Source organism: Nocardioidaceae bacterium SCSIO 66511 (assembly GCA_023100825.1).
Lineage (GTDB): Bacteria > Actinomycetota > Actinomycetes > Propionibacteriales > Nocardioidaceae > Solicola.
In genome coordinates, this window is the sequence record CP095846.1 from 2,183,962 (window position 1) to 2,241,632 (window position 57,671).

The 57,671-nt window shown below is 67.7% G+C and carries 48 protein-coding genes, 1 pseudogene and 1 riboswitch (2 of these 50 only partly in view); of the genes and pseudogenes, 28 read left to right on the top strand and 21 right to left on the bottom strand.

Annotation, left to right across the window (positions count from 1 at the left end; all coding sequences use genetic code 11):
• On the bottom strand, window positions 1–690 hold the 5' portion of the coding sequence (locus MU582_10255; GenBank protein UPK76996.1) for a glucose 1-dehydrogenase. The gene continues 69 nt to the left of window position 1, outside the view; the window shows 690 of its 759 coding nt (coding positions 1–690); the start codon lies at window positions 688–690; its stop codon lies off the left edge, out of view.
• Window positions 691–835: 145 nt separating this feature from the next.
• On the opposite strand from MU582_10255, the gene MU582_10260 reads away from it, so the two are divergent.
• The 11 genes from MU582_10260 (at window position 836) to MU582_10310 (ending at window position 14,728) form a co-directional block, all read left to right on the top strand.
• A complete protein-coding gene (locus MU582_10260) occupies window positions 836–1,444 on the top strand; it encodes a TetR/AcrR family transcriptional regulator (GenBank protein UPK76997.1) in 609 nt (202 codons plus the stop codon).
• Window positions 1,445–1,592: 148 nt separating this feature from the next.
• The gene (locus MU582_10265) at window positions 1,593–2,324 is read left to right on the top strand and encodes a TSUP family transporter (protein ID UPK76998.1); all 732 of its coding nucleotides are present in this window, start codon (window positions 1,593–1,595) and stop codon (window positions 2,322–2,324) included.
• 29 nt (window positions 2,325–2,353) lie between these two features.
• Window positions 2,354–3,247, top strand: a complete 894-nt coding sequence (locus MU582_10270; protein ID UPK76999.1) for a DUF1707 domain-containing protein — start codon at window positions 2,354–2,356, stop codon at window positions 3,245–3,247.
• Window positions 3,244–4,086: a DUF1707 domain-containing protein gene (locus tag MU582_10275; GenBank protein UPK77000.1), complete on the top strand. Its 843-nt coding sequence runs from the start codon at window positions 3,244–3,246 to the stop codon at window positions 4,084–4,086. Before MU582_10270 ends, MU582_10275 begins: the two co-directional genes overlap by 4 nt.
• A 178-nt stretch (window positions 4,087–4,264) precedes the next feature.
• A complete protein-coding gene (locus MU582_10280; GenBank protein UPK77001.1) occupies window positions 4,265–7,897 on the top strand; it encodes a CDP-glycerol:glycerophosphate glycerophosphotransferase in 3,633 nt (1,210 codons plus the stop codon).
• A 62-nt stretch (window positions 7,898–7,959) separates the two neighbouring features.
• A complete protein-coding gene (locus MU582_10285) occupies window positions 7,960–9,060 on the top strand; it encodes a sulfotransferase family protein (protein ID UPK77002.1) in 1,101 nt (366 codons plus the stop codon).
• The gene (locus MU582_10290) at window positions 9,057–10,040 is read left to right on the top strand and encodes a sulfotransferase (GenBank protein ID UPK77003.1); all 984 of its coding nucleotides are present in this window, start codon (window positions 9,057–9,059) and stop codon (window positions 10,038–10,040) included. The genes MU582_10285 and MU582_10290 overlap by 4 nt, the downstream gene beginning before the upstream one ends.
• Before the next feature lie 227 nt (window positions 10,041–10,267).
• A complete protein-coding gene (locus tag MU582_10295; GenBank protein ID UPK77146.1) occupies window positions 10,268–11,344 on the top strand; it encodes a substrate-binding domain-containing protein in 1,077 nt (358 codons plus the stop codon).
• Window positions 11,345–11,422: 78 nt separating this feature from the next.
• Window positions 11,423–12,220 (top strand): ATP-binding cassette domain-containing protein, encoded by a 798-nt coding sequence (locus MU582_10300; GenBank protein UPK77004.1) that lies wholly within the window; start codon window positions 11,423–11,425, stop codon window positions 12,218–12,220.
• An 11-nt stretch (window positions 12,221–12,231) separates the two neighbouring features.
• A complete protein-coding gene (locus MU582_10305; GenBank protein ID UPK77005.1) occupies window positions 12,232–13,530 on the top strand; it encodes an ABC transporter permease in 1,299 nt (432 codons plus the stop codon).
• 1 nt (window position 13,531) lies between these two features.
• The gene (locus tag MU582_10310; protein UPK77006.1) at window positions 13,532–14,728 is read left to right on the top strand and encodes an ROK family protein; all 1,197 of its coding nucleotides are present in this window, start codon (window positions 13,532–13,534) and stop codon (window positions 14,726–14,728) included.
• A gap of 17 nt (window positions 14,729–14,745) precedes the next feature.
• Here the strand turns inward: MU582_10310 and MU582_10315 are convergent, their stop codons facing one another.
• From MU582_10315 to xylB, 3 genes are read right to left on the bottom strand one after another with little or no spacing between them, the layout of a single operon-like run.
• Window positions 14,746–15,927 carry an ROK family transcriptional regulator gene (locus tag MU582_10315; protein ID UPK77007.1) on the bottom strand — a complete coding sequence of 394 codons (1,182 nt, stop codon included), beginning with the start codon at window positions 15,925–15,927 and terminating at the stop codon, window positions 14,746–14,748.
• Window positions 15,924–17,081 carry a xylose isomerase gene (gene xylA, locus MU582_10320; GenBank protein UPK77008.1) on the bottom strand — a complete coding sequence of 386 codons (1,158 nt, stop codon included), beginning with the start codon at window positions 17,079–17,081 and terminating at the stop codon, window positions 15,924–15,926. The genes MU582_10315 and xylA overlap by 4 nt, the downstream gene beginning before the upstream one ends.
• 44 nt (window positions 17,082–17,125) lie before the next feature.
• Window positions 17,126–18,514, bottom strand: a complete 1,389-nt coding sequence (gene xylB / locus MU582_10325) for a xylulokinase (GenBank protein ID UPK77009.1) — start codon at window positions 18,512–18,514, stop codon at window positions 17,126–17,128.
• An 88-nt stretch (window positions 18,515–18,602) separates the two neighbouring features.
• On the opposite strand from xylB, the gene MU582_10330 reads away from it, so the two are divergent.
• From MU582_10330 to MU582_10345, 4 genes are all read left to right on the top strand, one after another.
• Window positions 18,603–19,532 carry a hypothetical protein gene (locus MU582_10330; protein UPK77010.1) on the top strand — a complete coding sequence of 310 codons (930 nt, stop codon included), beginning with the start codon at window positions 18,603–18,605 and terminating at the stop codon, window positions 19,530–19,532.
• The gene (locus tag MU582_10335) at window positions 19,525–20,400 is read left to right on the top strand and encodes a sulfotransferase family protein (protein ID UPK77011.1); all 876 of its coding nucleotides are present in this window, start codon (window positions 19,525–19,527) and stop codon (window positions 20,398–20,400) included. The genes MU582_10330 and MU582_10335 overlap by 8 nt, the downstream gene beginning before the upstream one ends.
• A gap of 33 nt (window positions 20,401–20,433) precedes the next feature.
• Window positions 20,434–20,955, top strand: coding sequence for a flavin reductase family protein (locus MU582_10340; protein UPK77012.1), 522 nt, complete (start codon window positions 20,434–20,436; stop codon window positions 20,953–20,955).
• 101 nt (window positions 20,956–21,056) lie between these two features.
• The gene (locus tag MU582_10345) at window positions 21,057–22,094 is read left to right on the top strand and encodes a glutathione S-transferase C-terminal domain-containing protein (protein UPK77013.1); all 1,038 of its coding nucleotides are present in this window, start codon (window positions 21,057–21,059) and stop codon (window positions 22,092–22,094) included.
• Between the two features lie 200 nt (window positions 22,095–22,294).
• Here MU582_10345 and MU582_10350 read toward each other — a convergent pair whose 3' ends face one another.
• The gene (locus MU582_10350) at window positions 22,295–22,711 is read right to left on the bottom strand and encodes an HIT family protein (GenBank protein UPK77014.1); all 417 of its coding nucleotides are present in this window, start codon (window positions 22,709–22,711) and stop codon (window positions 22,295–22,297) included.
• Window positions 22,712–22,747: 36 nt separating this feature from the next.
• On the opposite strand from MU582_10350, the gene MU582_10355 reads away from it, so the two are divergent.
• From MU582_10355 to MU582_10375, 5 genes are all read left to right on the top strand, one after another.
• Window positions 22,748–23,881: a winged helix DNA-binding domain-containing protein gene (locus tag MU582_10355; GenBank protein ID UPK77015.1), complete on the top strand. Its 1,134-nt coding sequence runs from the start codon at window positions 22,748–22,750 to the stop codon at window positions 23,879–23,881.
• Window positions 23,882–23,977: 96 nt separating this feature from the next.
• Window positions 23,978–25,846 (top strand): 1-deoxy-D-xylulose-5-phosphate synthase, encoded by a 1,869-nt coding sequence (gene dxs / locus MU582_10360; GenBank protein UPK77147.1) that lies wholly within the window; start codon window positions 23,978–23,980, stop codon window positions 25,844–25,846.
• A 59-nt stretch (window positions 25,847–25,905) separates the two neighbouring features.
• Window positions 25,906–27,417 carry an amino acid permease gene (locus MU582_10365; protein UPK77016.1) on the top strand — a complete coding sequence of 504 codons (1,512 nt, stop codon included), beginning with the start codon at window positions 25,906–25,908 and terminating at the stop codon, window positions 27,415–27,417.
• A gap of 71 nt (window positions 27,418–27,488) precedes the next feature.
• Window positions 27,489–28,403 (top strand): PAC2 family protein, encoded by a 915-nt coding sequence (locus MU582_10370; GenBank protein UPK77017.1) that lies wholly within the window; start codon window positions 27,489–27,491, stop codon window positions 28,401–28,403.
• Window positions 28,404–28,453: 50 nt separating this feature from the next.
• On the top strand, window positions 28,454–29,326 hold the full coding sequence (locus MU582_10375) for an acyl-CoA thioesterase II (GenBank protein UPK77018.1): 873 nt from the start codon (window positions 28,454–28,456) through the stop codon (window positions 29,324–29,326).
• Window positions 29,327–29,333: 7 nt separating this feature from the next.
• Here MU582_10375 and MU582_10380 read toward each other — a convergent pair whose 3' ends face one another.
• Window positions 29,334–30,212 carry a hypothetical protein gene (locus MU582_10380; protein UPK77148.1) on the bottom strand — a complete coding sequence of 293 codons (879 nt, stop codon included), beginning with the start codon at window positions 30,210–30,212 and terminating at the stop codon, window positions 29,334–29,336.
• Window position 30,213: 1 nt separating this feature from the next.
• Window positions 30,214–31,557, bottom strand: a complete 1,344-nt coding sequence (locus MU582_10385) for a 3-oxoacyl-ACP reductase (protein UPK77019.1) — start codon at window positions 31,555–31,557, stop codon at window positions 30,214–30,216.
• A 189-nt stretch (window positions 31,558–31,746) separates the two neighbouring features.
• Between MU582_10385 and MU582_10390 the strand changes: the two genes are divergently transcribed.
• Window positions 31,747–33,048: an acetyl-CoA C-acetyltransferase gene (locus MU582_10390; protein ID UPK77020.1), complete on the top strand. Its 1,302-nt coding sequence runs from the start codon at window positions 31,747–31,749 to the stop codon at window positions 33,046–33,048.
• Between the two features lie 50 nt (window positions 33,049–33,098).
• On the opposite strand, the gene MU582_10395 is transcribed toward MU582_10390, so the two are convergent.
• Complete coding sequence (locus tag MU582_10395) at window positions 33,099–33,830, bottom strand: TetR/AcrR family transcriptional regulator (GenBank protein UPK77021.1); 732 nt, start codon at window positions 33,828–33,830, stop codon at window positions 33,099–33,101.
• A gap of 168 nt (window positions 33,831–33,998) precedes the next feature.
• On the opposite strand from MU582_10395, the gene MU582_10400 reads away from it, so the two are divergent.
• Window positions 33,999–34,865 (top strand): DNA-3-methyladenine glycosylase 2 family protein, encoded by an 867-nt coding sequence (locus MU582_10400; GenBank protein ID UPK77022.1) that lies wholly within the window; start codon window positions 33,999–34,001, stop codon window positions 34,863–34,865.
• Here the strand turns inward: MU582_10400 and MU582_10405 are convergent.
• Window positions 34,851–35,498 carry a hypothetical protein gene (locus tag MU582_10405; GenBank protein UPK77023.1) on the bottom strand — a complete coding sequence of 216 codons (648 nt, stop codon included), beginning with the start codon at window positions 35,496–35,498 and terminating at the stop codon, window positions 34,851–34,853. The genes MU582_10400 and MU582_10405 overlap by 15 nt on opposite strands.
• A 169-nt stretch (window positions 35,499–35,667) precedes the next feature.
• Here MU582_10405 and MU582_10410 point away from each other — a divergent pair, with 169 nt between their 5' ends.
• Entirely contained in the window at window positions 35,668–36,372 is a 705-nt protein-coding gene (locus tag MU582_10410) for a hypothetical protein (protein UPK77024.1), read from the top strand.
• A 185-nt stretch (window positions 36,373–36,557) separates the two neighbouring features.
• On the opposite strand, the gene soxR is transcribed toward MU582_10410, so the two are convergent.
• Window positions 36,558–37,013 (bottom strand): redox-sensitive transcriptional activator SoxR, encoded by a 456-nt coding sequence (gene soxR / locus MU582_10415; GenBank protein UPK77149.1) that lies wholly within the window; start codon window positions 37,011–37,013, stop codon window positions 36,558–36,560.
• Between the two features lie 139 nt (window positions 37,014–37,152).
• On the opposite strand from soxR, the gene uvrB reads away from it, so the two are divergent.
• Window positions 37,153–39,252 (top strand): excinuclease ABC subunit UvrB, encoded by a 2,100-nt coding sequence (gene uvrB / locus MU582_10420; GenBank protein UPK77025.1) that lies wholly within the window; start codon window positions 37,153–37,155, stop codon window positions 39,250–39,252.
• Between the two features lie 12 nt (window positions 39,253–39,264).
• Here uvrB and sppA read toward each other — a convergent pair whose 3' ends face one another.
• On the bottom strand, window positions 39,265–40,950 hold the full coding sequence (gene sppA, locus MU582_10425; protein UPK77026.1) for a signal peptide peptidase SppA: 1,686 nt from the start codon (window positions 40,948–40,950) through the stop codon (window positions 39,265–39,267).
• A gap of 222 nt (window positions 40,951–41,172) precedes the next feature.
• Between sppA and MU582_10430 the strand changes: the two genes are divergently transcribed.
• Both MU582_10430 and MU582_10435 read left to right on the top strand, forming a co-directional pair.
• Window positions 41,173–42,156, top strand: a complete 984-nt coding sequence (locus MU582_10430) for a TerC family protein (GenBank protein ID UPK77027.1) — start codon at window positions 41,173–41,175, stop codon at window positions 42,154–42,156.
• Window positions 42,157–42,329: 173 nt separating this feature from the next.
• Window positions 42,330–42,536, top strand: a riboswitch (cyclic di-AMP (ydaO/yuaA leader).
• A gap of 146 nt (window positions 42,537–42,682) precedes the next feature.
• Window positions 42,683–42,901 (top strand): annotated as a pseudogene (locus tag MU582_10435) (transglycosylase family protein).
• A gap of 178 nt (window positions 42,902–43,079) precedes the next feature.
• Here MU582_10435 and MU582_10440 read toward each other — a convergent pair.
• The 8 genes from MU582_10440 to MU582_10475 all read right to left on the bottom strand — a co-directional run bounded on the left by MU582_10440 (window position 43,080) and on the right by MU582_10475 (window position 51,298).
• Entirely contained in the window at window positions 43,080–43,958 is an 879-nt protein-coding gene (locus tag MU582_10440) for a C40 family peptidase (GenBank protein ID UPK77028.1), read from the bottom strand.
• The gene (locus MU582_10445; protein ID UPK77029.1) at window positions 43,955–45,028 is read right to left on the bottom strand and encodes a dipeptide epimerase; all 1,074 of its coding nucleotides are present in this window, start codon (window positions 45,026–45,028) and stop codon (window positions 43,955–43,957) included. Before MU582_10445 ends, MU582_10440 begins: the two co-directional genes overlap by 4 nt.
• A gap of 9 nt (window positions 45,029–45,037) precedes the next feature.
• A complete protein-coding gene (locus tag MU582_10450) occupies window positions 45,038–45,862 on the bottom strand; it encodes a class A beta-lactamase-related serine hydrolase (protein UPK77030.1) in 825 nt (274 codons plus the stop codon).
• Window positions 45,859–47,271, bottom strand: coding sequence for an APC family permease (locus MU582_10455; GenBank protein UPK77031.1), 1,413 nt, complete (start codon window positions 47,269–47,271; stop codon window positions 45,859–45,861). The genes MU582_10450 and MU582_10455 overlap by 4 nt, the downstream gene beginning before the upstream one ends.
• Window positions 47,272–47,329: 58 nt before the next feature.
• Window positions 47,330–48,541, bottom strand: a complete 1,212-nt coding sequence (locus tag MU582_10460; protein ID UPK77032.1) for an MFS transporter — start codon at window positions 48,539–48,541, stop codon at window positions 47,330–47,332.
• 12 nt (window positions 48,542–48,553) lie between these two features.
• The gene (locus tag MU582_10465; protein ID UPK77033.1) at window positions 48,554–48,958 is read right to left on the bottom strand and encodes a hypothetical protein; all 405 of its coding nucleotides are present in this window, start codon (window positions 48,956–48,958) and stop codon (window positions 48,554–48,556) included.
• Between the two features lie 911 nt (window positions 48,959–49,869).
• Window positions 49,870–50,523 (bottom strand): MBL fold metallo-hydrolase, encoded by a 654-nt coding sequence (locus MU582_10470; protein UPK77034.1) that lies wholly within the window; start codon window positions 50,521–50,523, stop codon window positions 49,870–49,872.
• A 37-nt stretch (window positions 50,524–50,560) separates the two neighbouring features.
• Window positions 50,561–51,298, bottom strand: coding sequence for a maleylpyruvate isomerase family mycothiol-dependent enzyme (locus tag MU582_10475; protein UPK77035.1), 738 nt, complete (start codon window positions 51,296–51,298; stop codon window positions 50,561–50,563).
• A 200-nt stretch (window positions 51,299–51,498) separates the two neighbouring features.
• Between MU582_10475 and uvrA the strand changes: the two genes are divergently transcribed.
• Window positions 51,499–54,552 (top strand): excinuclease ABC subunit UvrA, encoded by a 3,054-nt coding sequence (gene uvrA / locus MU582_10480; protein ID UPK77036.1) that lies wholly within the window; start codon window positions 51,499–51,501, stop codon window positions 54,550–54,552.
• A 24-nt stretch (window positions 54,553–54,576) separates the two neighbouring features.
• On the opposite strand, the gene MU582_10485 is transcribed toward uvrA, so the two are convergent.
• Together MU582_10485 and MU582_10490 are read right to left on the bottom strand one after the other, a co-directional pair.
• The gene (locus MU582_10485) at window positions 54,577–55,887 is read right to left on the bottom strand and encodes a pyridine nucleotide-disulfide oxidoreductase (GenBank protein ID UPK77037.1); all 1,311 of its coding nucleotides are present in this window, start codon (window positions 55,885–55,887) and stop codon (window positions 54,577–54,579) included.
• Between the two features lie 106 nt (window positions 55,888–55,993).
• The gene (locus MU582_10490) at window positions 55,994–56,395 is read right to left on the bottom strand and encodes a hypothetical protein (protein UPK77038.1); all 402 of its coding nucleotides are present in this window, start codon (window positions 56,393–56,395) and stop codon (window positions 55,994–55,996) included.
• Between the two features lie 76 nt (window positions 56,396–56,471).
• Between MU582_10490 and uvrC the strand changes: the two genes are divergently transcribed.
• Window positions 56,472–57,671, top strand: partial view of an excinuclease ABC subunit UvrC gene (uvrC, locus tag MU582_10495; GenBank protein ID UPK77039.1) — the 5' portion only. Its footprint extends 804 nt past the window's final position; 1,200 of the gene's 2,004 nt are visible here — the first part of the coding sequence; the start codon lies at window positions 56,472–56,474; the stop codon falls past the right edge of the window.

The following is a 57,671-nucleotide window of genomic DNA, read 5'->3' on the forward strand; positions in this document are numbered from 1 at the left end:
CGATGCCAGGAAGAGCACGGCGTTGGCGATCTCGGCCGGATCGGCGGCGCGCCGCAGGGGTGTGCTGCGCGCCAGCTCGTCGAGGAACGCGTCCGCTTGCTCCGGGTTCTCGGCGAGGCCGCGGAGTCCCGGGGTGTCGGTGGGGCCGGGCACCATCGTGTTGACGCGCAGGCGGCGGGGCGCGAGCTCGGCGGCCCAGACTCGGCCGAACTGCCTGATGGCCGCCTTGGTGGCGGAGTAGACACCGAAGCCGGTGGTGCCGCGGTGCGCTGAGCTGGAACCGGTGAGCACGATGCTCCCGCCGTCGTTCAGCAGCGGGAGCGCCTTCTGGACCGTGAAGACGGTGCCGCGCAGGTTGATCCCGAAGGTGTGGTCGAAGGCCTCGGGCGTGAGCGAGTCGAGGGGCTGGTTCGCTTCGCCACCGCCGGCGTTCGCGAAGAGGATGTCGAGCCGATTCCCGTCTGTGGCGATCCGGTCGAACAACCTGTCGAGGTCATCCAGGTCGGAGACGTCGTTTCGGATCGCGATCGCCTGGTCGCCCAGCTCCTGGGCCGCGGCGTCGAGCACCTGCTTTCGGCGTCCGGTGAGGTAGACGCGCGCGCCCTCGGCGATGAAGCGCTCGGCCGTGGCGAGTCCGATGCCCGTGCTCGCGCCGGTGACCAGGGCTGTCTTGTCGGTGAGTTGACCCATGAGTAGTCGTCCTCTGCAGTGAGTGGGTGAACCCGCCCGAGTGGCGGGGTGGCGACGGTCGCACTGGCGTGCGCAGCAGTTATTGACCGCTCGGTCCACCATACGCATAGTGGACCGAACGGTCAATAACGCGTACGCTGGGCGGATGGCAAGGCCACGGCAGTTCGACGAGGACGCGGTGTTGTGTGCAGTCCGCGACCAGTTCTGGGACGCGGGCTACGCGGCGACCTCGCTCCACGACCTCATGCGAGTCAGCGGCCTGGGCAAGGGCAGTCTCTACGCCGCCTTCGGGGACAAACACGAGCTCTTCCTCCGGGTGCTGCGCCGGTACGTGGGGTCGCTCGACGACGCGGTGCGTGGGTCGATCGACTCGGCTCCACGCGCGGTCGATGCGCTGCGATCCTTCGTGATGATGCCGGTGGGCGATCCCACGGGCCGGGTCGCCCGGCGCGGCTGTCTGCTCGCCAACAGCACCACCGAACTTGCTTCCGCCGATCCCATCGTTGCCGCGGAGGCGCGGCGAGCGTACGAGGGGATCACAGCGGTGCTGACCGACGGCGTGCGGCGGGCTCAAGTCGAGGGTGACCTGAGCGCCTCCGTCGACCCCGTCAGCGTCGCCCGGGCGCTACTGGCCACGCAGCAAGGCCTGACGTTCATGGGCCGCACCGGGATGGACGTCGAGACGCTGGCGGCCACCGCTCATTCGCTAGCAGCCCAACTTCTGCCTCCGCGGCCGACCGTCGGGACAGCATGAACCCACGCCGAGGTGCTTTCGTCAACGCAGCGATACGGCATGTCCCGCGCGGAAGGTAGCCTCGACCAGGGTTTGGTGAGCTCATGAAGAGTTTCGAGGGGAAGCGTGGTCGAAGCATGTCTCAGTACGTACGCCGCAGCCTGCTCGCTTGATCGAGGGGATCGCGACACTCGACTTCGTCGCCCTAGCCGTCGCGCTGTTTCTCGGCGCGACGGTTCAGGGCGTCGTCGGACTCGGCGTCGGGCTCGTGCTGGCACCGATCGCCGGGCTGATCGAACCGTCGCTGCTTCCGGGCGTACCACTGTGGACGGCGCTGGTGATGCCGACGCTCACCCTGTCGCGGGACTGGCCCGACATCGACTGGGCCGGGTTGAGCTGGGCCGTGCCCGCGCGCATCGTCGGCACGGTCGGCGGTGTCGCGGTTGTGGCCTTCGCCTCGGATCGGCTGATCGGGGTGGCCGTCGGCGTGATGGCTCTGGTCGCGGTGGCGTTGAGCCTGCGAACCATCGAGCTGCGGGTTACTAGGAAGAGCCTGATCTCGGCGGGCTTCGTCTCGGGTGGCACCGGGACCGCGACGTCGATCGGTGGACCCCCGCTGGCCCTGGTCTATCAGCACCGCGATCCCGGTGAGGTCCGCGCGACGCTCGGCGTCTACATGTGGCTCGGCACTGGCTTCTCGATCATCGGGCTCGACGTTTCCGGAGCCTTGGCCGAGCGGGATGCGCACGTTGCTCTGGTGCTGGTGCCGTTCGTGCTGGTCGGCTTCTTCGCCGCGCTGTTCGTGCGCCGGTACGTACCGGCGCGGCAGGTGCGGATCGCGATGCTGGCGGTGTGTGCAACGAGCGCGAGCGTTCTGATCGTACGCAGCCTCATCGGGTGACCGATGCACGCTGCACATATCATCGGCTCGTGTCCACCCGCGAACCGTCCACTCGTGCGCGCGACGCCGACCGTGACCGCATCGTGGCCAGACTCGACGAGGCGTTCGTCGACGGGCAGCTGAGCGACGAGGATCGCGATCTTCGTGTCTCGCAGGCGCTGTCCGCCCGCACCCTCGGCGATCTCGATGCGCTCGTGGGAGACCTGCAGTCCGATGAGCCGCCGGCGACGACGCCGGCAAGGCCGAGGCGACGCGGAGCAGTGATCGCCGGCGCCGTCCTCGCCGGAGCCGCTCTGCTCGGTGGCATCGGCATCATCTCGGCGGCCAGTACCGGCGGCCCGAGTGAGAAGACCTCCGTCTCGAAGCCGGTTGAGGTCCAGTCGAAGGCCGAGCGGGACGAGATCGGCCAGGCGGAGGAACCGCGGCCCGACTCGACTGCCAGACCGTTCACCCGCAAGTACTTCGACGATTTCGTCGATGCGTACCGCAATCGATTTGGTGGTACGAAGATCTACGACGCGACGTTCCACGACGACGGGAGCGTGTCGTTCTCGCGGGAGCTCTCGCGCGACCGGGACGACCTCTTGCAGGACTGGGAGTGGTATCCCGCAACGGGTTTCGAGAAGTCGTCGTCGACGGCAGCACCGAACGCGGTTGGGTTCGAGCCGTTCGACCTCTCGACGATCAACACCGAGCGGCTCGCGTACCACGTCGTGCAGAGCCGGAAGTACCTCGGCGTCGATGATCCAGGCAAGCGAACGACCGTCACCGTGCCCGAACCGTACCCAGAGGCGTACATGAAAGACCCCGAGACGACGATCACCGTGACGGTGACCAACGACTACGGTGACCGCGGTACGAGATCGGTCTCGCCGGACGGCCGGATGCTCGAGAGTGCACCGTTCGCGGTGGACGACGAATGAGCGAGTTCACAGGTGGCGGCGGCTCGACCCGCGCCAGGGATGCCGACCGCGACGTCGCGATCGCGCTCGTCGATGCCGCGTTCGGCGACGGTCAGCTCAACCGGACCGAGCGCGAGGAACGCAGTGAGCAGATCGTTGCGGCGACGACGCTAGGGGAGCTGCGCGCGCTCACCGCCGACCTGCAGACGCCGGTCGTCGTCCCTCCGGCACCCCGACGGCGACGTCGGTTCGTGCCGATCGCGGTGGCCGCGGCCGTCGCGGCCGCGATCGCCATCGGCGTCGTCGTGGGCACCGGCGATGACGACCAGGAGCCGGCCGCAAAGGCCGAGCCGACCGTTGCGGCCGAGTCCGCGAACGCGGCGGAACCAACCTCGGATCCGCCCGAGAAGAAGCCGAAGCCTGCGACGTACTCCTTCACCGTGCGCGGAGTGAAGAACTTCATCAAGCTGTATCGCAAGGAGTTCGGTACGACCGAAGCGACGGCATTCGGCTTCAAGGCCGGCAAGGTGAACGTCGCGCGCCGCGGTGATACGGGCGAGATCGAGCACTGGATGTACGTCGACGACGGCTTCGTCGACGACGGGTTGTACTCGGATCGCGACTTCGAGCCCGGAAAGGTCGACCTCGACGACCTGAACGTCGAGGCGGCGTTTCGTCACCTGGGGCAGGTGAAGCGGCGCGTCGGTATCGACAAACCCGAACATCTCGGCATCACCGTCGTCGTTGCCAGCGGCAGGAAGGGCGCATGGCTGGTCGCGGGTAGCGATGCGAACTGTGAGGCCGACCGGATGAGCCTCGGCGGCGAGGTGCAGGAGCGCGGCACGCCCTGCAGTAGTTAAAACTGAACGCCTTTTCGTGCTGAGAGATGTCGCACGCCGTGCCGCGACGGGCCGTGCCCCGCGGGTAGAGTCGCCGCAATTCCAACTTGCGTGACACAGAGTGATTGCGTGCGTACGTACAGACATCGATCGGGGCTGAATGGACAACCTGGCGACGCTTCGGGGCGTCGGGACACCTGTGAGACGACTTCGTGAGCTGTGGTCCGGTCGCCGCCGCCAGGACCCGCCGACCCAGCGCCCACCAGCAGAGGACCCACCGGCCGGAGCCGCACCGACAGAGACTGCGCCGGCCGACGAGGCGTCGACACCCGACGTGCCGGTCGAGCCAACCGTCAGCATCATCGTCCCGGTCTACAACGTCGAGGCCTACCTACACGACTGTCTCGACAGCGTCCTCCGCCAGGACTACCCCGACTTCGAGGTCGTCGTCGTCGACGACGGTTCACCCGACGGTTCGGCGGCCATCGCGGCCGAGTACGTCGACCGTGACTCGCGCGTCCGGCTCGTGCGTCGGGAGAACGGCGGGCTCGGCGCCGCCCGCAACACCGGTGTACGCGAGGCGAACGGGCGCTATCTGACCTTCCTCGACTCCGACGACGAGCTCCCGCCCGGTGCGATCGGGCGTCTCGTCGCGTCAGCGCAGTCCAGCGGCTCCGACATCGTCGTCGGATCGTTGCGCAGGTTCAACAGCCTGGAGCGCTGGAAGCCGGCCTGGGTCGATGCCTTGCATGCAACGGAGCGCAGCGGCATCTCCATCGACGAGCATCCGGCGTTGGTTCGCAACAACTACACCGTCGCGAAGCTGTACCGCCGCGACTTCTGGGACGAGTCCGGCCTGTGGTTCCGCGAGGGTGTGGCGTACGAGGACCAGCCGATCGTCACCCAGCTGTACGTACGCGCCCATTCCATCGACGTGGTCAAGGAGTCGGTCTACCGTTACCGCTCGCGTGACGACCGGAGCTCGATCAGCCAGCAGACGTCGACGATCGCCGATCTGCGCGACCGGATCGAAGCGTGGCGGATCAGCCAGCGCGAGTTCTCGCAGACCGCCTCGCCGACCGTCTATCTGGCCTGGCTGCAGACGTTGTTCGACGCGCATTTCCACTGGTACCTACGCAGCCCGTCGATCGCCGACGACATGTACTGGGCAGAGCTGCAGGAGGCGATTGCCGAGCTGACCGACGGCGCGCCGCACGAGGTTTGGGCGGCCGTGGCGCCCGACCGCAGGGTCGTCATCGAGCTGGCACGACAGAACCGGCGCGATGACGTTGCCGAGTTCTTCCAGCGCGACGGTGCGCGGCCGAACGCCCACGCCGCCGACCCGCATGCCGACGGCGTGCGCTGCCGGTTGCCGTTCGCAGACGATCCCAGGCTCGCCGACTGGCTCTTCGAGGTGGCAGCGGCCGATGTGACGCCGGTGCACGAGATTCACGCGTTCCACTGGGTCGACGGCCTGAAGGCGCGGGTTCGGGGTTGGAGCTACGTACGACAGGTCGATCTCGCCGAGCACAGCATCGACACCGACCTCGTACTCCGCCATGACGGCACCGGGGAGGAACAGGTCTTCGCGACGACCCGGGACGATCATCCGGCCTATCCGGCTCCGGTCGAGCACGACCGCATCGACTATGCAGCCGGGGCGTTCGACTGCACGATCGACCTCTCCGAGGCGGCGCAGACCTGCCTTCGGGTCGGTGGGGAATGGCAGGCGAGCCTTCGTACGACCACCGGCGAGCTCACGATCGAGATGCCGGTTCGTCGGCTGATCCGCAGCAGCTCCGCGGGCATCATCCCCGCCGGGATCGACGAGTTCGGCAATCGGATCGTCGTGGACTGGCGCATGGGCACCCAGCTCTCGTTCGTCGTCGACCCGTACCGTCTCGAGGCCGTCGACGTCACGCTGTCCGACTCTGTTCTCGTCGGTACGCTGCGGGGCCCAGAGATCGGCGGCCTCGCCGGCGTCGAGCTCGAGGACGACGCCGGCCAACGCGTCGCCTCCGGCAGCCTCGGCGAAGCCGGGCCAGAGGAGCGTTCGTTCGAGATCGCAATCCCCGGCGTCGACGTCTCCGAGCTGGACTCGGGCGACCACGTCTCTTGGCGTCTCCGCGCAGAGATGGGTTCCGGCCAGCACCTTCCCGTCCTCTACCGCGCCGACCGCCAGCTGAAGCTGCAACGTGTCGCCGACGGAGTCCGCGCCGTCGAGCAGACCCGCAACGGACTGCTCGCCGTACGCGCCAGCAGGGTGGTGGCGTTCGCCGATGCGGCGGAGGTCGGCACCGACGACGTACTTCGAGTCAGCGGTCGCCTCTACGGTGCGACGGACGAGCAGATCTCGATGCGGTTGCGGCTGCTCGGCCGCAAGACTCGCGTCGAAAGCGCGTCGATCGCGCACGCCGACGGCTCGTTCTCGGTGGAGCTGCCGCTCGAGTACGACGCCTGGCGGTTCGGGCCGCGGGCACTTCCGATGGGTGCGCATGACGCCGCCTGCGAGCTGGTGGCCGCCGACGGCACAGTCTCGGTGGTGCCGTTGCTGCTCTCTCAGGAGATCGGCAGCCAGGTCCCGATCCCGCTCGCGACCGACCGCCTCGAAGGCCGGATCATCCGCGGGCCGAAGAACCGACTGCGGATCCACCTCGCGCGCCCGATCGGCGATGCGCGCGGGCGTTACCGGCAGCACCGCCTGCGGCACGCTCTGCCGAGCGGCGGTCTTCGCAAGACGTTGCTGGTCCGTTCGTACTTCGGCGAGACCGCTACGTGCAACGGCGTTGGTGTTCTCCGCGAGCTGCGTCACCGCGGTAGCGATCTCGATGTCGCGTGGGCGGTCCGCGATCACTCCGTTCCCGTACCCGACGGAGCGCGGCCGGTCGTCGTCAACAGCCGCGAGTGGTACGAGCTGTTGGGGTCGGCGAAGTACTACCTCGACAACATGTTCCAACCCACGTTCCATGAGAAGCCCGCCGGCCAGGTGCTGATCCAGACGTTCCACGGCTACCCGTTCAAGACGATGGGGCATTCCCATTGGCAGAGCAACGGACTGTCTGCGGCGCAGATCGAGTCGTACGTTCGGCGAGCCGAGGCGTGGGATCACCTCGTCTCACCGGCGCCGTACGCGACGCCCTTGCTGCGCCGCGACTTCGGCTACGGCGGTGACGTGCTCGAGATCGGATATCCGCGCAATGACGCGTTGCTCGCCGACGACGCGGACGCGGTACGCAATGCGGTGCGTGGGTCGCTCGGCATCGCACCGCATCAGCATGCGGTGCTGTACGCGCCGACGTTCCGTGACTACGAGTCGCCGGACGACCATCGGGCAGCGCTGGTCGACCTGCTCGACCTCGACGCCGTTGCCGACGGCCTCGGCGAGGACGGCGTGCTCCTCGTTCGTGGCCACGCGTTCAATGCCCGCGCCGGCGAGAGTGTCGGCACTCGAGCGGGTCTGATCGACGTGACCGGCTACCCCGAGGTGTCCGACCTCTACCTGGCCGCGGACACCGCGATTGTCGACTACTCCTCGGCGCGGTTCGACTTCGCCGTCACGGGTAAGCCGATGGTGTTCCACGTACCCGATCTGGCGCGCTACCAGGAGACTCGTGGCTGGGTCGTCGACTTCGAGCCCACGGCACCCGGCCCGCACGTGCAGACCACGAGCGAGGTGCTCGACCAGCTGCGCGACCCCGACCGGCTGCGCTCGGCGTACGCGGGGGAGTACGACCGGTTCCGTCGTGACTTCATCGGGCTCGACGACGGTCACGCCGCAGCGCGGTTCGTCGATGCAGTCATGGTGCCGCGCGGCGACGCGCCGACCGCGTAGCCGCTGCGACGCGGTAGCGTTCGAGAAATACCGACCCTGCTCGAAGGAGTACGTTCCAACCCATGCCTGAGCCGACGCACGACGCCGAGTCCCGCGGTCGTCTCGTACTCATCACGGGTACGGGCCGAAGCGGCACCAGCACGGTCTCCGGCACTCTGAGCCACCTCGGGCTCCACGTACCCGGTCCGTACCTCGGCGCGAACAACTCGAACCCGAAGGGTTTCTTCGAGTCGCGCTGGGCGGTGAAATTCCACAAGCGACTCTACAAACGGGCGTGGATCGACGACTTCGACGGGCGCCCGGAGGCCGTCGAGCTGGTACGCGAGGCGATCACGCCCCGGGTACGTGAAGACCTGCGTACGTTCCTCGGCGAGGCGTCGGCGGAGCACGACCAGGTCGTCGTGAAGGATCCGCGCACCGTCTGGTCCCAGGCGCTGTGGGCCGACTGCGCGGCCGCGGCCGGTTTGTCGATCCGCTACCTCTCGATGCTGCGTCATCCCGCAGAGGTTCTCGGCAGCCGCACGGAGTACTACGCGTCCGGCGCAGACGCAGACCGGCGTCGCTACTACGCGATGTGCAGCCTCGGCCGCTGGGTGAATTCCTGCATCGTCAACGAGCGCGAGACCCGCGGTGAGCGTCGCACGTTCGTCCGCTACGTCGACCTGCTCGCCGACTGGCGTACTGCGATGAAGAAGGTCGCCGGCGACCTCGGGATCGACTACGACAGCGACCTCGACGATACGTCGGCGCATGCGGTCGACGAGTTCATCGACCCCGATCTGCGCCGCGTACAGGTCACTTGGGACGACGTCGACGTCGACGGTCCGTTGCGCGACCTCGCGGAGGATGTTTGGCAGGTCCTCGGCGTGCTCGCCGACAGCGACGGCGGCGACGACGCCGATGCGTCGGAGCAGCTCGACGAGCTGGGCGCCCGGTACGCCGGCCTGCTCCGCGACGCGAAGGCGATGTCGCACGATGCCACGGAGCAGTCGGTGAAGAAGGCCAAGGACACCGCCGTACGCCAGGAGAGACGGCGAGTACGCGAAGCGGCGACGTCTCCGCAGGCGGCGCCGGCCGCACCCAACCGCTCCGGTGTCGGGCGAGTGCGCGCGCGTGCGCGTGGCGTACTCGGTTCCGTCGCGGCGAAGGTCAGGTCGCGATGACATCGCCCGATCGGCTGCTGGTCCTGATCACCGGCACCGGTCGCAGCGGCACGAGCACGATGTCGGGTGCGTTGCACCATCTGGGACTGAGCGTGCCCGGTCCGCACCTCGGCGCGAATCGCACGAACCCGAAGGGGTTCTTCGAGTCCCGCTGGTCGGTGCAGTTCCACAAACGAATCCATCGGCGAGCGCGGGTCAACGACTTCGACGCCCGCCTCGACGCGCTCGAGCAGGTACGCGAGGCGACGACCGAGGAGTCGGCAGCGGAGATCGACGAATGGCTCGCCGAGCAGACCGCCTGGCAGGTGGTCCTCAAGGACCCCCGCACCGTCTGGCACCAGCGGCTGTGGGCGGAGCGAGCGGCAGCCGCGGGGCGCGAGATCCGGTTCGTGTCGATGCTGCGGCATCCCGCCGAGGTCGTCGGAAGCCGAGTCACGTACTACCTGAGCCGCGGCGACGTCGATCTCGACGAGCGCGCGTACGTGATCAGCAACGTCGGGCGTTGGATCAGCGCGAGCCTCGTCAACGAACGCGAGACCCGCGGTCAGCCGCGGGCGTTCGTGCGCTACACCGATCTGTTGACCGACTGGCGTGGCGTTGCTGCCGCGCTGCGAGACGACCTCGGGCTCGCGTACGACACTGACCTCGACCCGGCGACGAAGACTCCGGTCGACGAGTTCATCGAGCCCGACCTACGCCGGGTACGCGCGACCTGGGACGACCTCGACCTACCGAGCGAGCTGCGCGCCATTGCGGCGAGCACCTGGGAGCACCTCGTTGTACTGGCCGACCACCACGGCGTACATGCAGAGTCGTCGTCGGCGCTCGACGTCCTGGCACTGCGGTATGCCCGGTTGGTCGAGGACGCCGAAGCGCTGTCGTACGACGCGATCCACGCCGCGAACGCGCGAGGTCGGGTCGAAGGGGCGAAGGCAGCGAGACGCAAACTGCGGGAGCGCCGCCGGGCCCGCGAAGGCTGAACCCGCGACTGCCGAGCTTTACCAGGTGAGCATGGTAAGAGTCCGCCTTGCGCGGCTGCTTCGCCATGCGATGCGTACGTTCGCCATGCCCGTACGCCCGTGATTCGGGCGATCTCGCACCGATATCAGTTTGTTGTTTCAAACCACTAGACGGCACTTGTGACCCGCGTTACGTTGTTCCGAACAACAATTGCGTCGAATGGTAGGAGGCGATCTGCGTGAAGCGGATGCCTGTATTGGCCGTTGCGGGTCTGCTCGGAGCCTCGATGGCTCTCACCGCATGCGGAAGCGATGACGACGGCGGCGGCGGATCGGGCGGCGGTGAGGCCGCCGGCAAGGTCGGCGTGATCCTGCCCGACACCGAGTCGTCGGCGCGCTGGGTCAGCGGTGACCCACCCGCGCTGAAGAAGGCGTTCGAGGACGCCGGCGTCGATGCCGTGATCGAGAACGCCCAAGGTGACTCATCGCGGATGACCGGCATCGCGGACTCGATGATCTCCGACGGTGTGACCGTGCTCGCCATCGTCAACCTCGACAACGAGTCCGGTGCAGCGATCCAGGAGAAGGCCGAGTCGCAGGGCGTCGCGACCATCGACTACGACCGGCTGACGCTGGGCGGCAGCGCGAGCTACTACGTCTCGTACGACGGCTTCAAGGTCGGCCAGGTGCAGGGCGAGGGCCTGCAGCAGTGCCTCGGCAAGGACACCAAGGCCAACATCGCGTACCTCAACGGCTCGCCCGACGACAGCAACGCCACGCTGTTCTCCAACGGCGCGCACGATGTGCTGGACAAGAACTCGAACTACAACGTCGTGGCCGAGCAAGCGGTGCCCGCTTGGGACAACACCGAGGCGACGAAGATCTTCGAGCAGATGTGGACCCAGAACCAAGGCAAGATCGACGGCGTTCTCGCCGCCAACGACGGCCTCGCCGGTTCGGTGATCTCGATCCTCGACAAGAACGACGCGGCAGGCGACGTGCCCGTCACCGGACAGGACGCGACGGTGCAGGGACTGCAGGACATCCTGACCGGCGACCAGTGCATGACGGTCTACAAGTCGGCGCCACAGGAGGCGAACGCGCTGGCGGACGTCGCGATCGCGATGGCCAATGGCGACGAGCCGGAGACGAACGCCGAGTCCGACGACGCCGAGGGTGACCGCAAGGTGCCGTCGATCCTGTTGGATCCGCTGCTCGTCACCAAGGACAACGTCAAGGAGGTCGTCGACGACGGCGGCGTCGACGCGGCCGAGCTCTGCAAGGGCTTCGAGCAGGAGTGCAAGCAGGCCGGGATCGACTTTTAGTGCCCTGCTATTGCCTCAGTGGGCGGCCCGTCGTAACCGGCGGGCCGCACCATCCTCACGAACGTACGGAGAATCACCATGTCGGAACGGCCGGAACCGGCCACGCCGCTGCTCGAGCTGCGCGGCATCAACAAGAGCTTCGGCGCGGTCGGAGTGCTCCACGACGTCGACTTCAAGGTCTACGCCGGCCAGGTCACCGCGCTCGTCGGTGACAACGGTGCAGGCAAGTCGACGCTGGTGAAGTCGGTCGCGGGCATCCACCCGATCGACTCGGGCGAGTACTTCTTCGACGGCCGCCACGTCGAGATCAGCGGCCCGAGGAACGCCGCCGCGTTGGGTATCGAGGTCGTCTACCAAGATCTGGCGCTCTGCGACAACCTCGACATCGTCGACAACATGTTCCTCGGCCGCGAGCAACGGCGGGGCGGGCTCGTACTCGACAACGACGCGATGGAGCAGAAAGCTCGGGAGACGCTCGCATCCCTGTCTGTACGTACGATCAACTCCGTACGACAGAGCGTCGCGAGCCTGTCCGGTGGTCAGCGCCAGACCGTCGCGATCGCGAAGTCCGTGCTGTGGAACAGCAAGGTCGTACTGCTGGACGAGCCGACCGCTGCTCTCGGTGTCGCGCAGACGCGCCAAGTGCTCGATCTCGTACGCCGCCTCGCCGACAACGGGCACGGCGTCGTGCTGATCTCGCACAACATGGTCGACGTCTTCGAGGTCGCCGACCGGATCACCGCGCTCTACCTCGGTCGCGTCGCGGCCGACGTACCCGCCTCGGAACTGAACAACAGCCGCGTCGTCGAGCTGATCACTTCCGGTCGATCTGGTGATCTCGGGATCGATTCCAGTACGGCCGCGCAGTCGGCATGAAGGAGCCAACCATGACTGTCGACAAGACGACCGAACCCGACGCAACATCCGCGACGACGGATGACCGGAGCGGCTTCGCCGGTGACACCCGCGCCGCGACACTCGGTGGTGCGCTGCGCGAATGGCTCGACCGCGTTCGCGGCGGCGACATGGGTGCGCTACCGGCCGTGCTCGGACTGCTGGTGCTATTCGTCGTGTTCACCATTCTGCGGCCGGACTCGTTCACCTCCGAGCTGAACATCGCCAACCTGCTGACCCAGGCGGCGGCGATCTGCGTCCTCGCGATGGGTCTCGTACCCGTCCTACTGATCGGCGACATCGACCTTTCGGCCGGCGTCGCAGGCGGTACGTCGGCCGGTGTCACCGCGCTGTTGATCGACCGACAAGGCTACGGCTGGCCGATCGCGGTCGTGGCCGGCATCGTCACCGGCATCCTGATCGGGTTCGTCATCGGCCTCCTGGTCGCCAAGCTCGGCATTCCGTCGTTCGTCGTGACACTCGCGTTCTTCCTCGGGCTGCAGGGCGTGATCCTGAAGCTGATCGGCCAGGGCGGCTCGATCGCGGTGCGCGACAGCGTCATCCGCGGACTGACCATCGACAACATGCCGGTTGTCGCCGGCTGGATCCTGGTCATCGTCATCCTGGCCGCGTACGCAGGCGCGAGCATCTACACGCATCGCAAGAAGAGTGCGCTCGGTCTGCAACGCGGGCCGCTGTCGCTGGTCATCATCAAGGTCGCAGTGATCGCAGCGATCATGATCGGCGGAACCGCGTTCCTGAGCATCGACCGCCGCGCGGTGAAGACCCTCGCGACCGACCCGATCCAAGGCATCCCGTACGCCGTGTTCGTCGTTGTCGCACTGTTGATCGCCCTGTCGTTCGTGTTCGGCCGCACCCGCTACGGTCGGCATGTGTACGCGGTCGGAGGCAATCGGGAGGCGGCCCGGCGGGCAGGTATCAACGTCGACCGGATCCGCGTCTCGGCGTTCATGATCTGCTCCGGTATGGCCGCGATCAGCGGCATCATCACCGCGTCGTACGACGGCAAGGTCTCGCCGGGATCCGGCGGCGGCAACGTGCTGCTGTACGCGGTCGGCGCCGCGGTCATCGGCGGCACCAGCCTGTTCGGCGGGCGAGGGCTGATTCGCAACGGCGTCATCGGCGGTCTGGTGATCGCCACCATCGCCAACGGCCTGTACCTGCTCAACCAGGCGGCGTACATCAACTTCCTGGTGACCGGTATCGTCCTGCTGCTCGCGGCGAGCGTCGATGCGATCTCGCGGCGGCGCCGCACCTCCACGGGAACCTGAGATGGCGTTGAAGGGTAGGCCCGGGGCCGGCACGAACCAGGAGGCGGTGCGTCGGCACAACCTCGGTACGTTGCTCGGCCATGTGCACCACAACGGGCACATCTCCCGGGCCGCCCTGACGTCGCGGATGCGGCTCAACCGCAGCACGATCGCGGCCTTGGTCGCCGAGCTCGAGGGTCTCGGGCTGGTGGAGCAGCAGGCTCCGTCGGGTGCCCGCAGCGGCGCGGGACGCCCGTCGCTGGACGTACGCCCGGGGCCGATCGAGGCGTTCGTACTGGCGACCGAGCTGCGCGTCGACGAGATCACGGCCGCCCGCGTCGGGCTCGGCGGGCAGGTCCTCGCTCGGGCCGTGGGTCACACCCCGCGGTCGCGCGATCCCGAGGACGTTTCGGACGCGTTGGCGGTGATCCTGACCAAGCTCGCCGCCGAGGCTCCGGTGGACTCGCGGTTGGTCGGCGTCGGCGTCGGAATCCCCGGTGTGGTGAGTGATGACGGCGGGCTCGTGCGGTTCGGTCCGAACCTCGGCTGGACCGATGTGCCGTTCATCCGTCAGCTCGCCGACCGTCTCGACACAACGGTCGAGATCCGCGCCGGCAACGATGCGGACCTCGGCGTAATGTCGGAGCACATCCGCGGCGCCGGCATCGGACACGACAACATCGTGTTCCTGTCCGGAGACGTCGGTGTCGGCGGCGGAGTCATCGTCGGCGGCCGCCCGATGCCGGGTGTCGGAGGATTCGCCGGCGAGCTCGGCCATATGAAGGTCAACCCTCGCGGCCAGGTGTGCCGGTGCGGCAACCGCGGCTGTTGGGAGACCGAGGTCGGCGCACATGCGATCGCGTCGGCGGTGCGCTTCCCGCACGGTGACCTGGCCGGTCTCGAGGCGCGTCTCGCGTCCGTACGTACGCCCAACGCGCGGCTCCGCACCGTCGGGCGGCAGCTGGGCTCCGGCCTCGCGAACGTCGTGAACATCTTCAACCCTGAGCTGGTCATCCTCGGTGGCGTGCTGCGCGATGTGTTCCCCGTAGTGCGCGATGACGTCCTGGAGACCCTGCAGGAGGGTGCGTTGGCCGCACCTGGCAGTCAGGCGACCATCGCACTACCCGACCTCGGTGCCGACTCCGTACTGCTCGGCGCCGCCGAGCTCGCGTTCGAGCCGCTCCTCGACGACCCAGCGGCCGTCCTCGAACAACACTGAGGGGCCTTCGGTCCAGCTCACCGGAGTGGGGTGCGGCCGGCGAAGACGGCGTCCAACGACTGTGCGGCGGCACCGGTCGCGGCTGCGCGTAGGCCGAGCGTACTGAGTTCGGCGCGGCACTCCGGTGATCCGAAGACCTCTGTCTCGAGGGCCGCACGTACCCGTGGGAGCAGCCATTCGCCGAGAGGTACGAAGTAGCCGCCGAGCACGATCATCGAGGGGTTGAGCGCGTTTGCGAGGACCGCCGACCCCGCCGCAAGCCAGTCACCGAGCTCGGCGAGTCCGTTGCGTACGCCCAGATCGGAAGCCGCCTCATCGGCGATGTCGATTGCGACGGAGACCGGATCGGCCGCCGACGGGCGCACTCCGCCTACGGCGCGCACCATTGCGGGTAGGCCGATGACGGCCTCCCAGCAGCCGTGCCTACCGCATGCGCAACGCTGCTGGGGGTCGCCGATGCGCATATGGCCGACCTCGCCGGCGTACCCCGCCCCGCCGCGTACGATTTCGCCCGCGCTGACGATTCCGGCGCCGATGCCGGTCGTACCCGTGAGGTAGAGGACGTCCGGTACGCCTTGCGCAACGCCATGGCGTGCCTCCGCGAACGCGGCGCAGTTCGCGTCGTTGTCGACGGCGACCGATACGTCGCCGCCGAGTGCGTCGCGGACCAGCGTCGTCAGTTCCACGTCGCGCCATCGCAGGTTCGGTGCGTACTCGACACGGTTGCGAGAGGTGTCGACGAGTCCGGGTACGGCGGCGGTCACGCCGACGACGCTGCGTCGATCGTCGGCAAGTCGGCTCACCGCGTCCGCCGCGGCCGTGACGATGGTGTCGGGCGTGACGGCCTCGACGGGCTGCTCTTCGGACAGCAGCGTCTGTCCGGAGAGGTCGACCGCGACAACGGCGAGATAGTCCACATTGGCCTCGATGCCGAGCGCCGCGTACCGGGCGCCCGACAAGGCGAGTGGCCGGCTCGGCCGTCCGCGCGCTCCAGCGAAGCTGTCCTGCTCCTCGACCGCCCCCGCCGCCAGGAGCCGCCCGCCGATCGTGCCGACGGTCGCCTTGGCCAACCCGGTACGCCGGGCCAGGTCGGTGCGGCTCAGCGGGCCCGCGTCGCGCAGAGCGCGGAGTACGAGCGCGGTGTTGTGCTGCCGCAGCACACCGGCCGCGGCAGGAGAATCGGTGCCGGCAGGGATCACCGCACGCCGTAGAGATGCTCGAGCGCGAGCTGGTCGAGGCGCTCGAAGGCCATCCCGCGCTTGGCGTGCTCCTCGGGATCGAACGAGTCGTGCTCGAGGTCGGCCCAGCTCTCGTTCTCAGCGAGGGTCGGTACGGACAGCTCGGGTACGCGGGCATCGGCCAGCGCCTGTTGCACATCGGGGTCTGCGCGGAAGGCACGCACCTTCTCGCGCAGGATCAGGTAGTTCGTCATGCATGCTGCAGCCGACACCCAGACGCCGGCGTCGTCCTCGGTACGCGGCGTCTTGTAGTCGAAGTGGATCGCGCCGTCGAAACCACCGGTCACGAGCGTGTCGACGACCCAGAACGCTCCACGCACATTGCCCGCGCCGAAGCGGAGATCCTGGTCGTAGCGCGGGCCGTGCTGGCCGTTCAGGTCGATGTGGAAGAGCTTGCCGTGCCAGAGGGCCTGCGCGTACCCGTGTGCGGCGTTGAGGCCAGCCATCTCCTCGTGCCCGATCTCGGGGTTGACCCCGAACAGCTCCGATCGGTCGAGGCTGTCGGCGAAGGCCAGAGCGTGTCCGACGGTCGGCAGCAGGATGTCGCCGCGTGGTTCGTTCGGCTTGGGCTCGATCGCGAACCTGAGGTCGTACCCGCGGTCGTGCACGAAGTCGCCGAGGATGTTGAATGCCTCGCGATAGCGGTCGAGTGCCGCGCGTACGTCCTTCGCGGCCCCCGACTCTGCGCCCTCGCGACCGCCCCAGCAGACGTACACCTGTGCACCGAGCTCGGCTGCGAGGTCGATGTTGCGCATGACCTTACGGATCGCGAACCGGCGTACGTCACGGTCGTTGGAGGTGAACCCGCCGTCCTTGAAGACCGGGTGGGTGAACAGGTTCGTGGTCGCCGTCGTGACGGCGAGACCGGTGTCGGCGAGACCCTTCTTCCACGCCCCGATGATGCGCTCGCGCTCTGCTTCGTCGACACCGAAGGGGATCACGTCGTTGTCGTGGAAGTTGACGCCGTACGCGCCGATCTCGGCGAGTTTGTGCAGCCCGCGTACCGGGTCGAGGTCGGGGCGCGTCGGTTCGCCGAACGGGTCGCGTCCGCCGTACGCGACGGTCCAGATTCCGAAGGAGAACTTGTCTGCGGGAGTCGGGGTGGGTATCGGCACGATCGGACCTCTCGTTGTCGGGCGTTCTGGACGGCAGGGGCGCGTCACCAGTCGGCGGTTCGCTCCCGCAGATGTGCGTACGCTGCGCGTACCTCGGGCTGCGGGTCGGCTTCGGTGGGTTCGCCGACGGCGACGCTCCAGGAGGGTGGCTCGGCGGTACCGGCAAGTGCCCATGCGGCCTGCCGGGCGGCACCGAGTGCGACGTACTCGGCGTCGGCGGGTACGACGACCGGTACGCCGAGGATCGCCGGCGCCAGAGTACGCACGGCTTCGCTGCGTGCTCCGCCGCCGACCAGCAGCACGCGTCGAGGCACGACACCAGTCGCATCGACGAGCGCGTCGACCGCATCGGCGAGGCTGCACAGGAGAGCCTCGACTGACGCTCTGGCGATATCGGCAGGCGTCGTCTGGCTGGTCAGGCCGTGCATGGTGCCGACCGCGTCGGGACGGTTGGGGGTGCGCTCGCCGTCGAGATACGGCAGCAGCGCCAGGCCGTTGGCGCCCGGTGCGGCCGACAGCGCGAGGTCGGAGAGTCGTGTCTGGTCGACGCCGAGGGTACGACCGGCGAGCTCGAGAATGCGTGCGGCGTTCAGCGTGCACGCGAGCGGAAGGAATCGCCCGGTCGCGTCGGCGAAGCCGCTGACCAGGCCGGTGCCGTCGGCGACCGGCTTCTCGACGACGGCCGATGCCACTCCCGAGGTGCCGACCGACACGACCACGTCGCCAGGCCTGGCGTCGAGCGCGAGTGCCGCGCCCATGTTGTCGCCCGTGCCGGGTGCGATGACTGTGTCGCCTACGTGGCCGATGGTCTCGGCCGGTGTCGCTATGCGCGGTCGATCGAACTCGTGGCCGAGCGCGTTCATCGCGAGCTCGGGGATCCAGTCGTCGGCGCGCGGCGAGAAGTAGCCGGTGCCGGATGCGTCACCGCGGTCGGTCGTCGGATCGTCGCCGCGGCCGGCGAGGTGCCAGGTGAGGAAGTCGTGGGGGAGGAGCACCCGGGCGACGCGCTCGGCGTTATCGGGTTCGTGGTCACGCAGCCAGCGCAGTTTGGTGATCGTGTACGACGCGACGAACACCGAGCCCGTTGCGTCGGCGCATGCCTGCGGACCGCCGATCTCGTCCACGAGCTCGTTGGCGGCGGCGGCCGATCGGGTGTCGTTCCACAGCAGCGCATCGCGGACGGGTTCGCCGGCGGCATCGAGGCCGACCATGCCGTGCTGTTGACCGCCGACCGCGACGGCACTTGCTCGATCGAGCAACGGTCCGGCGGCCGTGCGCAGAGCGTCCAGCCAGGCGTAGGGATCGACCTCGGTGCCCTCGGGGTGCGGCGCCGTACGGGTGTCGACCACCTCGCCGTCAGCGGCGCGTACGAGCATCGCTTTCGTCGACTGGGTCGAGGAGTCGATCCCGACGACGAGCTCTTCGTGCGACACGGCGAGGCTCCTTCTGGTACGAGGCTCTCAGTTTCGTACGAGTCCTGAATTAAGTCAACGCCGAGGTGATCTGCCATGATGTCGCCTCGTGAGCCTGACTCGGGCAGTCAACGACCTCAACGACGCATGCCGGCCGACCCGCCGGGTGCCCACGCGCCACTTCGTCATCGAGGAATGCAAGGTCGCGTACGTCTGCAATCCCGGTGCGTCGTCGACGGCGTTGCGATGGCTGCTCGCTGCCATCGGCGGGCTCGCACCCGAGGCGTTCGTCCGATCGACCGGAACCGCCGCGACCCGTCGCGAGACCGTCCAGGACAACCGTCGCTGGGGTTCGATCGTCCGCCCGCGATCGGGCGTCATACCCGAGCTCGCTCGACTCTCCGAGGCCGACGGCTGGTTCGTCTTCACGGTCGTACGCGATCCGCGGGAGCGAGTCTGGGCCGCGTGGCAGGCGAAGGTACTACGCGGTGATCCGAGGATGCTCGCGAACGAAGACCTGCGGCGCTGGATCCCCGATGCGCCGCGGACACCGGCCGACGTCATCGGTCCGTTCACGGACTTCGTTCGTGCGCTCGCCACGGGAACGGCCGGCGCGATCGCCCGCGATCCGTACTTCCGGCCGCAGACCGAGACGATCACGCGGCCGGGCTTGTCGTATACCCAGGTGTACGACAGATCGCAGATCGCCCGGCTGCTTGCGGATCTCGCCAACCATCTCGAGCGCCTCGGCCGGCCGCGCAATCTGCCCTACCAGCCCGGTCCGCGACTCCCGTTCGCACTGAGTCGCACGGTGCTCACCGACCAGGTCGCGGGCGATATCAAGGACGCGTACGCTGCGGACTTTGCGGCATTCGGCCACGCCTGGCCGGATGAGCCGTTGCTCGCAGACGAGGACTGGGATCGCGCCGGATACGGCGCCGTGGACTTCGTACGCGCGGCGAACGAGCGGATCGCCGACCTCTCCGGTCTGTTGCGGCCGGCGAGTAGCCCCGACCCGGAAGGCGCCGGACGTGTCTGACCTCGAGGCGCCGCCCCTTCGCCGACCCTGGTCGTTCGTCATCGACGCTTACCGGCTGGCGTATGTGACTGTCCCGAAGGCCGCCTGCACGACGCTGCAGTGGCTTGTCGCCGAGTTGTCCGGAGAAGACCTGAGCGGCGCGACCGCGCAGCCGCACGCCGCGGCGAGCCGCAGGCAGCTCGTCCATCAACGCCGCCTCTGGCAGCACACACCTGGCCTCGACGCGCTCTCAGCCGACCGCCGCGGGGCGATGACGCGCGGCTCGGGGTGGCTCACCTTCGCGGTGGTGCGCGACCCGCGGGCGCGCCTGTGGTCGGCATGGCAGTCGAAGTTGTTGCTCCGGCTGCCTCGCTACGTCACGGCGTACCAGGACGAGCCGTGGTTTCCGCGGGTGCCGACGGAGACGGCACACGTGGTGGAGGACTTCGCAACGTTCGCCCGGGCGTACGAGGCGGGTGCGGTCGGCGCGCTCATGGACGACAGCCACTTCCGTCCCCAGGCCGAGATCCTCGCCGGGGTCGACGTACCGGAGCTCGAGTTGTACGACCTGAGCCGGTTGGACGAGCTGATGGCCGATATCGGGTCGCACCTGGCCACGTACGGCCGAGAGATGCCCGACCTCGCTCGCGAGAACTCGACGCCCCTGCCGCTTACCTCCGAGGTGCTCGCCGACGGCGTTCAGGAGCGCATCGAGCGCTGCTACGCCGCCGACTTCGAGCGATACGGGTCACTGTGGCCGGCCGTGCCGCGCACCCGCGATGCGGCGACCTGGACTCGGACCGCGTTCGACGACATCGCCATGCGCATCGAGATGCACGAGCGTCTCGGCGATCTGGCGAAGATGGCCCGCCGCGCTCGTCGTCGCTGACGATTCTCAGGCGTGGTGCGTCAAGATGATCGGGTGACTATCCACTCGGACCACCCGTTCCTGCCGCCCGAGGGCGACCGTGATCCGGTGCGCCGGCTTCGGGGGCGTACGCCCGCACCGGTCACGCTGCTCGCGACGCGCGACAGCGACGCCCGCGCGGGGCTGACGGTCTCGTCGTTGATGGTCGCCGACGGCGATCCGGCCCACGTGCTCGCGCTCGTCGACGAGGACTCCGATTTCTGGGATCTACTCGAACAGACCCGCGTCGCGGCGATCTCTCTGCTGTCATGGCGGCACCGCGCGCTCGCCGACGCTTTCGCCGGTGTGAGTCCAGCGCCCGGAGGGCCGTTCCGGCTCACCTCGTGGGACGAGACCGAATGGGGACCGGTCGTCTCCGACGCCGCCGCCTGGGCGGGCGTACGCCTGGTCGACGGCGAGCCACGGCACGCCGGATGGGCGCTACTGCTCGACGCACGGATCGAGCAGATCGAGATTCGCGACGACGACGGTGACGAGCCGATGACCCATCTGCGTGGACGTTACCGGCGCTCCTGAGCGCTGCGATCTCAGACGTTCGGTCTCGGCCCACGCCGAAGCTCCGGACTGCCCACCCGCCGTCTATGTTGGTCCGGGGATACCGCGAAATGGAGATGCAGATGGCCGAGCGCGTCGACGAGCAGGGCACGTACGTGGAGAAGGGCGCGGAGTTCAAGCGCGATATGAACTACATCGACACGCGCATCACCAAGGATGGCCGCGACGGTTATCCGGTCGAAGCGGGGCGCTACCGGCTCGTTGCGGCGCGGGCGTGCCCGTGGGCGAACCGCGCGGTGATCGTACGCCGACTCCTGGGTCTCGAAGGTGCCATGTCGATGGGTCTGTGTGGTCCCACCCACGACAAGCGGAGCTGGACCTTCGATCTCGATCCCGGCGGCGTCGACCCGGTGCTCGGGATCGAACGGCTGCAGCAGGCGTACTTCAAGAGGTTCCCCGACTACCCGCGGGGCATCACCGTGCCGGCGATGGTCGACGTGCCGACGGGGGAGGTCGTCACGAACGCGTTCGAGCAGATGACACCCGACTTCTGCACCGAGTGGACGGACTTCCACCGTGACGGCGCACCGGACCTCTACCCGGCCGCGCTTCGAGACGAGATCGACGAGATCGCGCATCGCAACCGCACGGAGGTCAACAACGGCGTCTACCGGTGTGGCTTCGCCGGGTCGCAGGAGGCATACGACGAGGCGTTCGGTCGATTGTTCGCGCGACTCGACTGGCTGTCGGAGCGGCTTGCCGAGCGTCGCTTCCTGGTGGGCGACACGGTCACCCTCGCCGACATCTACCTGTTCAGTACGCTCGCGCGCTTCGACGCCGTCTACCACGGGCACTTCAAATGCAACCGGCACAAGCTCACCGAGCTACCCGTGCTGTGGGCGTACGCGCGTGACCTGTTCCAGACGCCCGGCTTCGGCGACACGATCGACTTCGTACAGATCAAGCAGCACTACTACATCGTGCACGCCGACGTGAACCCGACGCAGATCGTGCCCGTCGGCCCCGACCTGTCCGGCTGGTTGACACCGCACGGGCGGGAGGCACTCGGCGGTCGGCCGTTCGGCGACGGTACGCCTCCGGGACCACCCGCCGAGTCGGAGGTCGTACCGCCCGAGCACACCATTGCGGCCTGGACCTGACAACGCGTCCGTCCCGCTGCTGCTCCGCAGCAAACCGCGCCACTCACTAGCAAACTTGCTGGGTAGCGGCGCGGAATACCACGGGCCCACAGCAAACCGCGCCACTCACTAGCAAACTTGCTGGGTAGCGGCGCGGATTGCCATGGGCCCGTGGTAATCCACGGGCGCCGCAGCCCACCGATGGGCATACGGCCGGAGCATCAGCCGTCGACAAGCGCAGCGGCAAGTCGCGCCGCGTACTCCTCTGCCTCGCCCTCGGCGTACTTCACCCGCGGCCAGAAGAAGCCACGTAGGCCGTCGCCCTTCGTACGCGGGACGACGTGCACATGCAGATGCGCGACGCTTTGGCTCACCACGTTGTTCGCGGCGACGAACGTGCCCTGGGCGCCGAGACCGGCCGTGATCGCATCCGCGACCCGCTGGACCTCCTCGAACAGCGGCGTCAACAGCGCGGAAGGCAACTCGGGCAGGGTCACGATGTGCTCGCGCGGCACGACCAGGGTGTGGCCCTTGAACACCGGCCGATGGTCGAGGAAGGCAACGGTGTCGGCGCCTTCGTGCACGATGGGTGCCGTGACCTCACCGGAGATGACTTTGCAGAACACGCAGTCGGCCATCCGCCCATCCCACCACGTATACGTCGGGTGTGTTCGGTGACACGTCGCTGGACGCCGGAGCGCCTGGCTCGCACGACGCTGGGGCGACAGTTCCCGCGCATCCGCGGTCGGCGCACGACAGCCGTCGTCGAGGCGTACCGCCGGCTCGGCCCGATCCAGACTCAGGTGCCGCGCGCCGCACACGTTGCGCTGGCATCGCGGCTGCCCGGGGTCACGTACGAGACGATCACCGCCGCGTTCGAGGCGTACGACGTCGTCAAGGCGAGCAACCTACGCGGCACCGTGCACACCTCGACCGCTGAGCAGCACGGCTGGCTCGCAGCGGTATGCGAGCAGCCGCGCGACCGGTTGCTCGCCAATCACCTGAAGCTCTCGGGCATCGAGCCCCGCGATGTCACGGACGAGATCGAGCGGTACGCGCGCGGAGAGTGGCGCGAGCGCAAGGAGCTCGTCGCCCACATGTGGGGCTGGCTCGACGAGCATGGCGCCGGCACGAGCAATGGCGCAGAGAGCACCACCATGAGCGACAGTCTGCTCTGGGGTCATGCGCGGCTCGTTCGTCGCCCCCGCGACACCGCGTGGGAGCGCCGTACGGACGTCTACCACCAGGCTGCGTCCAGTGTGATCGGCGGCGACGCCGTGACGGCCGGCGATGCGATGGAGCGACTGGTCCGTCTCCATCTCGGTGCGTACGGCCCGGCGACGAGACGTGACATCGCCTGGTGGCTCGGCACCACGCTGACGCCGGTCGACGACGCGATCATCCGACTCGGTGACGAGCTCGTCACCCATTCGGCCGACCTGCGCGACCCGCTGCTCGACCTCGCGGATTCGCCGCTGGCGGGGCCCGATCCCGGCACGAGGCTGCTGCCGGAGTTCGACGGGTTGATCCTCGGGTACGCGCCGGAGAACCGAGGCCGGTTCGCACATCCCGACCATCTCGAGCGGATCTTCGCCCGAGTCAACGGCCTGATGTCGCCCGCGGTCCTGCGCGAAGGGCAAATCGTCGCAACCTGGAAGCCGATCACGAAAGGCAAGCGGGTCGAGGTCGAGGTGCAGATGCTCCCCGCCTTCCCCGATCTACCGGTTTCCGAGCTCGACACCCCGGTATCCGATCTCGGGTCTGCCCTCGGCGTCGAGGTGGCCGACGTACGAGTCGTACGCGGGTGACACTGCGCGGCGCGGGGACAGTTAGACTCGAACGTTCAGGGCCGCAGTCCGCTGCGCCGTGTGCCCGACGCACCAACCCGAACGGAGGCGCGCCCGATGGGGATGCTCGACACGATCGAAGATCCGAGCGATCTGCGCGATCTCGACGACGAGCAGCTCACCGCCCTGGCGGCGGAGATTCGCGAGCGGATCATCGCGTCGGTCGCCTCGAACGGCGGTCACCTCGGTCCGAACCTCGGCGTCGTCGAGCTCACCATGGCCATCCACCGCGTCTTTCGCTCACCCAGCGACCGGGTCGTGTTCGACACCGGCCATCAGGCGTACGTGCACAAGATGCTCACGGGCCGCGCCGACGAGTTCGACCAGCTGCGCAAAGAGGGCGGCCTCTCGGGCTACCCCTGTCAGGGTGAGTCCGAACACGACATCGTCGAGAACTCCCACGCCTCAACCAGCCTCTCGTACGCCGACGGGCTGGCGAAGGCCAAAGCGCTCGCCGGCAGCGATGACCACGTCGTGGCAGTGATCGGCGACGGCGCACTCACGGGCGGCATGGCGTGGGAGGCACTGAACAACATCGCCGCCGACGAAGACAGCCGGCTCGTCGTCGTGGTCAACGATAACGGCCGTTCGTACATGCCGACCGTCGGCGGTCTGGCGAACCACCTCGCCACTTTGCGTACGAACCCGAAGTACGAGCCCGCGCTCGAAGCGATCAAGGACCGCATCAAGGGCACCCGGGTCGTCGGGCCGAAGGCGTACGACACCCTGCATGCGATCAAGAAGGGTCTCAAGGACGCCATCGCACCGCAGGGGATGTTCGAGGATCTCGGCATCAAGTACCTCGGTCCGATCGACGGCCACGACCGCGATGCGGTGGAGAACGCCCTGACCCTCGCAAAACGCTACGGCGGTCCGGTCCTGGTGCATGTTTTGACGACGAAGGGCAAGGGCTACGACATCGCCGTCGCCAACGAGGTCGACCAGATGCACCAGGCCCCGTCGGGCGGATTCGACCCCGAGACCGGCGACGCCATCGCGGCCGCTCCGGCCTCGTGGACCTCCGTGTTCCGCGATGAGATCGTCCGGCTCGCCGACGACGATCCGAAGCTGGTCGCGATCACGGCGGCGATGCTCTACCCCGTCGGCCTCGATGCGTTCGCCGAGAAGTTCCCCGAGCGCGTGTTCGACGTCGGCATCGCCGAACAGCATGCGGTGACGAGCGCCGCCGGGCTCGCCATCGGCGGCATGCATCCGGTGGTCGCGCTGTACGCGACCTTCCTGAACCGCGGTTTCGACCAGTTGCTGCTCGACGTCGCCCTGCACGGTTGCGGCGTGACGTTCGTACTCGACCGCTCCGGTGTGACCGGCGACGACGGGCCGAGCCACAACGGCATGTGGGACCTCTCGCTGCTGCAGATCGTGCCGACCCTGCGGCTGGCGGCGCCGCGTGACGGCGCCCGGGTACGCGAGCTGCTCGGCGAGGCGGTTGCGGTCGACGACGCGCCGACGGTGGTCCGTTACCCGAAGGGCGCAGTCACCGCCGATGTCGAAGCGGTCGACCGCATCGGCGCCACAGACGTCATGTTGCGCACCGGCGACGAAGACGTGCTGCTCGTCGGGGTCGGCTCGATGGTGGGCACCGCGATCGAGACCGCACGACTGCTCAGCGATGACGGCATCGGTGTGACGGTTGTCGATCCGCGCTGGGTGAAGCCGGTCGCCGGCGAGATCGTCGAGCTCGGCGGGCGACACCGGCTCGTCGTCACCATCGAAGACAACGGACGTTCCGGCGGCGTTGGTTCGATGGTGCAGCAAGCGCTCAGCGATGCCGACGTGAGTACGCCCGTGCGGGTGCATGGTGTGCCACAAGAGTTCCTCGATCACGCCAAACGCGATGTGATCCTCGAGCGCGTCGGGCTCACCCCGCAGGCCGTTGCCGACGACACGCGGGCGCGTCTGCGCTGACCGCGCGTACGCGGGATTACGCTGGCTACGCAACGTTGTCTACGGGGCGGAGGTCTGCGATGGCCACGCGTGATGCGAACCGCGGGCTGAATCGGACCAAGTCCGTCGAGCAGTCCATCCATGACACCGAGGCACCCGAGCATCGGCTGAAGAAGAACCTCGGTGCGCTCGACCTCGTGGTGTTCGGTGTCGGCGTCATCATCGGCGCCGGCATCTTCGTGCTGACCGGTCAGGTCGCCGCGAGCAACGCGGGTCCGGCCGTCGCGCTGTCGTTCCTGTTCGCCGGCATCGCCTGTGCATTGGCGGCGTTGTGCTACGCGGAGTTCGCTTCGACCGTGCCTGTTGCCGGTAGCGCGTACACGTTCTCGTACGCGACCTTCGGTGAGTTCATCGCGTTCGTCATCGGCTGGGACCTCGTACTCGAGTTCACCATCGGCTCGGCCGCGCTCTCTGTCGGGTTCTCCGGATACCTCAACACGCTGCTCGACGGCACACCGTTCGAGTTGCCTCTCTCCCTGCAGTCGGTTTCGACCGTCGACAATCCCGACGGCGTGTTCAACCTGTCCGGATTCGTGATCGCGCTCGTCGTGATGGGCATTCTGATCGCCGGCATCAAGCTGTCGAGCATCGTCAACCAGATCGTCGTCGCGATCAAGCTCGCCGTGGTGGCGATCGTGATCGTCGGCGGGATCGGCTACATCTCGGCGGACAACTACGATCCGTTCATTCCGCCGTCCGCCGGCGCCACCGGTGCCTCGGGGAGCTGGTTGCACGTACCGCTGGTGGAGACCCTGCTCGGCATCGAACCTCAGGTGTACGGCGTCGCGGGAATCTTCAGCGGTGCGGCGATCGTGTTCTTCGCGTTCATCGGGTTCGACGTCGTTGCGACGACGGCCGAGGAGGCGCGCAACCCACAGCGCGACGTACCGATCGGCATCATCGGCTCGCTCGCGATCGTCACCGTCCTGTACATGGCGGTCAGCCTCGTCATCACCGGTATGCAGGACTTCAGGACCATGTCCCCGGACGATGCCGCTCCGCTCGCGACGGCGTTCGACGATCAAGGGGTGCATTGGATGGGCGATCTGATCTCCGTCGGTGCCTGTATCGGACTGACCGTCGTCGTGATGATCCTGATGCTCGGGCAGACGCGTGTCGCGTTCGCCATGGCGCGCGACGGCTTGCTGCCGCAGCCAGTCGCCAAGGTGCACCCGCGCTTCGGCACGCCGTACGTCATCACGCTGATCGCGGGGTCGGTTATTGCCATCATCGCCGGGTTCGTCGACCTGTCCACCCTTTCCGAGCTGGTCAACATCGGCACGCTCTTCGCGTTCGTACTGGTCAGCGTCGGGGTCGTCCTCCTGCGCCGGAGGCGGCCCGACCTAGAGCGCTCCTTCCGGGTCCCGGCCGCTCCGGTGGTCGCGGCGCTCGCCGTACTGATGTGCGTGTACCTGATGCTGAACCTCCCGGGTGAGACCTGGGTCCGGTTCCTGATCTGGATGGCGATCGGACTCGTCGTCTACTTCGCGTACGGCCGATCGCACAGCAGGCTCAACTTCCGGACCGACTGAGATGCCCTCGCGCACAGTGGGACACTGGAACGGGGAATGCCAGGACCCCCGAGTGCGTTGGAGGGATTGCTATGGGATGGATCCGTGACCGACGTACGCGCCGAAACGCGCCGCAGCTGCCCGGCCTCGACAAGGGGGAGCGGCCGGTGCTGCTCCATGCGCTCGACGGTTTCCTCGGGGCGGGCTCCGGTCCGAGGGTGGCCGCCGAGTACATCGCGGGCGACGACGGTGTGACCGTCGAGAGCTTCGACGTCGACGAGTACTACGACTACCGAGCCCGCCGTCCGGCGCTCGTCTTCGACGAGAACCGCTACACCGACTACGAGCAGCCGGCACTCGACGTACAACTGCTGCGCGATGCTGCGGATACGCCGTACCTGTTGCTCGCGGGTCCCGAGCCGGACTACCGGTGGGAGATGTTCGCGACCGAGGTTGCGTACGTCATCGAGCAGTACGACGTCTCGCTCACGGTCGGCATGGGCGCCGTGCCGATGGGCGTACCCCACACCCGGCCGCTCGTCGTCACCCAGCATGCGAACCGCAAGGCGTTGATCGACCAGCGCAACCTCTGGAACGGTCAGGTCGTCGTGCCCGCCAGCGCGCAGGCGATGGTGGAGTACCGCCTCGGCGAGTGGGGGTACGACGCCATGGGCTATGTCGTGCACGTTCCGCACTACCTCGCCCAGGTCGACTACCCCGCTGCGTCGATCGCACTGCTCGACGCGGTGTCCCGGCGCACCGGGCTGCAGTTCGAGCTCGACGACCTACGCGCCCGCCAGGTCGAGGCGATCGCCGATATCGAGGACCAGATCCGCGAGCAGGACGGCGGTGCCGTACTCGCGAACCTCGAGCAGCAGTACGACGCGTTCAGCCGCGGGGCGAACCAGTCGCTGCTGGCATCCGACGACTCCTTGCCGTCCGGTGAGGAGCTCGGCCGCCAGTTCGAGCAGTTCCTGGCCCAGGTCGACAAACGCGACGACGACTAGCGCGACGACGATTGCCCTGAGTTCGGGCGCGGCCATGACACAATGCCCGCGTGCCTGAATCGATCACCGAACTCGTCGGCCTGCTCGACCTCGAGCGGCTGGATGAGGATCTGTTCCGTGGCTCGCATCCGCGCTCGAGCGAGATGACGCGGGTCTTCGGCGGCCAGGTCGCCGCGCAGGCCCTGATGGCCGCCTGCTCGAGCATCCCGGCCGGCCGCAGCGTGCATTCGCTGCACGCGTACTTCCTGCTCGGCGGAGACCCGTCGGTTCCGCTCATCTACGACGTCGATCGCATCCGCGACGGCGGTTCGTTCAGCACCCGGCGGGTGATGGCGCGTCAGCACGGCGAGGTCATCTTCTACCTGACGGCGTCGTTCCACAAGCACGAGCTCGGGTACGACCACCAGGACGTGATGCCGGTCGTACCGCCGGTCGAGGACTCGATCAAGATGGTCGACCTCTTCGAGACGCTCAACGAGAGCGTCGCGGAGCACTGGCGACGGGAGTGGTCGGCTCTCGACCTGCGCTACGTCGGCGACAACCGCGCCGAGGACGACCCGACTCGCAAGACCGTCCCCGCCGTGCAACGCATGTGGTTCCGCGCCAACGGCGACCTTCCCGACGACCCGGTGCTCAATGCCTGCGTCTTGACCTACATCAGCGACCTGAGCCTGCTCGGTACGTCGCTCCTCCCGCACGGCGTGATGATCGGGTCACCACGGCTCCAGCCGGCGTCGCTCGACCACGCGGTCTGGTTCCACCGTCCCGTACGCGCCGACGAGTGGCTGCTGTATGACCAGACCTCGCCGACGGCCACCGGTGCGCGTGGCTTCGCGACTGCCAACATCTACACGCAGGACGGAGTCTTGGTCGCGTCGGTTGCACAGGAGGGCCTGATCCGGCCGATCGAACCGAAGGCCTGACGACCGGTCAGAGCGCGGCGACCCGGCCGACCAGATGCGTCATCGGCTTCTTCGTACCCGATACGGCGAACGTCGACTCGCGCACGCCGACCTCGGCACCGAACACGACGCTCCCCGGCAGCAGGATCGGCTTCTGGAACTCCACGTCGACGCGGTACGCGGCGGGCAGATCGCTCGCGATCGCAGCCAGGCACCGCGCCTTGGTCCACATCCCGTGGGCGATCTGTCGGGGAAATCCGAGTGCCTTCGCACTGAGCCGATAGAGGTGGATCGGGTTGCGATCGCCCGACACAGCACCGTAGCGCCGCCCCAGGTCGGCGCCGAGCCGCCAGCGGGACGTGCCGGCCGGTGCGTCGATGCCGTCGAGCGGCGAAACGGCGACGGCGGACTCGTCACGCCGTCCGCGGGAGAGGTAGCTGCTCGTCTCTTCCCAGACCGTCGTGTCGTCGACCGTCGCGCGTGAGACCAGGTCGATGAGCCGCCCGCGCGGGTGGGCTCGCAGATTGGCGGCGTTGACGGACATCGAGTACGTCTCGCCGACCTCGATCGGGCGATGCTGGGTGATCGAGTTCGTGAGGTGCACCAACCCCATCGGCGCGAACGGGAACGCCGTATCGGTCATCAGCTTCAATTGCAACCCGAACGCCGCGAGATGCGGGTACGTCGCCGGCAGCTCGTTGCGGAGCCCGAAACCGCAGACATCGGCGTACGCGGCAAGCTGCGCGCCGTCGGTCGTGACGGCCGCCCGCGTGAGCGTGACGTCCGGGACCACGTCACCGCCGTGGCGTACCCCCGGCAGCCGGCCCACGACGGGCAGTGCCGGCAGTGCGGCCTTCGCGTAGAGCGGGAGCGCCGAAGGCGCCCGGTCGAGGTTGCGTACCGACATCTCAGGCACCGAGCAGACTCTGACCGCACACGCGCACGACGTTGCCGCTGACCGACGACGAACCGGGGTGCGCGTACCACGCGACCGTCTCGGCGACGTCGATCGGCAGGCCGCCTTGCGACATGGAGTTCATCCGGCGACCGGCCTCGCGGATCGCGAGCGGAATGGTCTTGACCATCGCCGTCTCGATGAAACCGGGTGCGACCGCGTTGACGGTGATTCCGGAGTCGGCGACCCGGGTGGACAGCTCTTGGACGAACCCGATGACGCCGGCCTTCGAAGCGGCGTAGTTGGTCTGCCCGTTGTTGCCCGCGATGCCGGCGATCGACGAGACACCGATGACCCGGCCGTTCGGGCGGATCAGCTTCTGGGCGAGGAGCTCGGCGGTGATGCGTTGGGGTGCGCCGACGTTGACGTCGATGACCGACTGCCAGTTCTCCGGCTTCATGTTGCGCAAGCGCTTGTCGCGGGTGATGCCGGCGTTGTGTACGACGATGTCGACACCGCCGTACGTCTCGTCGAGCTGGCGTGCGATTCGCTTCGGTGCGTCGGTCGCGGTGATGTCGAGGACGATGCTCGAACCGTCGAGCTCGTCCATGAGTCCCTTCAGATCACTGGCGAGCGGTGCGACGTCGAGCCCGACGATGCTGGCCCCGTCGCGATGCAGGGCTCGCGCCATCGCCTCGCCCAGACCTCGCGACGCCCCCGTGATGAGAGCCACCTTGCCGTCGAGCGGCCGCTGCGGGTCGGCATCTTCTGGAGCGTTGTGCGCGACGGTGCCGATACGTACGACCTGTCCCGACACGTACGCCGACTTGGGGGAGAGCAAGAACTCGACGGTCGAGGCGATGGAGTCCTCGGCGCCCGGGACTACGTAGACCAGCTGCACGGTGGAGCCGCCGCCCACCTCCTTGCCGAGTGATCGCGTGATGCCCTCGAGCGCGCGCTGGGCGATCGCCTCGCTGTCGGAGTCGGCCGCCTCGGCGGGCGTACCTAGGACGACGATGCGCGCGCAGCGGGCGAGGCTCCGCAGCACCGGGGCGAAGAACTCCTGGAGCGCCAGCAGCTGAGCGGGCGTCTTGATGCCCGTCGCGTCGAACACGATGCCCTTGTACCGCTTGCCGTCCTCGGCCGTGTCGGCGACGGTGACCTGTCGCGTGGCGAGGACGTCGCCGACGTACTTCACGAGTCTGCCGCCGTCGGCAGCGCCGAGCAGCACCGTGCCGTCCACCAGGGGCGCGCCGGTGCGCCAGCGGTCCAGGACGGGCGGGTTGGGAAGGCCGATGTTCTTCGCGATCAGCTGGCCGACCGGGGTGTTGATCAGCGACTGGTAGCGGTCAGTCATTCGCGATGTGTCCAATCTCTCGCATACCGGTGGTATCTCGAACGTCGTACGAACTGTAACTTCTGGTTACGCTCGTAGTCCACACGGTGTGGCGCGCATGACGCGACCGCCTTCGATGGCGGCGAGCGTCGTCACTGACAGACTGGCATACACGGCTCGTGACTTCGAGCCGACTGATGAGGAGTTCGGATGGCTGGCACACAATCGGGTTCGGCGAGTGCACCGCGGCGGGTCGCCATCATCGGCGGCAACCGGATCCCGTTCGCGCGTTCGAACAAGACGTACGCGCATGCGTCGAACCAAGACATGCTGACGACCGCAATCAACGGTCTCGCGGAGCGGTACGGCTTGGTCGGTGAGCGGGTCGGCGAGGTCGTCGCCGGCGCGGTGCTCAAGCACAGCAGGGACTTCAACCTCACGCGTGAATCGGTGCTGGGTTCGGTCCTGTCCGCGGACACGCCTGCGTACGACATCCAGCAGGCGTGTGACACGGGGCTGCAGGCGACGGTGCAGGTGGCCAACAAGATCGCGCTCGGCAAGATCGAGGTCGGCATCGCGGGTGGCTCCGATACGACCTCGGATGCGCCGCTCGCCGTCAACGAGCGGCTGCGCAAGATCCTGCTGGAGGCGAACCGTGCCAAGTCGATGAAGGGTCGGCTGGCCGCGCTTGCGAAGGTCCGGCCCGCGCATCTCGCGCCGGCGATCCCGCAGAATGCCGAGCCGCGTACCGGCCTGTCGATGGGCGACAGTGCTGCGCTGACCGCGGTCGAGTGGGACGTCACCCGTGCGGAGCAGGACGAGCTGACCGTCGCTTCGCACCATCGGTTGGCGGCGGCGTACGAACGCGGCTTCCTCGATGACCTGATGTCTCCGTACCTCGGGTTGGAGCGTGACCAGAACCTGCGTGCCGACTCGTCGACGGAGAAGCTGGCGAAGCTGAAGCCGGTGTTCGGCAAGGGCGATGCGGCGACGATGACCGCGGGCAACTCGACGCCGCTCACTGATGGCGCGTCGGCGGTGTTGCTCGCGTCGGAGGAGTTCGCGAAGGAGCGTGGCTGGGAGATCCTCGGCTATCTGAGCGATTACGAGACGGCCGCGGTCGACTACGTGCACGGGCAGGAGGGTCTGCTCATGGCGCCTGCGTATGCGATGCCGCGGATGCTGGCGCGTGCGGGTCGTTCGCTGCAGGATTTCGACTTCTACGAGATCCACGAGGCGTTTGCTTCGCAGGTGCTCGCGACGCTCAAGGCGTGGGAGGATCCGATCTTCTGTAAGGAGCGGCTCGGCCTCGATGCCCCGCTCGGGCCGATCGATCGGGACAAGCTGAACGTCGCGGGTTCGTCGTTGGCGGCGGGTCATCCGTTCGCGGCGACGGGCGGTCGGATCGTCGCGACGTTGGCGAAGCTCCTTGCGGAGAAGGGTTCCGGCAGCGGGGTCATCTCGATTTGTGCGGCGGGTGGACAAGGAGTCACCGCGATCATCGAGCGGTGAACCACGCAGCGAGGTACGGTCTGGCCCAGCGGGGTCAGTGGCGCGACCGGTCAGCTCTTGGGTACGCCGGTTGCCATGGCGATGGCGGCTTGTAGGAGGTACTCGCGTACCACGTCGAACGAAACCGACTGGACCTCGGGGAGCCCGGGGCTGGACTCGCTGACGACGAGGCGGAGCCGGGCGAGCTGTAGTCCGCCGAGTGCCTGTGTGTAAAGGACGTTCGCGAGCAGTTGTGCGTCGTCGACCTGGAAGTCGCCACTCTTCGAACCGGCGTCGAGTACGTCGACGAGAGCTTGTAGTGCACCGCTGATGGCGCGTCCGAGCCGGAACATGGCGCCTTCGGCGACGTCGTTCATCAGCTCGGTGCCGGGTGTGCGGAGCAGGGTGAGCGCGCAGTCGACGAATGCGGGGTATTGCTCGCCGTAGTCGAGGAATGCGCCGCAGATGAGGCGTAGTCGCTCGGGCGGAGTCTGGGTTTCGTCGTCGGCGGCGCGCATCCGCGACTGGATCTCGTCGAGATAGGAGACGAGGGTCAGCGCGAACAGCTCCTCCTTGCCGGTGAAGTGGCGGTAGATGATGGCGCGGTTGATGCCGACGGCACGTGCGATGTCTTCGATCTGTGCGTCGCGTACGCCTGCAGCGTCGAAGAGGGAGCGCGTCGCTCGGAGGATCTCATCGGATCGCTGGCGGCGTCGTTGTGCGGTCGCGCTCATCGGTGCCGTCGACTTGGGCCTCGACCCGCGCGGCTGGGACGGCGAGGCCGATCGAGAGGTCGGATCCATCCATCTCATCCTACGACAGCGATCACGCTGCGTTGCGGCTATGTGCGATTGTCCGGTCGGCGTGGCGGGAGGTTCTACGATGCGCGTGTGCACGATTCGAGGTCTGGCTCCGCAGTACGTACGTGGCTGGCCGGGCGTCCGGTACCGGTTGAGGTCATGTTGTCGCCCATGCGGAGGGGTTCGGGTGACCCGACGTACGCCGAGCACGATGGACGGATCTGGCGGGCGATGCGTACGCCGGCCGGACCCGCGACGCTCGCCATGCCGAAACGGGCGGAGGACGGGCGGGTCGTGGCTCAGGCGTGGGGCGACGGTGCCGAATGGGCGCTCGATCGCGTTCCTCGGATGCTCGGAGACGACGACGATCTCTCGGGTTTCGTACCGCGTCACGACGCGTTGGCGAATGCGTGGCGACGGTTCGGGCCGATTCGGGTGCCGGCGACGGGCCTGGTGTTCGAGACGCTGTTGGTGGCGATCCTGGAACAGAAGGTGACCGGCAGTGAGGCGTGGTATGCGTGGCGCCGACTGGTCCGAGAGCACGGCGATCCCGCACCCGGCGCGGGCGCGGAGCTACGACTTGCGGTGCCGCCGGACGCGGCGACGATTCGCAGGATTCCGTCGTGGACGTGGCGGCAGCTGTGCGTCGACCATGCCCGCTCCAAGGCGATCACCGTCGCTGCGCAGCGCTGTGACGCGCTCGAGCGGACAGTTGACGCCTCGCCGACCGACGCCGATGCAGCACTGCGATCGTTGCCCGGTATCGGGGTCTGGACTTCGGCCGAGGTACGTCAGCGCGCCCACGGGCACAGCGATGCGGTCAGCTTCGGTGACTACCACCTGAGCTCGCGCGTCGGCCTGATGCTGGTCGGCGAGCCGATCGACGATGCCCGGATGGCGGAGGTGCTCGCTGACTACCGTCCGCATCGCTACCGCGTGCAGCGACTCGTCGAGCTCGCAGGGCCGATGCGGCCGCGGAGGCACCCGAGAATGCCGCCGCGGCGCCATCTGCCGACGCCTGGCTCACGAGCCTTCTGACGTCCTCGGCCAGGCGGGGCGATCGAGCCGTAGCCATCCGCGGCGCGGCACATCGTCACCGCATGTCACCGGCACATCGCCGGCCATCCCGCATGGTGCTGTCGATCTCTTCTCGTACCGCGAGACGACGAAGTAGCGGCGTGCGCCGATCAGCCGCCGCGGCCCGCGTACCCGCACTCCACGGGCGGACGTACGGCTGACGTCGAGCCGGGCGATGCGTTTGCGGGTGGCGTTGCTGATCAGGTCGGCGCGCAGCGTGCCGTTGTGCGCGTAGATCGTGATGTTCCGGGATGCGCCGGGCTCCGGCTCGGTGCCGAGCTCGAGCACAATGTTGCGACGCCGTTTGTGCAGATCGGCGGTACGGAACTTCTCGTACGTCCGCACGGTGTACGCGAGGTCGACGTGCCGCTTGCCGTACACGGCGACGCGATCCGTCACGCGCGCTATGTCGAGGGGGCCGCCGGTGTCGTCGGGGTCGGTTGTCGTTGAGCGGGTGACCCGCTCGTGCTCTGTCGCCTGCGCGGGCGGGCTGGTGGCGGCGAACAGCAGCGGTGCGGTCAGGATGCCGACAGCGGCGGTCGCGGTCGTTCGGCGGGACGGTAGTAGACGGGTACGGATGGTCGCTCGGCGCACGGTGTTGCCTTTCGGCCGGAGGGTTCGAAGGCAGCGTGCCGCCGCCTTCGCCGATCATGCGAGGATGCGACGCGGTTCTGTGGACAGGTCGCGTGCTGTGGACGGAACCGGGACGAAACGGCGTACGTCGAAGCGATGCACGAGAGCATGACGACCAGGAGGTGCGGACATGAGGATCATTGGTGATCTGGCTCGCGCGGCCCGCAGGAGGCTGCTCGCCGGTGCGGCAGCGACCGCGATGATCGCGACTGCGCTCGTCGTCGGCCTGGCTACTCCGGCACAGGCCTGCACCTGTGTGGCAACCGATCTGAAGACCCAGGCCAAGCAAGGCGATGCCGTATTCGTCGGAACGCCCGTCGAGGTGACAGACGACGGAGGCGACCTGGTGTACGACGTGCGCGTGAGCGATGTCTACTCAGGTACGGCCGACCCCGTGACCACCGTTCGTACCGCCGAGAGCGACGCGGCCTGCGGGGCAGACCTCGAGCTCGACAAGCAGTACATGTTCGTCGGAGAGCAGAAGCAGGCGCATGGCGACGTGTCGACCACGGGATGCTCGGGCACCCAGCCGATTTCCGACGAGGTCATCCAGGCGGTCGAGAAGGCGCTCGGACCCGCGACTCCATATCGGGGTACTTCCGGCGACGACGGGCGCGACCAGGGCGGCGGCGACAACTCCTCCGACAACGACGGCAACGGCTCGTCGAACGCCAGCGGCGACGACGCGGCATCGGATGGGACGACCGCGAGCGACTCGGAGCAGGAGTCGAGTGACGACGGGAACACCGCGACGTACGCGACGGTCGGCGTCGTTCTGGCCGTTGCGATCGGCGCGTCGTTCCTGCTTCCGCGGCTGCGGCGCCGGTCGCGGTGACGCAGCGGGAGTAGGTGTCGCCTAGGGTGCGTCTCCAAACCCCACGTCGGCTCGCGTGTCTCCGCATCCCGACCGGCTGCGTTGCGGTCACTCGAAGGAGGATCGGCTACGTCTTCGCTCCCGCGCCTTGCCGGACCGGGCGCGGAGGCCCGCTCCCTGATCGACGCGGAGTTTGGAGACACACCCTAGCGCTGACGGGCTCGCTGGTGGATCGCGTCGACGTCGAGTCGGCGCGGTCCGGATCCTTCGGCGCCGAGCTCGTCGTGGTGGTTGTAGAGCGTGCAGCGGCTCAACGAAAGGCAACCGCAGCCGATGCAGTCGGTGAGGTCGTCGCGCAGACGTTCCAGCTGCTCGATGCGCTCGTCCAGCTTGGTCCGCCACGACTGCGAGAGTCGGGCCCACTCCCGGCGCCCTGGAGTCTTGCCGTCGGGAAGAGTCTCGAGCGCGTCCTTGATCTCGGCGAGCGGGATCCCGACGCGTTGCGACACCCGAATGAATGCCACCCGGCGCAGGATGTCGCGCGCGTAGCGCCGCTGGTTACCGCTCGTACGCACGCTGCTGATGAGCCCTTGGCGTTCGTAGAAGTGCAGTGCCGAGACGGCGACACCGCTGCGTGCTGCGACCTGTCCGGGAGTGAGCATCTTGGCGTTCCAGGGTGGCGATTCCAACGTTCTGCCCTTCTCGTACAGACCTGAACAACGATCCAGGTTACTCGCACGACAGTCCGCCCGCAGATCGCTGCCGTGCGGGCTGTCGGTGCCCCGCCGTACGCTCGTTGACATGAGACCAGTGAGCGAGCTCGCCCGGCAGGTGGCACCGATGCGGGTTGTATCCGACTACGAGCCGTCCGGCGACCAGCCGCGGGCGATCGACCAGCTCGCAGAGCGTATCGGTGGCGGTACGAAGGATGCCGTCCTGCTGGGGGCGACAGGCACCGGCAAGACGGCGACTGTCGCCTGGCTGACCGAGCGGCTGCAGCGTCCGGTGCTGGTTCTGCAGCCGAACAAGACGCTCGCCGCGCAGTTCGCCAACGAGCTGCGCGAGCTGTTCCCCGACAACGCCGTCGAGTACTTCGTGTCGTACTACGACTACTACCAGCCCGAGGCGTACGTACCCCAGACAGATACCTACATCGAGAAGGACTCCTCGATCAACGAAGAGGTCGAGCGGCTGCGCCACTCGGCGACGTGGAGCCTGCTCACCCGGCGTGACGTGATCGTCGTCGCGACTGTCTCGTGCATCTACGGCCTCGGCTCGGCCGATGAGTACATCAACCGGATGATCCATCTCGAGGTCGGTGCAGATCGTGATCGCGACGAGCTGCTGCGCACCCTCGTGCAGGCGCAATACACCCGCAACGACCTGAACACCACCCGCGGCAACTTCAGGGTCCGCGGCGACACCCTCGAGATATTCCCCGTCTACCAGGAGCTGGCGGTGCGGGTCGAGTTCTTCGGTGATGAGATCGAGCGGCTGATGACGCTGCACCCGCTGACCGGCGAGGTGCTCACCGACGAGAAGGAGCTCTACGTCGGCGCGGCAACGCACTACGCGGTCGGGCCCGAGGTCATGGAGCGCGCGATCGGCGGCATCGAGACCGAGCTGGCCGAGAGGCTGTCCGAGCTCGAGGGCCAGGGCAAGCTGCTCGAGGCGCAACGACTACGCATGCGCACGTCGTACGACATCGAGATGATGCGTCAGGTGGGCAGCTGCTCCGGCATCGAGAACTACTCGCTGCACATGGACGGCCGCGAGCGGGGGAGTGCACCGAACTGTCTGCTCGACTACTTCCCCGAAGACTTCCTGCTCGTGATCGACGAGTCGCATGTGACGGTTCCCCAGATCGGCGGCATGTACGAAGGCGATATGTCGCGCAAGCGCACCCTCGTCGACCATGGGTTCCGACTGCCGAGCGCGATGGACAACCGGCCGCTGCGCTGGGAGGAGTTCCTGCAGCGGATCGGCCAGACCGTCTATCTGTCCGCGACGCCCGGGCCGTACGAGCTGGAGCAGACCGGCGGAGAGGTGGTCGAGCAGATCATCCGGCCGACCGGTCTCGTCGATCCCGAGGTCGTGGTCAAGCCGACGAAGGGTCAGATCGATGATCTGATCGGTCAGATCCGCGAGCGGGTCGACCGCGAGGAGCGGGTCTTGGTCACCACGCTGACCAAGAAGATGGCCGAAGACCTCACCGACTACCTGCTCGAGGCCGGGCTTCGCACGAGGTATCTGCACAGTGAGGTCGACACCCTGCGTCGAGTCGAGCTGCTACGCGAGCTGCGGATGGGTGAGTACGACGTGCTCGTCGGCATCAACCTGCTTCGCGAGGGTCTCGACCTGCCCGAGGTGAGCCTGGTCGCGATCCTCGACGCCGATAAGGAGGGTTTCCTGCGGTCCGGTCGGTCGCTGATCCAGACCATCGGCCGTGCCGCTCGCAACGTGTCCGGGCAGGTGATCATGTACGCCGATGCGATCACGCCGTCGATGGAGCAGGCGATCGAGGAGACGAACCGCCGCCGCCAGGTGCAGCAGGATTACAACAAGGAGCACGGCATCGACCCGCAGCCGCTGCGCAAACGCATCGGCGACATCACCGACATGCTCGCGCGCGAGGATGCCGAGATCGAGGAGCTCGTCGGCGGGTCCGGGCGATCGCAGTCGCGGGGCAAGGGTGCGGTGGCAAACCCGGTCCTCGGGCCTTCGTTCAACCGCGATACGGCCAGCATGCCCGCGGGCGAGCTCGCCGATCTGATCCAGGAGCTGAACGAACAGATGCACACGGCCGCAGCCGAGCTGCAGTTCGAGGTCGCTGCGCGTATCCGCGACGAGATCGGCGACCTGAAGAAGGAGCTGCGCTCGATGATCAACGCGGGCGCATAGCGGCCGACCGACTCAGGTGATCGTCAGCCGCCAGGGCAGCGCGAGTACACCCGAAACAGTGAGGCCGGCGGCGCGGGCGGCGCCGACGAGCAGACCCTCGGGTGACGTGGCGACGGCGTCGCCGGGGGACTCGCTCGACTCGGAGGGGATCAGCCGCTGCAGCGCAGACACGTGCGGCACCGGCACTGCGCGAACTTGGTCAGCGGCGACGCCGGCCCGCTCGGCGGCGGTGTCGAGCGCCGTACGAAGGCCGCCGAGCTGGTCGACGAGCCCACGGTCGCAGGCGTCGGCGCCGGTCCACACCCGTCCGCGGGCGAGGGACTCGAGCGTCGACACGTCCATGCCACGGTCCTCGGCGGCCTTGGTGGTGAAGTCGGCGTACACCTCGTCGAGCCAGTCGTTGACCTTCGCCCACTGTGCGTCGTCGAACCGAGACGTCGAGCTGAACATCGTCGCGTGAGCTCCCGATCCGATCGACTCCGCTGTCACCCCGATGCGTTCGAAGGTTCTCCCGAGCGCGACCTTGCCGCCGAGCACCCCGATCGAGCCGGTCAGCGTGCTCGGAAGCGCCACGATCGCGTCGCACGGCATCGACACGAAGTAGCCGCCCGACGCTGCGACGCCTGCCATCGACGCGACCACCGGCCGGTCGGTCGCCCGGAACTCCCGCAGAGCATGTCGAATCGCATCGGAGGCGACGTACGAGCCGCCGGGGCTGTCCACCCGCAGGATCAGCCCGCGCAGGCTCTCGTCGTCCGTGGCGAGCCGAATCGCCGCGCAGATCGACTCGGATCCTGCGGTACGACCGCCGAACGGGCTGCCGCCGGTGCGTCCGGTGGTGATACCGCCGCTCACCGACACGACGCCGATCTTCGGCCGACCGCGACGGCGCAGTTGTTCAGTCGGCCGATTGGCGCGATGGCGTGCGTAGCGATGGGCGTAGCGCAGGGCGACTTCGCCGTCCCTGCCCCATTCGCGGCGGGCATGGGCGTACGCATCGCTGCGGTAGCCGAGGTGATCGACGAGTCCACGCTGAACCGCGATCGGGGCGGGCACCGGTGCGGTCGCCATCGCGTCCTCGAATGATGCGGCATCCAGACCGCGGCGTCGTGCCGCGACCGACGCGATGCGGTCGACGACCGAGTCCGCAATGCGCTGGGTCATCTCGCGATTCGGCGCGGAGATCTCGCGCGACATGATCTGCTCGGCCGCGGTCTTGAACTCATGTCGTTGGCCCAGCTGGGGCTCTGCATCGATCTTGTCCAGCACGCCGCGAAGCGTCATCACATCGAGTGCGACGCCCATCAGGGCGACGCCGCCGCTCGGCTGCAGCCAGATCGCGTCGGTGTGCAGGGCGAGGTAGTACGCGACACTGCCCGGACCGAGCTCGCCGAAGCTGGTGGCCGTGGCGAGGGTCGGCTTACCACTGAGCGCGAACTCCTCGAGCGCCGCACCGAGCTCCTCGGCCTGTGCGATCGGTACCGAATCGGAGATGGTCACGATGACGCCTGCGACCTGTGGGTCGTCGGCCGCGTACCGGAGTCCGGCCAGCGTCTCGGCCAGCGAGGGCGTGTTGCGTGCGCGCAGCGCCGAAAGCGGGTCGGTCGGAGCGTGCGCGAGCAGGCCACGAGTCAGATCGATCTCTACCACCAACGGGAGCCCGGCACGGTCGGTGAACGGCAGACGAGGCGTCTTCATGCGTTCAGCGTAGGTGGTAACAGCCGGCTGCCGGCGAGAACTGACACAGCCGACCGGTGGTGGCTCCCGGCCAAACCTCCTGACACAATGACCGGCGGAGGGGAGTATTCCTTCGTCGATCCGCCGTCAGCTCGGCCACGCAGGCGTGGCCCGGTGGACCGGGCCGCTCGCGGCGGAAGAGACCTCCGGCAGCATGTTCCGCTTGACCGGAGGTCTGAATCTGTGGATGTCACCACAACCGAATGGCTCATCACCGTCGGAGTCACGGTCGCCGTGCTCCTGTTCGACATCATCATCGTCGCGCGTCGTCCGCATGAGCCGACGATCAAGGAATGCGCGATCGCTCTGTCGGTCTACGTCGGGCTGGCGGTGCTGTTCGGGATCTGGGTCACGGCCTTCCACGGTCACGACTTCGGCGTCGAGTTCTACGCCGGCTGGCTGACGGAGTACAGCCTCTCGATCGACAACCTCTTCGTCTTCATCATCATCATGTCGGCGCTGAACGTGCCGCGGAAGTACCAGCAGGAGGCGCTGCTCGTCGGCATCATCCTGGCGTTGATCTTCCGGGCGATCTTCATCGCGCTCGGCAAGGTGGCGATCGACAACTTCTCTTGGGTCTTCTACATCTTCGGCGCGTTCCTCGTCTACACCGCGTACACGCTGGTGAAGAGCTACCGCAGCCACGATGACGAGGAGTACAAGGAGAACAAGCTCATCGCGTTCGCGCGTAACCACCTGAACGCGACCGACGAGTACCACGGCCTCAAGCTCTTCATCAAGCGCAACGGCAAGCGGATGATCACGCCGATGTTCATCGTGATCGTGGCGCTCGGTTCGACCGACATCATGTTCGCGCTCGACTCGATCCCGGCGATCTACGGGCTGACCCAGGAGGCGTACATCGTCTTCACGGCGAACGTGTTCGCGCTGATGGGGCTGCGACAGCTGTACTTCCTGCTCGGTGACATGCTGCAGAAGCTCGTCTACCTGTCGCTGGGCCTGTCGTTCATCCTCGCCTTCATCGGTGTGAAGCTCGTACTGCACGCGCTGCACGAGAACGAGCTGCCGTTCATCAACGGCGGTGAGCCGCTGCACGGCGTACCCGAGATCGACACGCTGCTGAGCTTGGGTGTGATCATCGTCGTACTGACCGTCACGGCCGTCGCGAGCCTGCTCAAGTCACGGAACCAGTCCGAGATCGGATAGGTCTCGATTCGCCCTGTTTTGCAGTCCTGTCGCGCGTCTCGTACCGTTCGGCCGCGCGGCAGGGTTGCGGAACCCGGGCAGCATCGCTCAGACCCTCGTCACTGAGGGTGATTGCGACACGCCGGTGCGAGTTGGCGTGTACGAAAAGCTGTCGTAGTCTGTCGTTTGCTACTCGTACCGGCACGCCGAATTCCGCCCGGTCGGTCGAGTCCCTACCGTCAAACAGCACGACGAGGGCGGAAGTGGGGGAACCACAAGTTCCTCGGAGCAGGACACGCACCACGGTGCAGGTTCGGCTCCTCGGGGTGAAGTCGCGAAAGCGGCGGGGCACCTTCTGGCCCTAACCCGACAGCTCACCTCACAGGCGTCGGAAGGGATCACCGCTGTGTCCTCAATTGCTCTGCGCAATCAATCCGGCATGCGCCGCACCGTCCGCATCGCATCGTCCGGCCTAGCCGTCGGTGCGCTCGTCGCCGGCACCATGGCCATGACGACAACGTCAGCCGACGCGGCCAAGAACCGCACCTGGAACCGCCTGGCCCAATGCGAGTCCGGCGGCCGCTGGCACATCAACTCCACCTACGACGGCGGGCTCCAGTTCAGCCCCTCGACGTGGCGTGGCTACGGCGGCGGCAAGTTCGCCTCGTACGCGTACAAGGCCAAGCGTTGGCAGCAGGTCGCGATCGCCGAGCGCGTGCTCCGCGGTCAGGGCTGGGGCGCCTGGCCGGCGTGCTCCTCCAAGCTCGGCCTTACCCGCGCCGACGCCAAGGCCAAATGGGAAGGCCGCCCGCGCAAGAAGATCAAGAAGGCCACGGCGCACGGCCACGCCAGCGCCACCGTCTACCTGCGCCCGCGGACGCGCTGAGCGCACTCTCCTGCAGTACGTCGGCCTCGTCCGTTGTGGGCGGGGCCGACGTTGCGTTTCAGCGGTGGAGGAACGAGCCCGCGCCGGCGAGGTTGTCCGCGCGTTCCTTGGCCATCGGCGCGTGTTCGACGTGCTGTTGCCGGTCGCCGTCGGGGGCATGCAGCATCTGAGCAGTCTCCCCGGCTTCGCCGGTTGCGAAGCCGACGTGGGTGATGCCGCGAGACGTACGACCGAAGAAGTAGAGGTCGCCCGCAACCGCCGAGCGCGGATTGAGCTGCGCAGACGCGTCGTACTGGTCATGGGCGTCACGCGGCACCGTGACGCCGAACCTGCGGTGCGTGAGATGCACGAATCCGGAGCAGTCGACGCCCCAGCCGCTCGTACCGCCCCAGAGATAGCGCATGCCGACGAACTGCCCGGCGGAGGCGAGGAGCGAGGTGACGTCGCGTACGTCGGCGGGCTGGGGTACGCGGTCTGTCGAGCTCGCCGCCAACTCGATGGGGCCGCCGGGCGCTGCTAGACGGACGACGTCGGGCGTACGCTCCAGCTCCGGCAGGACCGTGCCGTACGAGATCGCGCCATTGGAAGTCTCGGCGACGAGCGTTGTCACGACCGCGAGGGGAGCGTCTGTCGGGTCCAGTTCCGCGACGTGGGCCGCGGGTACCCAGCCGGGATATCCGTCAGGGTCCTTGGACGACGGCTGCCACGGCAGCACGACCTCCAACCAACCGTCGCGTTCGGAGACGATCCGCACCGGCTCGCCGAGGACGGCCTGGGTTTCGGTACGTCCGTGCAATGCCGACGGAGGAGCGTCGAGGAGTGCGGTGTTCCAGGCGACCGGGTCGGGTGTCGACGCCACGATCGCGGCGTCGATGTCACGGGGGGCGTCCGGGGAGGTCCATACGGTCGTCACCGGCGTTGCGATCACAGTGGTCACGTGTTCACTCCGTCGATGCCGAGCCCCGGCGTACGGGGAAGGACGATGGTCGAGCGTTCGTAGTGCAGGCCGCCGCTGTACGGAGATTCCGCGGCCCACCAGGCGGCGTCGAGGTCGTTGACGACCGTGGTCGGGTACGCGGCGACCAGGCTGGCGGCCGCACCGACGCCCACGTGCGTCTCCATCATGGAGCCCACCATGGTGCCGACGCCGTGGCTGTGCGCAACCTCGAGAAGAGTACGCGCCGTGCGGAGCCCGCCGCACTTGGCGAGTTTGACGTTGACCATGTCGACCGCTCGTCTGCGGATCAGCTCGACCAGGTCGCGGATCGAATGCAGGCTCTCGTCGGCCATGATCGGTGTCGCAACGCGATCGGTCACCCACGCCAGCCCGTCGAGGTCGGCGGCGGCGACGGGCTGCTCGATCAGCTCGACGTCGAGGCGTGCGTCCTCGAGCGCGCCGATGACCGAGACGGCTTCGCGAGGGGTCCATCCCTGGTTGGCGTCGAGTCGGATGCGTACGTCTGGCCCGGCTGCCTCGCGCACCGCGCGTACCCGCTCGACGTCGGTGGCGGCGTCCGTACCGACCTTCATCTTGACGATGCCGAACCCGTCGGAGATCCGAGCGTTCGTCGTATCGGGCAATGCCGTGGCGTCGGCGGCCGCGAGCGTGACATCGGTGGGCACCTCGTGCGCCGTCGCGCCGAGGAATCGCGGCAAGGAGACGTCGAGGCGGCGCGCGGCGAGATCGTGCAGTGCGATGTCGACGGCCGCCTTCGCCCCAGCATTGCCCACAACGCTGGCCGAGACGTCGCGCAGGAGAGCCACGAGGTCGTCGGGGTCGCGGCCGGTCACCAGCGCACTGAGCGGGCCGTCGATGCACTCCTTGGCGCTCGCCAACGACTCGCCCGTCACCTGCCAGACGGCCGGGGCCTCGCCGTAGCCGCGTGCGCCGTCGGCATCCTCGATTTCGACGACGACGGTGTCGGTGGTGTCGGTACGCCGCAGCGCGGTGACGAAGGGTGTGTGTAGCGGCACGCTGAGCCGGTACGTACGGACGGCGGAGATCATGGCCGAAGGCTATCTGGGGCGTACCTGCCAGCATTCGGCGGCGACCCGGGCGACGAGCCGATGTGCGGTCGGATCATCGAGTAATGCGCTCGTGAAGATCGACAGGATGAACGGCCGCGCGCCGTCGGGCCGAACGATGCCGACGTCGTGGCAGGCCTCGTCGATCCAGCCTGTCTTGTGCGCGAGGTAGGTGTTGGGCGGTAGCCCCGCCGGGATCGCGTCGTTGGTCTCGCAGGCCGCCAGCACCCTTTCGACCTCGGTCGTGCGCTGCGCCGGCACCAGCTTCCCGGCGAGCAGCGCGACCAGCACACGGGCCATATCGGACGCGGTAGCCGTGTTGAACACGCCCGCACCGCTGGCCGGTTCGTCCTGGATGCCGCGCCGAAGCCGGGCAGTCGTCGCACCCGCCAGTTCGTACACGTCGTTGACGGCAGCGAACCCGATCCGTTCGATCAGCAGGTTCGTCGCGAGGTTGCTGGACAGGATGATCGCGCGCTCCGCCAGCCATCCGATGGTGGCCCGCTGTCCGAGTCGCGCCCACGGTTGCGGGTCGTTGTCGTAGTCCTCGGTCATCACGTACGACTCGTCGTCGAGCACGGAGGCGAACTCGTCGTGCACGGTCAGCTCTTCGTCGAGGTTCAGATCGCCCGACTCGGCGGCGCGGTGCACGGCGATGAGCAGCGGCAGCTTGAGGGTGCTGGCCGCCGGATGCTCGTGTTCGCCGTCTCGTACGAACGAGGCGGTGCCGTCGAGAGTCCCCATCCAGACCGAGATCGTCGCGTCGTACTCCGCGGCGATCGACGAGAGCCGGTCGTCGAGGCCTGCCCCCGTCACTCGAGCCCGCTCGGATCTTTGAAGTACGTGCGCTGGGCACGCATGGCGCGGTTCACGAACCAGGTGATCGCCCACAGCACAACGCCGACCGCCAGCAGCAGACCGGCGACCTCGTACTGCTCACCGTCACGGTCGGTGTACGGCGTCACGAAGAACGCGCAGGCGAGCGTGCCGATGATCGGTAGCACGGTCGGCGCCCGGAAGTGGTACCCGTCGACGGAGTCGCGCCGCAGGACGAGCACGGCGATGTTGACGACCGTGAACACGCCGAGCAGTAGCAGGGCGGTCGTACCGCCGAGAACGCTGACCGCGTTGTCGCTCGCGTTGGAGACGTAGATGATCAGGCCGAACGCGATGGCGGTTGTGAACAGGATCGATGCCCACGGCGTACGCCGCTTGTGATGCACCTTGCCGAGGAACGGCGGAAGGACGGCCTGGTTGGCCATGCCGTACAACAGTCGGCTCGCCATCAGCATGTTGATCAGCGCGGAGTTGGCAACGGCGAAGATCGTGATGAACGGGAAGATGTCGTCGATCGGTACGTCCGGAGCGCCCCGCTGTACGACCTCGACGAGCGGTGTCGGGCTCTCGGTCAGTACGCCGACGGGGACGACCGCGACAGCGCAGATGGACACCAGGATGTAGATGACGCCCGTGATCGACAGACCGGTGAGCATGACCTTCGGGAAGGTGCGAGCCGGGTCGTGCGTCTCCTCGGCCATGTTCACGGAGTCCTCGAACCCGACCATCGCGAAGAAGGCGAGGGAGGTCGCCGCGGTGACCGACAGGAAGACGCTCTTGTCTTCGGCCGTCTCGAACGCGACGACGCGGGAGAAGTCGGCGTCGCCGCCGGCCATGACCCAGAAGCCGACGAGGATCACCAGGAGCAGGCCGGAGAGCTCGATCATCGTCAGCACGACGTTCGCCTTGACGCTCTCGGCGACACCGCGGAAGTTCACTGCGGCGACGAGTGCCATGAAGCCGAGCGCGAGGAGGAGAAGTCCGGCGTCGGAGATCTCCAGGTCGAACCCGACGGCGAAGTTGTCGGCGACGGTCTTGGCGGCGGTGGATGCGGACGTGATGCCCGAGCACATCACCGTGAAGCACACCAGGAAGGTGAGGAAATGTAATCCGAAGGCCTTATGGGTGTAGAGCGCCGCACCCGCAGCCTGCGGGTACTTCGTGACGAGCTCGAGGTACGAGAACGCCGTGATCATCGCGATCGAGAAGGCGACCAAGAACGGCAGCCATGCAGCTCCGCCGACCTCGCCCGCGACCTGGCCGGTGAGTGCATAGACACCCGTGCCGAGAATGTCGCCGACGATGAACAGCAACAGAAGTTTCGTGCCCATCACTCGTCTGAGTTCGGGCTGCCCCGTTTCAGGCGTGGGCGCGGTTGACTCGCTCATCGGCCTCTCCTTTGTCGTCGAGAGACACCTTGTACTGTTCGGGGGTCAACGGCAAGCATCATCGCCCAGGCGATCTCGGAGATCGTGCCAGGACGCTCACTGCGATCGCGGAGATGAGGGCTGCGAGGGCGAGTGCTCCGACCGCGGCCGCCGTCGCAGACCAGCCGCCGTGGGACCACGCGATGCCGACCGAGGTGCCGAAGACACTCGACCCGGCGTAGTAGGCGAGCACGTAGATCGCGCTCGCTATCGTCGTCGGACCCTGCGCGAGCCGAGGGACCCAGCCGCTCGCGGCGGAGTGTGCGGCGAAGAAGCCAGTGGTGAACAACACCGTGCCGACAACCAGCGACGGGAGCCAGTCGGCGAGGGTGATGGCGAGGCCGGCGATCATCGCGACGATGGCCGCGCAGACGACCGGCGGACGCCCGAACCGGTCGGACAACCTGCCCGCGACGACCGATGCGGCGGTGCCCGACAGGTACGCGAGGAACACCAACGACACGATGCTGCTCGGTAGATCGAAGGGCGCCGACTCCAGCCGGAACGTCAGGTAGTTGTACATCGCCACGAAACCGCCCATGAGCAGGAACGGCAACAGGTACAGCAGTACGAGCGGCGGGTTGCGCAGTTGCCGCAGTACGTCGCGTACGACTGTTCGGGTAGAGGCGCCGTGCGCTTGGGAGACCGTTGGCGGCAGGTTGGCCCAGAACACGACCGCGGCGATGGCGCAGACAAGCCCGATACCGGCCTGCGAGGCGCGCCAGCCGAGCAGGTCGTCCACGGACGCCGACACGAGCCGCCCGCCGATCCCGCCGAGGGAGTTGGCCGCGACGTACATGCCCATCGCGGTTCCGACGGCGCGCGGGTGCACCTCGGCGCCGACGTGGCCCATGGCCACACCGACGACGGCCGCGATTGCGACACCGAGCAGTGCGCGCGCTACGACGAGAGCCGGGAACGACGGCGCTGCGGCGCTGAGGAGTACCACGAGGGTCACGGCGCACAGCCCGATCCGCATGACGCGCGCGCGGCCAAGCGACTCCGCGACCATGCTCATGGGTACGACCGCGACGGCGAGGGCGCCCGTGCCTGCGGAAACCGTCAGGCTCGCCTTGGTCGCCGAGACGTCGAACTCGGAGCCGAGGGTCGGCATGAGTGCCTGCGTGCTGTAGAGCGCGCCGAATGCGGCGATCCCCGCGGCCAGCATCGCGGTGTTGAGCCGCCGCAGACCGGTCGTACCCGGGAGGTGACCGACGGCGGAGGTGCTCACCCGCCGACTCTCTCACCCCCGGGGCAATGCCTCCTCGCCGACCGCCGTGACTCCGAGCGAGCAGGCGCCGATGCACGTAGCGAACGCGATCGTCGCGGCCGCACCGTCGACGACCATCAAGGTGAGCCCGATGAACAGCACGGGCCACGCGCCGATCCACGCGACACACGTCGCAGCGCGGGCTAACCGATGCGTCGTGTGGAAGCCGACCTCGGCGACGGCGGTGAACACCAGCAGAACGGCGCATGCCGTCGCGATCACGGCGTACGGATGCCCGGAGGCCTCCTCGGGCAGCGCGAGGCGGTAGCCCGCAGCGGAGAGTCCGACGGCCGCGAGCAGGACGGCGAGGATGCCGTTGAGCGCGTGGCTGACCCGTGCCGCGGACGGTGCGGCGCCGGTGGTTTGCAGGACGGCCATCTGATGACTATAGACACGATGCCTGGAGTTAACCGTCCGTTCACCTGATTTGCGGGTCTTCTGCTCGCTCCGGTGCGACTACCCGGCTGCCGGGTTCGGCTTCGCTGTCGGCTTCCCGCTTCCTTCGGTGCGACCACCCCGCTGCCCGATTCCGGCTCGTTGTCGGCGTTCCCGTCTCAGTCGGTTCGACCACCCGTCACCCCTATCCTCGCCGCTGTCGGCTCCCCGCTTCCTTCGGCTGGGCAAAAGACGCGGCGACGCGCGGAGCCGCCATTTCGGTTCGGTTGCTCGGCGGCTTTCCCGCCACTTTGAGGCGATCGCGGGGTAAGGGCGGGTGCCTCCCAAGGCGGATTGTCACTGTCCACGGGACATGTCCCTTGGGACAGTGACCACTTGCCTTGGGGCGTACGGCTGCGAGCTGCGGTTTGCCTTGGTACCAAGGCAAACCGCACGACCGACGACGCGCGTGAGTGAACTCCTGCCACGGCAGCCACGTACGTACCAACGAGCACGGCAACCTCCCACTTTGCACGGCGAATCTGCCGTGCAAAGCGGAACTTCACCATGTTTACCTGGTAAAGCACCACCACCGACCCCGCAAAAGCCGACCGAATCGGGAAAGCCGGCAAGCAACCCCAGCCCGAAGCTGCGTCTCCCGCGTCGCCGCGTCTTTAGCCCAGCCGAGGTAGCCGGGAAAGCCGACGGGGGGCCGGAATCGGGCAACCGGGTAGTCGCGCGGTTAGCAGAAGCGGGAAAGTCGACCGCGACGAGACGCGAAGCGGCGGGTAGTCGCACTATAGAAGCGGCAACGCCGACGGCGACGCGAGCCGAAGCGGCGGGAAGTCGGAGGGAAGTACGCGAAGCCGACAGAGACGACGCGGGTAGTCGCACCGAACCCCCGGAACCCCCGACTACCAGCCGCGCTCGCGCCACTGCGGCAGCTGCGGACGTTCGGCACCGAGTGTGGTGTCGTCTCCGTGACCGGGATAGACCCATGTCTCGTCGGGTAGCCGGTCGAACAGTTTGCGCTCGACGTCGCCCAACAGAGATGCGAAGTCGGCGGGGGAGCCGGTCTTGCCGACACCGCCGGGGAAAAGGCTGTCGCCGGTGAACAGATGTGGTTCGCCGTCCGGGTCGTCGTACAGCAAGGCGATCGAGCCGGGTGTGTGTCCGACGAGGTGGATGACCTCGAGTTCGCAGCTGCCGACCGGGATGCGGTCGCCGTCGTCGAGGCGTTCGCGGACGGTGACCGGGAGGTCGTCGGCGTCGAGCTCGCCGGCGGCGGTCGTCGCTCCGGTGGCGTCGACGACCTGCGCCAGCGCCTGCCAGTGGTCGGGGTGCCGGTGGGTCGTGACGACGGTACGAAGGCCGCCGTCACCGATCACGCGAAGCAGGGTGTCGGGTTCTGCGGCGGCATCGATCAGGACCTGCGTGTCGTCGTGGCGACAACGGAGGAGGTAGGCGTTGTTCGACATCGGGCCGACAGCGACCTTCGTGATGATCAGGTCGGCGAGCTCGCGTGTGTCGGGTGTTCCGCCGACTTGTACGTTGCCGCTGTACGTCACTACTTCCTCCAGAGGTCAGGCTACGAAGACCGGCCGGTCAGCGCCAGGCGCCGAGCTCGGGGAGCTTGCCGGAGTCGATCGAGAGCGGCGTTCCGTCACCGCGGCCGGTCACCCAGGCGAGAAGGTCTGTGGCACTGCCCGAGACGGTGCGTTTGCCTTCGCCGATGTCGAGTCCGATATCGGTTGCGTGCAGCGCGACCGGCTTGGCGCTTTGCGATGCGAGGTCGCGGGCCGCCTCCGGCAGCGTGTTACGTACCCAGGCGTCGGGCCACGACCCCTGCTCGTAGCCGAGCGCCAGGTCGACGTGGTGCAGTTCGACCTCGCCGAGTCGGAGCATCGGGATCCACCAGGCGGGCCGCGCAGTGTCCGGTCCGGGTCGTACCTCGGCGAGCCAGCTCCGCTGGGGGAGCAGCTCGAGTTCGAGCGCGAGGGCTTTCGCGGTCACCTCGACGTCCTTGACCAGGTCGTCGGCGCTGCGGCCTGAACCGGACTCGATGTCGGCCGCACGTTGCTCCCTCGACTCGTACATCGCCGTCTCCTCGCCGGTGCGGGCCCAGGTGCAGAGGTTCGTCACGGCCTCGGCGTTGCGCGCCAGGTGAGTCAGGAGATGACCGCGGGTCCAGTCGGGCAACGCGGTCGGTTCCCGAGCCTGGTCGTCGCTGAGCGAGCGGATCGAGTCGAGGAGCCGGTCGGTCTGGTCGCGGAGTAGTGCCAGAGTCGCCGCAGGGGAGAGCTCCGGTGTCGGCCACGGCATGCCAGGTGAGGGAAGCGTCATGGGCCCTAGAGTGTCAGAACCGGCCCTGGGGGTGCGAGAGAGGCGGCTGGTCCGGCCGCGAGAGGTGTTCGGAGGGGCGGTGTCGGTGGCCAGTGGGATGGTTCTGTCAGTGGGCGCAGTTACCCTGATAGTCGCCCTGAAATCCGGCCTTCGGCCGGGCCGGAAGCACGTTCCACATCGTTTCGACCATCGGGAGAGTCGTGGCAGACCGCCTCCTCGTTCGCGGCGCACGCGAGCACAACCTCAAAGACGTCTCGATCGAGTTGCCGCGTGACTCGCTCGTCGTCTTCACCGGCCTGTCCGGTTCGGGTAAGTCGTCGCTCGCGTTCGACACGATCTTCGCCGAGGGCCAGCGGCGCTACGTCGAGTCGCTTTCGGCATACGCCCGACAGTTCCTCGGGCAGATGGATAAACCCGATGTCGACTTCATCGAGGGCCTTTCACCGGCCGTCTCGATCGACCAGAAGTCGACGTCGCGCAACCCACGCTCCACCGTCGGCACGATCACCGAGGTGTACGACTACCTCCGGTTGCTCTACGCGCGCGCCGGGCGGCCGCACTGCCCGCGGTGCGGTGAGCCGATCACCCGGCAGACGCCGCAGCAGATCGTCGACCGCATTCTCGCGCTGGAGCAGGGGATGCGCTTCCAGGTGCTCGCGCCCGTCATCCGCGGCCGCAAGGGCGAGTACACCGATCTGTTCCGGCAGTTGCAGCAGCAGGGGTTCGGCCGTGTACGTGTCGACGGCGAGACGCATCTGCTGACCGAGCCTCCGAAGCTGGCCAAGCAGAAGAAGCACACGATCGACGTCGTCGTCGACCGTCTCGCGGTCAAGGAGAGTGCGCAGCGACGCCTCACGGACTCGGTGGAGACCGCACTTGCGCTGTCCAGTGGCCTGGTCGTGGTCGACTTCGTCGATCTCGACGAATCCGACCCCGGACGCGAGCGCCGGTTCTCGGAGAAGCTCGCATGCCCCAACGACCATCCGCTCGAGGTCGACGAGCTGGAGCCGCGGTCGTTCTCGTTCAACGCTCCGTTCGGTGCTTGCCCCGACTGCACCGGGCTCGGCACCCGGATGGAGGTCGACCCCGAGCTCGTCGTACCCGACCCCGATCTATCGCTCGACGAGGGCGCGATCACGCCGTGGGCGTCGGCCCACGTCGCCGACTACTTCGGTCGCATTCTCGGTGCGCTCGCCGATGAGCTCGGTTTCGACACCTCGACGCCGTTCGGTGAGCTGCCCAACGAGGCGCGCGAAGCGCTGCTCACGGGGCATCCCACCCAGGTGCATGTGCGTTACCGCAACCGTTACGGCCGCGAGCGCTCGTACTACACGACGTTCGAAGGCGTGATCCCGTACATCATCCGCCGGCACGGCGAAGCGGAGTCCGATACGAGCCGCGAGCGACTCGAGGGCTACATGCGCGAAGTGCCGTGCCCGACCTGCAACGGCACCAGGCTGCGCCCGGTGATCCTCGCGGTCACCATGAACAGCCCCACTTACGGCGAGAAGAACATCGCCGAGCTGTGTGCACTCTCGATCGGCGAGGCCGCCGAGTACCTCCGCGACCTCGACATGACCGAGCGCGAGCGCCAGATCGGCGAGCGCGTGCTCAAGGAGATCCACGAGCGGCTGCGGTTCCTCCTCGACGTCGGCCTCGACTACCTCACGCTCAACCGGGCCGCCGGCTCGTTGTCGGGCGGCGAGGCGCAGCGCATCCGGCTGGCCACGCAGATCGGCGCCGGCCTGGTCGGTGTCCTGTATGTACTCGACGAGCCGTCGATCGGTTTGCACCAGCGCGATAACCACCGGCTGATCGAGACCCTCGTACGCCTGCGCGATCTCGGCAACACGCTGATCGTCGTCGAGCACGACGAAGACACCATCCGCACCGCCGACTGGGTCGTCGACATCGGTCCGGGTGCGGGAGAGCACGGTGGTCAGGTCATCGTGTCCGGCACGGTCGACGAGCTGTACTCGCACGCAGACTCCCTCACCGGCCAGTACCTCTCCGGCCGCCGGGAGATCCCGATCCCGCCTGTGCGGCGCCCCGCGACTCCGGGGCGCGAGGTGGTCGTACGCGGTGCGTACGAGCACAACCTGCAAGACATCGACGTGACCTTTCCGCTCGGCGTGCTGGTGGCCGTCACCGGTGTCTCCGGGTCGGGCAAGTCGACGCTGGTCAACGACATCCTCTACCGGTCCCTTGCCAAGCACATCTACAACGCGCGCGACATTCCTGGGCGGCACCGCACCATCGAAGGCGTCGGCGAGGTCGACAAGGTGATCCACGTCGACCAGTCACCGATCGGGCGCACCCCGAGGTCCAACCCGGCGACGTACACCGGAGTCTGGGACCACGTGCGCAAACTGTTCGCGCAGACACCCGAGGCGAAGGTGCGCGGCTACCAGCAGGGTCGGTTCTCCTTCAACGTCAAGGGCGGCCGATGCGAAGCCTGCTCCGGTGACGGCACGATCAAGATCGAGATGAACTTCCTGCCTGATGTGTACGTCCCGTGCGAGGTGTGCCACGGGGCGCGCTACAACCGCGAGACGCTCGAGGTGCATTACAAGGGCAAATCGGTCGCCGACGTGCTCGATATGCCCATCGAGGAGGCGGTTGACTTCTTCGAGGCCATTCCGGCGATCTCGCGTCATCTCAAGACGCTGGTCGACGTCGGTCTCGGTTACGTGCGCCTCGGCCAGCCCGCACCGACGCTTTCGGGTGGTGAAGCTCAGCGGGTGAAGCTCGCATCCGAGCTGCAGAAGCGATCGACCGGCCGCACGCTGTACGTACTCGACGAGCCGACCACGGGCCTGCACTTCGAAGACATCAACAAGCTGCTCGGCGTACTCGGTCGCCTAGTCGATGCGGGCAATACGGTCGTCGTGATCGAGCACAACCTCGACGTGGTCAAGACGGCCGACTGGATCATCGACATGGGGCCCGGCGGCGGCAACCGCGGCGGCACCGTCGTGGCCGAGGGCACGCCGGAGACGATCGCGGCAACGCCGGACAGTCACACGGGGGCCTTCCTCGGGCCGGTGCTCGACGGACGCGAGGCCACGGTCGGCGCCGTACCGACCGAGGCGCGGCCCGCAAAGGCGGTCGGCGCGAAACGGACGGCGAAGAAGGCTGTCAAGAAGAAGCCGACCGCGAAGAAGGCAGCGGCGAAGAAGGCAGTGGTGAAGAAGGCGCCCGCCAAAAGGACGCCTGCCAAGAAAACGGCCGCGAAGAAGGCGACCCGGCGCTGACGTCCTGTCACGCTCAGCGGGCGGTCAGGCCTGGGGGAGACCGCCCCGCCAGAGTTGGTCGCGTCGAGCATGTCGACGGTCGAGCCGCTCATCGAGCATCGTGGCGGCCTCCGCGTTGCGTCCCGCCGCGATCAGCGCCGCGATGCGGGTGTCCTCGATGACCTCGCGCTGCGCGTCGCTGCCACCGAGCTTCCAGGTGGTCGATGCCATCGAGGCAAGGCCGTCCGCCGCCGCGTCGTACGAGCCGCCCCGCATCGAGACAAGAGCTCGGCACAACGGTGCGGCGACCTCGCGCAACACCTGGTCGTCGTGCGTCGTACATCGGCGGCTCAGCTGCTCGAGCCGGTCGTCGTCGCCGGCCGCACACAGGCCGAGGGCGGCATGCATGGCGAGGAACGGCGTATCCGGCTCGACCAGGTCGCAGTTGCTCACCTGCTCGAGCACCTCGGCTGCGTCGGGCACCGAGTCGGCACCGGGAGACAGCGACCACCGCCACAGCAACGACGCGGAGTCGACCAGCGCACGGCAGCCGGTGACCCGAGGTGGGGCGAGCTCGTTCTCGAACCGGCGGCGCACCGACGCCAGATCGCCGTTCGAGAGTTCGTGGAGCGCGGCATGCCACGAGAAATGCGCGAGGTTGTCGGCATCGGGACCCGAGGTGTCGATCCAGTCCGTGATCCAGGCGAGGCCGGCGTCGTGGTCGCCGGTCTCGTAATGGACGTGGGCACGTGCATGAACGGAGTGCCCCGCGCCCGGGTTCTCGTCGAGTGAGCGCCGAGCGAGGTCCATGGCCTCGTCGAACCTTCCCTGCTCCTGACGGATGAAGCCGAGCAACCCGTTGAACCACCAGTCGTCGCCGTACGCCGACTGGGCGCCCTCCACGATCTGCCAGGCCTGGGCGGGCACGGTCGTCACGCCGGAGAATGCGATCGTGGGCACGGCGACCGAAAGCAGCAACGCATCACGGGGGTACGTGCGAAGGTGGGCGATGAGCGGATCGGAGTCGCCTCGCAGATGCGAGACGACAGCGTGGATATGGCTGCGCTCGCGATCACTGGAGCGCCGCGAATGCCTTAAGGCGGAGGCCACTCTGGCCGGCAGATTGACGTTCGCGCCGAGCTCATGCCCCATCAGGGCGAGCGTCGAATGACCGACCGCGAACGTCGGGTCGAGTGCAACTGCCGCGGCGACCGCCTCGACGCCACCGCGGCGGACGCCGAGCAGTGCGCGGAGTCCGTCGTTGTAGTGGGCGGCCGCCTCGGCCGATGTCGTGAGCCGCAGTCCGTACAGGTCGACGGGAGTTGCAGCGCTGGCAATGGAGGTCTCAACCGACATAAAAGTATACTAACTCAGTAGATAATCGCGCGACAACGGATCGGTAAGGATCCCCGAGACCTCCACCGTACGCCGCCGAAACCTCGTACGCCGCCAGATTTTCGGTCTACCGCGCCGTGCGTAGTTCCTTGGCTACGCGCAGTGCGCCGACCACCGCGTACGCACCGGTTGCGGCCACCAGTTTCGCGGTCGCGGAGCGGGGCACGTCACCTCGCACGAGGTGTGCGATGCCGGCGGCCGTGTCTCCGACATCGACGACCAGGCCGAGCCTGCGCCATCGTGAACGGGCCTGCTCGTCGCTGAGCAGGTAGCCGCAGCCGAGCGCGAAAGCACGGCTACCGAAGACACGGGTGAGGTACACGACCTCGCCCGATGGCCGACCCGGCAGCCCGGCCGCCTTCGTGTTCGCGGCAGGGGAGGCGTACGCGGCGACTCCCCAGATGATGCGTCCGACAGCCATGGCTGTCACCGCGCGGTCGAGCACCTTCGTCGAATCCCCTTGATCCATGAGGCAAGCATGGCAGACCGCGGCTGGGTTCGTCCGGGCGCGAGCTGGTGTCCGAGGTACCTCGTAGGGTGGATGCGTGCCAGATCCTGCAACCTATCGACCGGCCCAGGGGTCGATCCCGACGTCCCCGGGCGTCTACCGGTTCAGCGACCCCAAGGGCCGGGTCATCTACGTCGGCAAGGCGAAGTCCCTGCGCTCGCGACTGTCGTCGTACTTCGCCGATCCCGCCGGGTTGCACCCGCGTACGCAGACCATGGTGCAGACGGCGGCGAAGGTCGACTGGACCGTCGTATCGACAGAGGTCGAGGCGCTGCAACTGGAGTACACCTGGATCAAGCAGTACGACCCGCGGTTCAACGTGAAGTACCGCGACGACAAGTCGTACCCCTGGCTCGCAGTGACGCTGAACGAAGAGTTCCCACGGGTGATGGTGGGCCGCGGCAAGAAGCGCAAGGGCGTTCGCTACTTCGGCCCGTACAGCCATGCGTGGGCGATCCGCGAGACCGTCGACCTCCTGCTCCGCGTCTTCCCCATGCGGTCGTGCTCCAACGGCGTCTTCAATCGCAGTAAGCAGATGGGCCGCCCCTGCCTACTCGGCTACATCGACAAATGCGCGGCACCGTGTGTCGGTCGGGTGACCGCCGAGGAGCACCGCGAGATCGCCGACGACTTCACGGCCTTCATGGCCGGGCAGACGCAACAGTTCGTGAAGCGTCTCGAACGCGAAATGAAGGCCGCATCCGATGAGCTCGACTTCGAGCGGGCCGCGCGAGTACGCGATGACCTCGGCGCCCTCAAGCAGGCGGTGGAGAAGAACGCCGTCGTCTTCGGTGACGGCACCGACGCCGATGTGCTCGCCCTCGCCGAAGACCCGCTCGAAGCGGCCGTTCAGATCTTCTCGGTCCGTGACGGTCGCATCCGCGGGCAGCGCGGCTGGGTGGCCGACAAGGTCGATGACGCGTCGACGGCAGATCTGGTCGAACGCGCCCTCATCACCTTGTACGACGGGGAAGACGATGAGGCGATCCCGAAGGAAGTCCTCGTACCCGTCGTACCCGACGACGCCACGGCCGTTCGCACCTGGCTGAGCGAGCGTAAGGGCGCGCAGGTCTCCCTGCGCGTACCTCAACGTGGCGATAAGCGGGCGCTGATGGAGACCGTCGAGCGCAACGCGAAGCATTCGCTGGTAATGCACAAGACCAAGCGGGCAAGCGATCTGACCACTCGAAGCAAGGCACTCGAGGAGATCCAGGCTGCCCTCGACCTCGATGAGGCG

Excerpts from the sequence above, each read along its gene's own strand:
- MU582_10445 (UPK77029.1), bottom strand. The coding sequence starts at position 45,028 with ATGATCTCCGCCGTCCGTACGTACCGGCTCAGCGTGCCGCTACACACA.
- MU582_10305 (UPK77005.1), top strand. The coding sequence starts at position 12,232 with ATGACTGTCGACAAGACGACCGAACCCGACGCAACATCCGCGACGACG.
- MU582_10300 (UPK77004.1), top strand. The coding sequence starts at position 11,423 with ATGTCGGAACGGCCGGAACCGGCCACGCCGCTGCTCGAGCTGCGCGGC.
- MU582_10290 (UPK77003.1), top strand. The coding sequence starts at position 9,057 with ATGACATCGCCCGATCGGCTGCTGGTCCTGATCACCGGCACCGGTCGC.
- MU582_10310 (UPK77006.1), top strand. The coding sequence starts at position 13,532 with ATGGCGTTGAAGGGTAGGCCCGGGGCCGGCACGAACCAGGAGGCGGTG.
- MU582_10410 (UPK77024.1), top strand. The coding sequence starts at position 35,668 with ATGAGGATCATTGGTGATCTGGCTCGCGCGGCCCGCAGGAGGCTGCTC.
- MU582_10455 (UPK77031.1), bottom strand. The coding sequence starts at position 47,271 with ATGAGCGAGTCAACCGCGCCCACGCCTGAAACGGGGCAGCCCGAACTC.
- MU582_10370 (UPK77017.1), top strand. The coding sequence starts at position 27,489 with ATGGGATGGATCCGTGACCGACGTACGCGCCGAAACGCGCCGCAGCTG.
- MU582_10345 (UPK77013.1), top strand. The coding sequence starts at position 21,057 with ATGGCCGAGCGCGTCGACGAGCAGGGCACGTACGTGGAGAAGGGCGCG.
- MU582_10275 (UPK77000.1), top strand. The coding sequence starts at position 3,244 with ATGAGCGAGTTCACAGGTGGCGGCGGCTCGACCCGCGCCAGGGATGCC.
- MU582_10365 (UPK77016.1), top strand. The coding sequence starts at position 25,906 with ATGGCCACGCGTGATGCGAACCGCGGGCTGAATCGGACCAAGTCCGTC.
- soxR (UPK77149.1), bottom strand. The coding sequence starts at position 37,013 with ATGCTCACTCCCGGACAGGTCGCAGCACGCAGCGGTGTCGCCGTCTCG.
- MU582_10380 (UPK77148.1), bottom strand. The coding sequence starts at position 30,212 with ATGTCGGTACGCAACCTCGACCGGGCGCCTTCGGCGCTCCCGCTCTAC.
- MU582_10395 (UPK77021.1), bottom strand. The coding sequence starts at position 33,830 with ATGGATCCGACCTCTCGATCGGCCTCGCCGTCCCAGCCGCGCGGGTCG.
- MU582_10350 (UPK77014.1), bottom strand. The coding sequence starts at position 22,711 with ATGGCCGACTGCGTGTTCTGCAAAGTCATCTCCGGTGAGGTCACGGCA.
- dxs (UPK77147.1), top strand. The coding sequence starts at position 23,978 with ATGGGGATGCTCGACACGATCGAAGATCCGAGCGATCTGCGCGATCTC.
- MU582_10285 (UPK77002.1), top strand. The coding sequence starts at position 7,960 with ATGCCTGAGCCGACGCACGACGCCGAGTCCCGCGGTCGTCTCGTACTC.
- MU582_10465 (UPK77033.1), bottom strand. The coding sequence starts at position 48,958 with ATGGCCGTCCTGCAAACCACCGGCGCCGCACCGTCCGCGGCACGGGTC.
- MU582_10400 (UPK77022.1), top strand. The coding sequence starts at position 33,999 with ATGCGGAGGGGTTCGGGTGACCCGACGTACGCCGAGCACGATGGACGG.
- MU582_10385 (UPK77019.1), bottom strand. The coding sequence starts at position 31,557 with ATGACTGACCGCTACCAGTCGCTGATCAACACCCCGGTCGGCCAGCTG.
- MU582_10390 (UPK77020.1), top strand. The coding sequence starts at position 31,747 with ATGGCTGGCACACAATCGGGTTCGGCGAGTGCACCGCGGCGGGTCGCC.
- uvrB (UPK77025.1), top strand. The coding sequence starts at position 37,153 with ATGAGACCAGTGAGCGAGCTCGCCCGGCAGGTGGCACCGATGCGGGTT.
- MU582_10490 (UPK77038.1), bottom strand. The coding sequence starts at position 56,395 with ATGGATCAAGGGGATTCGACGAAGGTGCTCGACCGCGCGGTGACAGCC.
- sppA (UPK77026.1), bottom strand. The coding sequence starts at position 40,950 with ATGAAGACGCCTCGTCTGCCGTTCACCGACCGTGCCGGGCTCCCGTTG.
- MU582_10295 (UPK77146.1), top strand. The coding sequence starts at position 10,268 with ATGCCTGTATTGGCCGTTGCGGGTCTGCTCGGAGCCTCGATGGCTCTC.
- MU582_10475 (UPK77035.1), bottom strand. The coding sequence starts at position 51,298 with ATGACGCTTCCCTCACCTGGCATGCCGTGGCCGACACCGGAGCTCTCC.
- MU582_10485 (UPK77037.1), bottom strand. The coding sequence starts at position 55,887 with ATGTCGGTTGAGACCTCCATTGCCAGCGCTGCAACTCCCGTCGACCTG.
- MU582_10260 (UPK76997.1), top strand. The coding sequence starts at position 836 with ATGGCAAGGCCACGGCAGTTCGACGAGGACGCGGTGTTGTGTGCAGTC.